This is a genomic window from Bacillus sp. 2B09, from assembly GCF_003946835.1.
GTDB lineage: Bacteria > Bacillota > Bacilli > Bacillales > Bacillaceae > Bacillus > Bacillus altitudinis.
Genome location: NZ_RPSG01000001.1, coordinates 114,457 through 171,087, shown reverse-complemented (window position 1 = coordinate 171,087; position 56,631 = coordinate 114,457). Strand labels below are relative to the sequence as shown.

The 56,631-nt window shown below is 39.4% G+C and carries 64 protein-coding genes and 2 pseudogenes (1 of these 66 only partly in view); 52 read left to right on the top strand and 14 right to left on the bottom strand.

All coding sequences use genetic code 11. The annotated features are described in order from the left end of the window. On the top strand, positions 1 to 543 hold the 3' end of the coding sequence (locus EBQ12_RS00915; RefSeq protein ID WP_125588835.1) for a Rap family tetratricopeptide repeat protein. The gene continues 606 nt to the left of window position 1, outside the view; the window shows 543 of its 1,149 coding nt (coding positions 607-1,149); its start codon lies beyond the left edge, outside the window; its stop codon occupies positions 541 to 543. An 89-nt stretch (positions 544 to 632) separates the two neighbouring features. Here EBQ12_RS00915 and EBQ12_RS00910 read toward each other — a convergent pair whose 3' ends face one another. Beyond that, positions 633 to 1,958, bottom strand: a complete 1,326-nt coding sequence (locus EBQ12_RS00910) for a S8 family peptidase (RefSeq protein WP_039166580.1) — start codon at positions 1,956 to 1,958, stop codon at positions 633 to 635. Positions 1,959 to 2,542: 584 nt separating this feature from the next. On the opposite strand from EBQ12_RS00910, the gene EBQ12_RS00905 reads away from it, so the two are divergent. Beyond that, positions 2,543 to 3,277, top strand: a complete 735-nt coding sequence (locus tag EBQ12_RS00905) for a poly-gamma-glutamate hydrolase family protein (protein ID WP_125588833.1) — start codon at positions 2,543 to 2,545, stop codon at positions 3,275 to 3,277. Between the two features lie 77 nt (positions 3,278 to 3,354). Next, a complete protein-coding gene (locus tag EBQ12_RS00900; RefSeq protein WP_125588831.1) occupies positions 3,355 to 3,807 on the top strand; it encodes an OsmC family protein in 453 nt (150 codons plus the stop codon). A gap of 46 nt (positions 3,808 to 3,853) precedes the next feature. Here EBQ12_RS00900 and erbB read toward each other — a convergent pair whose 3' ends face one another. The 4 genes from erbB to EBQ12_RS00880 all read right to left on the bottom strand — a co-directional run bounded on the left by erbB (position 3,854) and on the right by EBQ12_RS00880 (position 5,458). Further along, entirely contained in the window at positions 3,854 to 4,213 is a 360-nt protein-coding gene (erbB, locus tag EBQ12_RS00895; RefSeq protein WP_017359037.1) for an SMR family multidrug efflux transporter EbrB, read from the bottom strand. Positions 4,214 to 4,228: 15 nt separating this feature from the next. Beyond that, on the bottom strand, positions 4,229 to 4,546 hold the full coding sequence (gene erbA, locus EBQ12_RS00890; RefSeq protein WP_017367286.1) for an SMR family multidrug efflux transporter EbrA: 318 nt from the start codon (positions 4,544 to 4,546) through the stop codon (positions 4,229 to 4,231). Positions 4,547 to 4,548: 2 nt separating this feature from the next. After that, complete coding sequence (locus tag EBQ12_RS00885; protein WP_008344015.1) at positions 4,549 to 5,091, bottom strand: TetR/AcrR family transcriptional regulator; 543 nt, start codon at positions 5,089 to 5,091, stop codon at positions 4,549 to 4,551. A gap of 112 nt (positions 5,092 to 5,203) precedes the next feature. Continuing rightward, positions 5,204 to 5,458, bottom strand: a complete 255-nt coding sequence (locus tag EBQ12_RS00880) for a spore coat protein (protein ID WP_125588829.1) — start codon at positions 5,456 to 5,458, stop codon at positions 5,204 to 5,206. Between the two features lie 104 nt (positions 5,459 to 5,562). On the opposite strand from EBQ12_RS00880, the gene EBQ12_RS00875 reads away from it, so the two are divergent. The 9 genes from EBQ12_RS00875 to EBQ12_RS00835 all read left to right on the top strand — a co-directional run bounded on the left by EBQ12_RS00875 (position 5,563) and on the right by EBQ12_RS00835 (position 12,437). Continuing rightward, entirely contained in the window at positions 5,563 to 5,964 is a 402-nt protein-coding gene (locus tag EBQ12_RS00875) for a YmaF family protein (protein WP_007499437.1), read from the top strand. Between the two features lie 68 nt (positions 5,965 to 6,032). Beyond that, the gene (gene miaA / locus EBQ12_RS00870; RefSeq protein WP_017359035.1) at positions 6,033 to 6,983 is read left to right on the top strand and encodes a tRNA (adenosine(37)-N6)-dimethylallyltransferase MiaA; all 951 of its coding nucleotides are present in this window, start codon (positions 6,033 to 6,035) and stop codon (positions 6,981 to 6,983) included. A gap of 25 nt (positions 6,984 to 7,008) precedes the next feature. Beyond that, complete coding sequence (hfq, locus tag EBQ12_RS00865) at positions 7,009 to 7,230, top strand: RNA chaperone Hfq (RefSeq protein ID WP_003211269.1); 222 nt, start codon at positions 7,009 to 7,011, stop codon at positions 7,228 to 7,230. Positions 7,231 to 7,392: 162 nt separating this feature from the next. Beyond that, entirely contained in the window at positions 7,393 to 7,725 is a 333-nt protein-coding gene (locus EBQ12_RS00860; protein WP_125588827.1) for a YmzC family protein, read from the top strand. Between the two features lie 79 nt (positions 7,726 to 7,804). Beyond that, positions 7,805 to 8,017 carry a hypothetical protein gene (locus EBQ12_RS00855; protein ID WP_003212415.1) on the top strand — a complete coding sequence of 71 codons (213 nt, stop codon included), beginning with the start codon at positions 7,805 to 7,807 and terminating at the stop codon, positions 8,015 to 8,017. 265 nt (positions 8,018 to 8,282) lie between these two features. Then, positions 8,283 to 8,675 (top strand): class Ib ribonucleoside-diphosphate reductase assembly flavoprotein NrdI, encoded by a 393-nt coding sequence (nrdI, locus tag EBQ12_RS00850; RefSeq protein WP_017359034.1) that lies wholly within the window; start codon positions 8,283 to 8,285, stop codon positions 8,673 to 8,675. Next, positions 8,635 to 10,737: a class 1b ribonucleoside-diphosphate reductase subunit alpha gene (gene nrdE / locus EBQ12_RS00845; protein WP_019743850.1), complete on the top strand. Its 2,103-nt coding sequence runs from the start codon at positions 8,635 to 8,637 to the stop codon at positions 10,735 to 10,737. Before nrdI ends, nrdE begins: the two co-directional genes overlap by 41 nt. 17 nt (positions 10,738 to 10,754) lie before the next feature. Next, on the top strand, positions 10,755 to 11,735 hold the full coding sequence (nrdF, locus tag EBQ12_RS00840) for a class 1b ribonucleoside-diphosphate reductase subunit beta (protein ID WP_008344010.1): 981 nt from the start codon (positions 10,755 to 10,757) through the stop codon (positions 11,733 to 11,735). Positions 11,736 to 11,819: 84 nt separating this feature from the next. Further along, positions 11,820 to 12,437, top strand: coding sequence for a hypothetical protein (locus EBQ12_RS00835; RefSeq protein ID WP_058213759.1), 618 nt, complete (start codon positions 11,820 to 11,822; stop codon positions 12,435 to 12,437). Between the two features lie 55 nt (positions 12,438 to 12,492). Here the strand turns inward: EBQ12_RS00835 and EBQ12_RS00830 are convergent, their stop codons facing one another. Beyond that, on the bottom strand, positions 12,493 to 13,251 hold the full coding sequence (locus EBQ12_RS00830) for an N-acetylmuramoyl-L-alanine amidase (RefSeq protein WP_008344009.1): 759 nt from the start codon (positions 13,249 to 13,251) through the stop codon (positions 12,493 to 12,495). 320 nt (positions 13,252 to 13,571) lie between these two features. Here EBQ12_RS00830 and spoVK point away from each other — a divergent pair, with 320 nt between their 5' ends. The 15 genes and pseudogenes from spoVK to EBQ12_RS00750 all read left to right on the top strand — a co-directional run. Next, on the top strand, positions 13,572 to 14,531 hold the full coding sequence (spoVK, locus tag EBQ12_RS00825; RefSeq protein ID WP_008344008.1) for a stage V sporulation protein K: 960 nt from the start codon (positions 13,572 to 13,574) through the stop codon (positions 14,529 to 14,531). 120 nt (positions 14,532 to 14,651) lie between these two features. After that, positions 14,652 to 15,914 carry a GTPase HflX gene (hflX, locus tag EBQ12_RS00820; RefSeq protein ID WP_206428008.1) on the top strand — a complete coding sequence of 421 codons (1,263 nt, stop codon included), beginning with the start codon at positions 14,652 to 14,654 and terminating at the stop codon, positions 15,912 to 15,914. 18 nt (positions 15,915 to 15,932) lie between these two features. Beyond that, positions 15,933 to 17,213 carry a methionine gamma-lyase family protein gene (locus tag EBQ12_RS00815; RefSeq protein ID WP_125588825.1) on the top strand — a complete coding sequence of 427 codons (1,281 nt, stop codon included), beginning with the start codon at positions 15,933 to 15,935 and terminating at the stop codon, positions 17,211 to 17,213. Positions 17,214 to 17,304: 91 nt separating this feature from the next. Further along, a complete protein-coding gene (locus tag EBQ12_RS00810) occupies positions 17,305 to 17,715 on the top strand; it encodes a MerR family transcriptional regulator (RefSeq protein ID WP_007499423.1) in 411 nt (136 codons plus the stop codon). Between the two features lie 60 nt (positions 17,716 to 17,775). Continuing rightward, the gene (glnA, locus tag EBQ12_RS00805; RefSeq protein ID WP_007499421.1) at positions 17,776 to 19,110 is read left to right on the top strand and encodes a type I glutamate--ammonia ligase; all 1,335 of its coding nucleotides are present in this window, start codon (positions 17,776 to 17,778) and stop codon (positions 19,108 to 19,110) included. Positions 19,111 to 19,544: 434 nt separating this feature from the next. Beyond that, entirely contained in the window at positions 19,545 to 19,700 is a 156-nt protein-coding gene (locus EBQ12_RS19270) for a hypothetical protein (RefSeq protein ID WP_164511631.1), read from the top strand. Between the two features lie 52 nt (positions 19,701 to 19,752). Further along, positions 19,753 to 20,103, top strand: a complete 351-nt coding sequence (locus tag EBQ12_RS00800; RefSeq protein WP_125588823.1) for a S8 family serine peptidase — start codon at positions 19,753 to 19,755, stop codon at positions 20,101 to 20,103. A gap of 214 nt (positions 20,104 to 20,317) precedes the next feature. Further along, positions 20,318 to 20,980 carry a DUF3986 family protein gene (locus tag EBQ12_RS19475; RefSeq protein ID WP_241215615.1) on the top strand — a complete coding sequence of 221 codons (663 nt, stop codon included), beginning with the start codon at positions 20,318 to 20,320 and terminating at the stop codon, positions 20,978 to 20,980. 501 nt (positions 20,981 to 21,481) lie between these two features. Then, positions 21,482 to 21,700 carry a hypothetical protein gene (locus EBQ12_RS00785; RefSeq protein WP_241215614.1) on the top strand — a complete coding sequence of 73 codons (219 nt, stop codon included), beginning with the start codon at positions 21,482 to 21,484 and terminating at the stop codon, positions 21,698 to 21,700. Between the two features lie 52 nt (positions 21,701 to 21,752). Next, positions 21,753 to 22,097 carry a structural protein gene (locus tag EBQ12_RS00780; RefSeq protein WP_125588819.1) on the top strand — a complete coding sequence of 115 codons (345 nt, stop codon included), beginning with the start codon at positions 21,753 to 21,755 and terminating at the stop codon, positions 22,095 to 22,097. A gap of 66 nt (positions 22,098 to 22,163) precedes the next feature. Next, the gene (locus EBQ12_RS00775) at positions 22,164 to 22,706 is read left to right on the top strand and encodes a hypothetical protein (RefSeq protein ID WP_100325028.1); all 543 of its coding nucleotides are present in this window, start codon (positions 22,164 to 22,166) and stop codon (positions 22,704 to 22,706) included. 73 nt (positions 22,707 to 22,779) lie between these two features. Continuing rightward, positions 22,780 to 23,544, top strand: a complete 765-nt coding sequence (locus EBQ12_RS00770) for a DUF4145 domain-containing protein (RefSeq protein WP_125588817.1) — start codon at positions 22,780 to 22,782, stop codon at positions 23,542 to 23,544. A 71-nt stretch (positions 23,545 to 23,615) separates the two neighbouring features. Further along, complete coding sequence (locus EBQ12_RS19470) at positions 23,616 to 23,957, top strand: phage terminase small subunit-related protein (protein ID WP_430384041.1); 342 nt, start codon at positions 23,616 to 23,618, stop codon at positions 23,955 to 23,957. A gap of 8 nt (positions 23,958 to 23,965) precedes the next feature. After that, a pseudogene (gene terS, locus EBQ12_RS00755) lies at positions 23,966 to 24,619 on the top strand (phage terminase small subunit); the annotation flags it as partial. A gap of 8 nt (positions 24,620 to 24,627) precedes the next feature. Further along, positions 24,628 to 24,828 (top strand): annotated as a pseudogene (locus EBQ12_RS00750) (phage terminase large subunit); the annotation flags it as partial. Positions 24,829 to 24,879: 51 nt separating this feature from the next. On the opposite strand, the gene EBQ12_RS00745 reads toward EBQ12_RS00750, so the two are convergent. Continuing rightward, a complete protein-coding gene (locus EBQ12_RS00745) occupies positions 24,880 to 25,140 on the bottom strand; it encodes a YesK family protein (protein WP_125588815.1) in 261 nt (86 codons plus the stop codon). A gap of 34 nt (positions 25,141 to 25,174) precedes the next feature. Continuing rightward, positions 25,175 to 25,594: a hypothetical protein gene (locus tag EBQ12_RS00740; protein ID WP_024720408.1), complete on the bottom strand. Its 420-nt coding sequence runs from the start codon at positions 25,592 to 25,594 to the stop codon at positions 25,175 to 25,177. A 191-nt stretch (positions 25,595 to 25,785) separates the two neighbouring features. Here EBQ12_RS00740 and EBQ12_RS00735 point away from each other — a divergent pair, with 191 nt between their 5' ends. From EBQ12_RS00735 to EBQ12_RS00705, 7 genes are all read left to right on the top strand, one after another. Continuing rightward, complete coding sequence (locus EBQ12_RS00735) at positions 25,786 to 26,625, top strand: SMI1/KNR4 family protein (protein WP_035700871.1); 840 nt, start codon at positions 25,786 to 25,788, stop codon at positions 26,623 to 26,625. Positions 26,626 to 27,136: 511 nt separating this feature from the next. Then, positions 27,137 to 28,228: a Rap family tetratricopeptide repeat protein gene (locus EBQ12_RS00730; protein WP_035700873.1), complete on the top strand. Its 1,092-nt coding sequence runs from the start codon at positions 27,137 to 27,139 to the stop codon at positions 28,226 to 28,228. 2 nt (positions 28,229 to 28,230) lie between these two features. Beyond that, a complete protein-coding gene (locus EBQ12_RS19595) occupies positions 28,231 to 28,365 on the top strand; it encodes a hypothetical protein (RefSeq protein ID WP_255201816.1) in 135 nt (44 codons plus the stop codon). An 841-nt stretch (positions 28,366 to 29,206) separates the two neighbouring features. Beyond that, complete coding sequence (locus tag EBQ12_RS00720) at positions 29,207 to 29,542, top strand: hypothetical protein (protein WP_113747389.1); 336 nt, start codon at positions 29,207 to 29,209, stop codon at positions 29,540 to 29,542. A gap of 561 nt (positions 29,543 to 30,103) precedes the next feature. Then, positions 30,104 to 30,982, top strand: coding sequence for a hypothetical protein (locus tag EBQ12_RS00715; RefSeq protein WP_125588813.1), 879 nt, complete (start codon positions 30,104 to 30,106; stop codon positions 30,980 to 30,982). A 183-nt stretch (positions 30,983 to 31,165) separates the two neighbouring features. Further along, entirely contained in the window at positions 31,166 to 33,091 is a 1,926-nt protein-coding gene (locus EBQ12_RS00710) for a T7SS effector LXG polymorphic toxin (protein WP_017367301.1), read from the top strand. Between the two features lie 5 nt (positions 33,092 to 33,096). Next, positions 33,097 to 33,573, top strand: coding sequence for an immunity protein YezG family protein (locus EBQ12_RS00705; protein WP_017367302.1), 477 nt, complete (start codon positions 33,097 to 33,099; stop codon positions 33,571 to 33,573). Positions 33,574 to 33,650: 77 nt separating this feature from the next. Here EBQ12_RS00705 and EBQ12_RS00700 read toward each other — a convergent pair whose 3' ends face one another. After that, positions 33,651 to 34,112, bottom strand: a complete 462-nt coding sequence (locus EBQ12_RS00700; RefSeq protein ID WP_017367303.1) for a macro domain-containing protein — start codon at positions 34,110 to 34,112, stop codon at positions 33,651 to 33,653. Between the two features lie 165 nt (positions 34,113 to 34,277). Here EBQ12_RS00700 and EBQ12_RS00695 point away from each other — a divergent pair, with 165 nt between their 5' ends. Then, the gene (locus tag EBQ12_RS00695) at positions 34,278 to 34,820 is read left to right on the top strand and encodes a GNAT family N-acetyltransferase (protein ID WP_017367304.1); all 543 of its coding nucleotides are present in this window, start codon (positions 34,278 to 34,280) and stop codon (positions 34,818 to 34,820) included. 140 nt (positions 34,821 to 34,960) lie between these two features. Beyond that, entirely contained in the window at positions 34,961 to 35,542 is a 582-nt protein-coding gene (locus tag EBQ12_RS00690) for an undecaprenyl-diphosphatase (RefSeq protein ID WP_008343955.1), read from the top strand. A 57-nt stretch (positions 35,543 to 35,599) separates the two neighbouring features. Here EBQ12_RS00690 and EBQ12_RS00685 read toward each other — a convergent pair whose 3' ends face one another. Then, positions 35,600 to 35,971, bottom strand: a complete 372-nt coding sequence (locus EBQ12_RS00685) for an iron chaperone (RefSeq protein ID WP_008343954.1) — start codon at positions 35,969 to 35,971, stop codon at positions 35,600 to 35,602. A gap of 386 nt (positions 35,972 to 36,357) precedes the next feature. Between EBQ12_RS00685 and EBQ12_RS00680 the strand changes: the two genes are divergently transcribed. The 5 genes from EBQ12_RS00680 to EBQ12_RS00660 all read left to right on the top strand — a co-directional run bounded on the left by EBQ12_RS00680 (position 36,358) and on the right by EBQ12_RS00660 (position 40,886). Beyond that, entirely contained in the window at positions 36,358 to 37,011 is a 654-nt protein-coding gene (locus EBQ12_RS00680; protein ID WP_017367305.1) for a CotZ-related putative spore coat protein, read from the top strand. Between the two features lie 74 nt (positions 37,012 to 37,085). Next, positions 37,086 to 37,430 carry a DUF3992 domain-containing protein gene (locus tag EBQ12_RS00675; protein ID WP_008343952.1) on the top strand — a complete coding sequence of 115 codons (345 nt, stop codon included), beginning with the start codon at positions 37,086 to 37,088 and terminating at the stop codon, positions 37,428 to 37,430. A gap of 44 nt (positions 37,431 to 37,474) precedes the next feature. Further along, positions 37,475 to 38,845: a BclA C-terminal domain-containing protein gene (locus tag EBQ12_RS00670; protein WP_125588811.1), complete on the top strand. Its 1,371-nt coding sequence runs from the start codon at positions 37,475 to 37,477 to the stop codon at positions 38,843 to 38,845. 244 nt (positions 38,846 to 39,089) lie between these two features. Further along, positions 39,090 to 40,202, top strand: coding sequence for a response regulator aspartate phosphatase (locus EBQ12_RS00665; protein ID WP_056703282.1), 1,113 nt, complete (start codon positions 39,090 to 39,092; stop codon positions 40,200 to 40,202). 462 nt (positions 40,203 to 40,664) lie between these two features. Beyond that, positions 40,665 to 40,886, top strand: coding sequence for a hypothetical protein (locus EBQ12_RS00660; protein ID WP_024719106.1), 222 nt, complete (start codon positions 40,665 to 40,667; stop codon positions 40,884 to 40,886). A gap of 39 nt (positions 40,887 to 40,925) precedes the next feature. Here EBQ12_RS00660 and EBQ12_RS00655 read toward each other — a convergent pair whose 3' ends face one another. Both EBQ12_RS00655 and EBQ12_RS00650 read right to left on the bottom strand, forming a co-directional pair. Further along, the gene (locus tag EBQ12_RS00655; protein WP_125588809.1) at positions 40,926 to 41,621 is read right to left on the bottom strand and encodes a YoaK family protein; all 696 of its coding nucleotides are present in this window, start codon (positions 41,619 to 41,621) and stop codon (positions 40,926 to 40,928) included. Between the two features lie 34 nt (positions 41,622 to 41,655). Continuing rightward, positions 41,656 to 43,521: a DNA ligase D gene (locus tag EBQ12_RS00650; RefSeq protein WP_125588807.1), complete on the bottom strand. Its 1,866-nt coding sequence runs from the start codon at positions 43,519 to 43,521 to the stop codon at positions 41,656 to 41,658. A gap of 114 nt (positions 43,522 to 43,635) precedes the next feature. Here EBQ12_RS00650 and ku point away from each other — a divergent pair, with 114 nt between their 5' ends. Further along, positions 43,636 to 44,484, top strand: coding sequence for a non-homologous end joining protein Ku (gene ku / locus EBQ12_RS00645; protein ID WP_035391954.1), 849 nt, complete (start codon positions 43,636 to 43,638; stop codon positions 44,482 to 44,484). Between the two features lie 28 nt (positions 44,485 to 44,512). Here ku and EBQ12_RS00640 read toward each other — a convergent pair whose 3' ends face one another. Then, positions 44,513 to 44,956: a DUF2188 domain-containing protein gene (locus tag EBQ12_RS00640; protein WP_125588805.1), complete on the bottom strand. Its 444-nt coding sequence runs from the start codon at positions 44,954 to 44,956 to the stop codon at positions 44,513 to 44,515. A 159-nt stretch (positions 44,957 to 45,115) separates the two neighbouring features. Here EBQ12_RS00640 and EBQ12_RS00635 point away from each other — a divergent pair, with 159 nt between their 5' ends. The 8 genes from EBQ12_RS00635 to EBQ12_RS00600 all read left to right on the top strand — a co-directional run bounded on the left by EBQ12_RS00635 (position 45,116) and on the right by EBQ12_RS00600 (position 53,231). Further along, complete coding sequence (locus EBQ12_RS00635) at positions 45,116 to 45,589, top strand: VOC family protein (RefSeq protein WP_125588803.1); 474 nt, start codon at positions 45,116 to 45,118, stop codon at positions 45,587 to 45,589. Positions 45,590 to 45,637: 48 nt separating this feature from the next. Beyond that, positions 45,638 to 46,054: an Rrf2 family transcriptional regulator gene (locus EBQ12_RS00630; protein WP_125588801.1), complete on the top strand. Its 417-nt coding sequence runs from the start codon at positions 45,638 to 45,640 to the stop codon at positions 46,052 to 46,054. A 134-nt stretch (positions 46,055 to 46,188) separates the two neighbouring features. Further along, positions 46,189 to 47,040 carry an SDR family oxidoreductase gene (locus EBQ12_RS00625; RefSeq protein ID WP_125588799.1) on the top strand — a complete coding sequence of 284 codons (852 nt, stop codon included), beginning with the start codon at positions 46,189 to 46,191 and terminating at the stop codon, positions 47,038 to 47,040. Positions 47,041 to 47,264: 224 nt separating this feature from the next. After that, on the top strand, positions 47,265 to 48,863 hold the full coding sequence (locus EBQ12_RS00620; RefSeq protein WP_125588797.1) for a M48 family metalloprotease: 1,599 nt from the start codon (positions 47,265 to 47,267) through the stop codon (positions 48,861 to 48,863). Between the two features lie 247 nt (positions 48,864 to 49,110). Next, on the top strand, positions 49,111 to 49,827 hold the full coding sequence (locus EBQ12_RS00615; RefSeq protein WP_048002255.1) for a (Fe-S)-binding protein: 717 nt from the start codon (positions 49,111 to 49,113) through the stop codon (positions 49,825 to 49,827). A 21-nt stretch (positions 49,828 to 49,848) separates the two neighbouring features. Next, positions 49,849 to 51,273, top strand: coding sequence for a LutB/LldF family L-lactate oxidation iron-sulfur protein (locus tag EBQ12_RS00610; protein ID WP_125588795.1), 1,425 nt, complete (start codon positions 49,849 to 49,851; stop codon positions 51,271 to 51,273). Next, complete coding sequence (locus EBQ12_RS00605) at positions 51,270 to 51,992, top strand: LutC/YkgG family protein (RefSeq protein ID WP_035700910.1); 723 nt, start codon at positions 51,270 to 51,272, stop codon at positions 51,990 to 51,992. Before EBQ12_RS00610 ends, EBQ12_RS00605 begins: the two co-directional genes overlap by 4 nt. Before the next feature lie 330 nt (positions 51,993 to 52,322). Further along, complete coding sequence (locus EBQ12_RS00600; protein ID WP_046343614.1) at positions 52,323 to 53,231, top strand: DMT family transporter; 909 nt, start codon at positions 52,323 to 52,325, stop codon at positions 53,229 to 53,231. Between the two features lie 11 nt (positions 53,232 to 53,242). On the opposite strand, the gene EBQ12_RS00595 is transcribed toward EBQ12_RS00600, so the two are convergent. Beyond that, positions 53,243 to 53,434 (bottom strand): hypothetical protein, encoded by a 192-nt coding sequence (locus EBQ12_RS00595; protein ID WP_108611271.1) that lies wholly within the window; start codon positions 53,432 to 53,434, stop codon positions 53,243 to 53,245. A gap of 111 nt (positions 53,435 to 53,545) precedes the next feature. Between EBQ12_RS00595 and EBQ12_RS00590 the strand changes: the two genes are divergently transcribed. Next, complete coding sequence (locus EBQ12_RS00590) at positions 53,546 to 55,762, top strand: RNA ligase (RefSeq protein ID WP_125588793.1); 2,217 nt, start codon at positions 53,546 to 53,548, stop codon at positions 55,760 to 55,762. A 64-nt stretch (positions 55,763 to 55,826) separates the two neighbouring features. Then, positions 55,827 to 56,537, top strand: coding sequence for a DUF421 domain-containing protein (locus EBQ12_RS00585; protein ID WP_017359590.1), 711 nt, complete (start codon positions 55,827 to 55,829; stop codon positions 56,535 to 56,537). Positions 56,538 to 56,631: the final 94 nt, after the last annotated feature.

The window sequence follows — 56,631 nt, the reverse complement described above, 5'->3', positions numbered from 1 at the left end:
TTAGAAAAGGCTTTAAAAGTGTGTGAAGCAATGGAAAGAAAAGAATGCACATCTTATTTTAAGGCGATGGCCCTCAATAACTTAGGAACTTGTCATTATAGTATGGGAACCTACCATACAGCGACGGTCTTCTTTGAACAAGCCATTTCACTTTATCAAAAAGATCAAGCTGCAATGATGATCAAATCATTGTTTTCACTGGCTCTTACTTGTTTTAAACTCGAAGATATGGAGCGAGCGAGTGAGGCTATAAAGGAAGGCATGAATCAGGCATCTATATTGGGAGATGAAATTTATCAATTGAAATTCCAATTTTTACAGGCACTCTATATAGAAACAGACAGCTCTGAACAATTGAGGTCAGCCCTTTTGGGACTACGAAACAAAAAAATGTTTGCTGATTTAGAGGAATTGGCACTTGATGCGGCTAATTATTATAAGGAACGCGACATGTACAAGGAATCTTCCACTTTTTTTGAAATTGTGATCGAAGCGCGTACGCACATTCAAAAAGGAGATGAGATGTATGAGAACGAAGCATAACATGTCAGCTGCTCAAGTAGAAGAAAGACTTCACACATAAAAACAGACAAAACAACACCCTTTACGAAAAACGTAAAGGGCTTTTTTATTTATTCTTGGATTGCTTTTTCTGCGTCGATGGCACCTGCTCCGTAAATCATTGGGTCCTCTCCAGACCACTTGCTTGTATTTTCTTTTAATAAAGTTTTGACTTCATCAGGTGTTAAATCTGGTGAATGCTCTAATAATAGTGCGCAGATACCGGCACAAATGGGTGTCGCCATCGAAGTGCCAGATAACGTCGTATAATCATCATCGACTCTACTTGATTTATCTAGTTTATCTAGGAATGATCTTGGTGATCTAAGAGAGACGATATTGACTCCTGGTGCGAGGAGGTCGGGCTTTGTTTCACCGTAGACCGTTGGACCTCTGCTCGAAAATGGTGCCACGACATCGTCACTTGATTCTGGCGTATTTCGATCATCATAGGCTCCGACCGTAATGACTTTTTGACTCACGGCAGGGCTTGCGATTGTTTGACTGTTAGGACCGGAGTTCCCAGCAGCAACGCATACGACAATCCCTTGATCCCAAGCTGCATTGACAGCGCGCACCATCGGATCGTCTTGTTCGTCATCATAACGCTGCGCATCGCCGCCAAGCGACATACTGATAATGTGAATTGGGTCATCAGGATGGTCTTCGTTGAATTGTATGCACCACTCAACACCTTCTATAATAGTAGAAAGTGATCCAGCGCCTTGTTTATTTAACACTTTTACCCCAATGATATTGGCTTTTGGAGCGGGTCCTTTGTATAAGCCGTCTGAAGCAGCTCCGTCTCCAGCCACATCCCCAGCGCAATGCGTTCCATGACCGTTATCATCATAAGGTTTCGTTTTTTGTTTGACTAAATCTACAAAGTCGCGAATTCTTCCATCTAAGTCCTCATGTGGGTATACGCCTGTGTCAACGACCGCAACCGTAATGCCTTCACCGGTTAAGGTCGTGCCATTTCGGACGACTTCATCCGCATGACTTGATTGTGTCGCCACATCCAGCAGTGCATGTACCTGTCTGTCTAAATATATTTTGCGAATATGCTCCCCATTTGCTAAGAGTTCCTCTAAAGCAGCAGGGGTAAGATCAGCTGCGCAGCAATTAATATGTGAAAAATGTTTTTTGATGTTTGTTTTTCTGCTTTTTTTCATTAGCTGCTTTGTGCTTTGAATACCTGCTTCAACTGCATCTTCTTTAAATTCAATGATGACCCGAAGCTTCTTGCTCTTCTTTAACCTTCCTTCAAAAAAACGATGAAGAAAACAAGGCGTCCACTTAAAAGGCTTATAGAGGTGAAGGACGGTCTCTCTTAAAGGCTGATCCAATTTACTAGCATGTGTTCTGACCATTTGTACCATGGAAAATCCAAACATGTGATGCCCTCCATTCTAGCTATCCATTCTCGTACACTCTTACGTTATGAACATGACAGCATCTTTGTTCGGATTCTTGTCCCTTCTTTTGTTCATATTGGCGGCTGACTCATTCCCTTTAAAAAGAAAAGCGCTTACATTTTGTAAAATAATAGAAAAAGGTGGAAATCATATCAAAACTGCCGATGATAGGTGGGAGAGTTCTTCTTAGAGAACCAGTAAAACAGAGGATTCTGCAGAAAAAAGGGGGGGTCTAGACAGGGTCAATGCTCATACAAATGTGATTCATTCCAGATGAAAAAAACCAAATCAGCATAAAAAAAAGACGAATTAAAGAAAACAGACTGGGTAGGACTAGGTCATTTTAAACATAACTTCATTTGTTTGTCATACTATTCTAACTCTGTTTTCAATCAGGAGAGGCGTTTCTGTGTATATAAATGCAATTATCTTATTTTTGAGGAATCTCATGATCTAGAGTGTTATGATCAAATTTGAAGAGAAAATGTGGAAAAAATGAAAAGAAATGATGATTCAATATTAATCATAGAAACGGCTTAGAAATCTGTTAAAGGAGAACGGGAATGAAGAAGTTTTTTGCTTTGCTTCTCCTGCTTGTCATCGGATGGGGCGTCTATTATACCATGCAAGCACAGGAACATGATGAGCCAGTGTCATCAGGTGGAGAAGACGAAAGCGGTTCAAATGATATGTATCGCAATTTTAAAGAACTGGAAGAGAATGAATCAACAGATCATTATCAAATTACATCCAATCCAGTGCCTGGCAGCCGTCTTCTAGTGATGTCGCCTCATGGCGGGAGAATCGAAGGCGGCGTTAGTGAGATTGTCCATTTTTTTGATAACGATTTTTCTACGTACTTATTTGAAGGTTTTAGAGAAAATGCATCAGAACTTCATATTACAAGTACAAACTTCGATGAACCAATCGGAGTCGCACAGGCAAAAGCACATGATTATGTCTTAGCTGTTCATGGTTATAAAGGGGAGCCGGGAATTGACCACACCCTTGTTGGCGGAACAGACTATGATCGTGCAGAGAAAATTGTGAACTCATTAGAGCGGAATGGATTTTCTGCTGAACTGGCTGTCGCACACGCAACCCTGAGCGGAACAAGCAATCATAATATTAATAATCTTACAAAAACAGGGCAAAGTGTACAGCTAGAGATTAGTAGAAGTCAGCGTGAAGCTTTATTTGACAGTTTTGACTTTCGGCGGCGGTCCAGTACAAAAAATGAGACGTTCTACCGGTATGTCAGGGCGATTCGGACAGTGCTTGATGAGGAATATACATAAAAATGGTGCACATGTTAAGACAAGCAGCGTGAATTCTTGTTACACTATAAAAAGTGATAACAAAAGGAGAGACAGATATGGCGCGTCATCATTTTCATCTTCAGGCAAGCTGGCCTGGTCTGCGTAACGATGTGGGGACAATCGAATGTGAACAGTTAAAGACGACGGAGATTTCCATTCCAAAAGAAATGGATGGACCGGGTATTGGAACAAATCCAGATGAGATGCTTCTAGGTGCAGCGGCCACATGTTATATCATTACACTTGCAGCCATGATGGAGCGGAGTCAATTAGAGAAAGAGGATTTATCGATGAGCTCTGAGGCAGTTGTCGATGTGACAAACGGTGTGTTTACATATGAGAAAATCATTCATCGTCCTGTCATCATTCTCAAAGAGTCTGCTACTGCTCAGGACATAGAACGAGCTCGTAAGCTTGCACATAAAGCGGAAAGCTCATGTATGATCTCAAGAGCTGTGCAAGGGAATGTCCATATTTCCTTAGAAGAAACCATCAAAGCTGGTTATTAAGATAAAAAAGTCATTTTCTCTTGATTAATGGAGAAAATGACTTTTTTTATGACGTCCATTCGGTTTGATCGAATGGTTCTTTCTTTTGTTTTTTGGATTGATTTAAGACAATGACGCCGCATATGACAAGTGCAAGACCAATGAATCCTTTCATATGAATGGTTTCGTTAAATAGCACGAGGCCCACAAGAGCAGTAAGTGCTGTACCGACCCCAGACCAAGTGGCATATGCAGATGACAGCTCAATTGTTTTGAGTGCCAAACTGAGAAAGGTAAAGGCGCACCCAAATCCGATCAGGACCCCCATACTCGGCAGCACCTGTGTAAAACCTTGCGAAAGCTTCAGCATCGTACTGCCAAAAACCTCTGTCAAAATGGCTCCTGTTAAATAAAGCATTCCTTTCATATCACTTCACATCCTTTAAGACATATTTAATAGTACGACCCCTGAAACAAGCATTGCCATTCCAATAAGTGCTTGACGGTTCAAGGTTTCTTTGAAAAAGAGCACGCCAAAAAAAGCCGTGAGGACGGTACCTACCCCAGACCATGTGGCGTAAGACATGCTAAGTGGAATGATATTAAGGGTCAATGACAGCATGTAAAAAGCAAGTGTATAGCCAGCGACAACGACAGCGCTAGGTTTAAAGCGTGTGAAACCATTTGATAGTTTCAGCATCGCTGCCCCAATCGCTTCTGAAAAAATGGCGATAGCCAAAAAAAGATATCCGAGGATCATCATCATCCCTCCTCTAAAATGTGTAAAATCCGATGAAGTAAAAGGGTTTTTTCCTCTCGATTCAATGGTTCAAGCTGAAACATTTCTGAAAACCATATGCCATCACAGGCAAGACGGATCAATTGGCTAAGTGCAGGGTCATTGATTTCCTCGGCTGCTTTTTCTTTAAATTCCGCATAAAAATGACGCCAAGGATTTAATAACGCTTCATCAAATGACATGGTTGCCAGCATACTTGTACATAGCTGTGTGGTGTTTTGCCTATCAAGATCATTTAATGTGGCCAATATATAGGCACGTACATAAGGCGCCTTTTCGTTTTTGTATGTTTCCTGATACGTGTCAAGCTGCTGACGAAAAGAGGCAACCGCATGCTCATTCATTTGCTGGATCAGGTCTTCCTTGCTCGAAAAATGATACAGTAGCCCGGCTTTGGTCATATTTGCATGTTCTGCCACCTGCTGAAGGGTGAGCTGACTCAATCCTTCTTTTAGAATGGTGTGAGCTGCTGCCTCAAAAATTTGTTCTTTTTTCGTTTTAGACATAAAAAAAACACCTACTTTACTGAACGGTCGGTAAAGTAAATGTTAACCTATGAAAAACAAATGTGTCAATCGATTCATTTTATAAGAGGATGTTTTCACTAAATCGTCATAATTAATAATAAGGGTATGGTCCATATGGCGGTGGATAAGGATAACCATAGCCATATCCTGGAGCAAGAAGCGACCCAGCTAGAAGCCCTCCAGCAAAACCACCTAAAAATGGCGGTCCAAAAAATCCAGGTCTCCCATAGCCAAAACCAGGGCGCCCAAAACCAAACCCAGGTCTTCCAAAACCAAATCCAGGGCGTCCAAATCCAAAAGGTCTTCTCATCTCATCTTGAACAAACGGTGCGTCAAAATAATTCATAAAAAAAGACTCCTTTCACATAAAATCACTGTAACTGACATCAGTGTATTCGAGTGGCCCACTTGTGTTTGGGTGAATGCCTAAAATAAGGAGGAATGTAAAAAATGGGCCTGTATCCGTCTGATTGGGCTAAATGTCCACCTCATGCTCATGCTTATAAAGCGCGAACGGATGTAACAGAAGAACATTATCATTTAATAGAAGGTATTTCTCAGCCTGTGAATGGAAGCAGTACCGACAGACATACTCATTATTACCGGGGGATCACGTCATTTGAAAGAGGGCATTTTCATAGATATTATGGCGTCACTGGACCTGCTATCCCAAGAGTGGACGGGACGCACTACCATGAAATTGAGGAAGTCACGTTTTCTGCCTATACCGATTCTGTCCCGATTCCATACGGGGGAGTCGTTTACAGTCCAGATGAAGAAAGGCCAACGCATAAGCACCGTTTAAAAGGAAAGACATATGAAGTGGTCGGGAATGAACCACTTGGCTGGTGACGGGAGGTTATAGGAGAGAAAGAGAAGTTATGCTATACTGTAGGCAGTTTGTAAAAGAGAGTGATGTTATGAAAAAACAACCAGTGATTGTATTAGTAGGTCCGACGGCTGTCGGAAAAACAAAGCTGAGCATTGATATAGCGAAAGCATTTAATGGAGAAATTATCAGCGGGGATTCCATGCAGATCTATAAAGGGATGGATATTGGCACAGCGAAAATCACCCCTGAAGAAATGAATGGCGTACCGCACCATTTAATCGATATTAAACAACCGGATGAATCGTTTTCTACAGCTGAATTTCAGCAGCTTGTCCGCTTAAAAATCAAAGAGATTGCTGCGAGAGGGAAAACGCCCATGATTGTTGGTGGAACTGGGCTATATATTCAGTCTGTTTTATATGATTACACGTTTACTGATGAGAAAAGTGATCCTGCTTTTAGAGAAGAGATGACGCTGTTTAAGCAGCAGCATGGACCGATCAAGCTGTATGAAAAGCTAAAAGAAGCCGATCCTGACGCTGCAAAAGCGATTCATCCGAATAACGTCCGCCGCGTGATCAGGGCCCTTGAAATCATCCATACAACAGGTCAGAAAATGTCTGATATGCAAAACGGGCATCAAGAAGTTCCTCTGTATGACACTGCCTTCATTGGGCTGAAAATGGACCGAGAGCTTTTGTACGAGCGCATTCATCAAAGAATTGATATGATGTTAGATGAAGGCTTAATTGAAGAAGTGAGCGCACTTTATCAATCTGGTTTGAAAGATTGTCAGTCTGTTCAAGCGATTGGTTATAAAGAGTTGTATGCCTATTTTCAAGGCAACTGCTCACTTGATGAAGCCATCCAGCAATTAAAACAAAATTCCCGCAGATATGCGAAGCGTCAGTTTACGTGGTTCCGTAATAAAATGGATGTCACCTGGTTTGATATGACACCACCTTGCCACTTTTCGGACAAAAAAGAGGAAATTTTCGCATATATAGCAGGAAAGCTTGGACTTAAAGCGAAACTGTAGTTATCAGAATCAAGGAGGACGAAACATGAAACCGATTAATATTCAGGACCAATTTTTGAATCAGATCCGCAAAGACAATACATTTGTCACAGTATTTTTACTGAATGGCTTTCAGCTTCGCGGTCAAGTAAAGGGATTTGACAATTTCACGGTGCTGCTTGAGACAGAAGGGAAGCAGCAGCTTATTTATAAACATGCGATTTCAACATTTGCACCTCAAAAAAATGTAAATCTTGAATTAGAATAAACACCCGTTTTCACCAATAGCCCCATGCAGCTGCGAATAAACCGGCCGAAACCCGCTACGTTTTTTGTCAGTGCAGAGGGGCTATTTTGCATGCCATGAAACTTTTCTGTCCAAGTTGCGTATAAATCCTTATTGGACATTTAAAAGGGTGAGGGGATTTATATGGAAAATGCAGAGCTTGAATTGAGAAGGATTCGAGTGATCCTTCTTTTGATTGGAATCGTTGTCTTATTTGGATCATGCGCCATTTCGAACATCGAAACGAGACAAGAAAGTTGGCATAACCATTCTGGTGAGCATGATGGGAGCCATGTTGATGGTCTTTTACCATCATCTGTTGCGCTAAAAAATAATCACATTGCTGTTGTAAAAGATGATGAAGTAAATGTATACCGGTTTGATGAAAAAGAAGAAGAGCTGACGCTCATTACGACAAAGTACATAGATGAATGGGATGAAGATGATGGTGATAGTGAAGACTTTGATGAAGAGTAAGCACGTAAATTTACAAATGAATGTGAAGTCGCTACACTATAAACATGCATCAGACATCTAGACAGAAAAGGATGAGTTCATGACACACAAAATTAAAATTAATCATTGGGAACAAACTTGTGAAGATGACTCCTGTTTCGAATATGGAACAAGCGTTTCTGTAAACGGGAAAGAGTTAGTAAGAGAAGCCTCGATCGTCTCTGCGCTTGAAGCGGTGCTGAAAGAATTAGGTGTTGAAGTGGAAATAACAGAAGTGTCAGAAGATTTACAGTGCGACGCCTACAAAAAATAAAACAAAAAGTCTAGTCTACTAAGCGATTTTTTTTCGTGTTATGATAGATTTCGGTTTCAGTTGAATAGGGAGTAGGGCAGTCTATTTTTAGAACCTGCTCTGCTCTATTTATTTGAACGTACGAGTTCGGCTATGAATGTTCGGCCGGGTTGGTTGATTTTTTTCGTTTCGAGCATCTATATGTTGTGTTTTGAAAAAACATAGTATACTATATATAGTGAATAGCGGAATGATCAACAATACTAAAAACTAGGTCGTGATGGAATTGATTCAAATCGTATTTGATTCAAAAACAGGAAATGTTCAACGCTTTTTGGACAAGACCCCTTTTACAGACAAACGAAAATTGACTGGAGAAGAGTTTTTGGATACGCCGTTTATTCTCGTCACCTTTACGACAGGATTTGGACAAGTCCCTGGTACCACTCAGTCATTTTTAGAGAAAAATGCGCACCTTTTACTAGGTGTAGCGGTGAGTGGGAACAAAGTGTGGGGAGATAACTTTGCCAAAAGCGCCGATACGATTTCTAAACAATATCAAGTTCCTATTTTGCACACCTTTGAACTAAGCGGAACAAAAAGGGATGTTGAATTGTTTACACAGGAGGTAGAAAGAATTGTCACAAAATCAGGTTCCAAAGTGGATACAATTAAATAACGAAATTATGATTCAAAAAGAAGGAAAGTTTCAGTTCGACAAGGACAAAGAAGCTGTACATAGTTATTTCGTAGATTATATTAATCAAAACACGGTCTTCTTTCATAATCTAGAAGAGAAGATTGATTACTTAATAGAAAACGACTACTATGAGGAAGAATTTTTAAGACAATACAGCATGTCAGATATTAAAGAAGTATTTGAAGCTGCATATGCCAAGAAATTTAGATTCCCATCATTTATGAGTGCGTTTAAGTTTTACAATGACTATGCACTGAAAACAAATGACAAAAAGAAAATCCTTGAACGCTATGAAGACCGCATTTCAGTTGTGGCTCTTTTCTTTGCGGGCGGAGACAAAAAGAAAGCACTTGAGTTTGTGGAACTGATGATCAACCAAGAGTATCAGCCAAGTACACCAACATTCTTAAACGCAGGCCGTAAAAGACGTGGTGAGCTGGTGAGCTGCTTCTTGCTTGAAGTGAATGACTCATTAAACGATATCTCAAGAGCCATTGATATTTCCATGCAGCTGTCTAAATTAGGCGGCGGCGTCAGCTTGAACCTTTCAAAGCTTCGTGCGAAAGGTGAAGCGATCAAAGATGTTGAAAATGCGACCAAAGGTGTCGTAGGCGTCATGAAACTTCTTGATAATGCATTCCGATATGCAGATCAAATGGGACAAAGACAAGGTTCAGGCAGTGCGTACTTGAATATTTTCCACAGAGATATTAATGATTTCTTAGATACGAAAAAAATCTCTGCGGATGAAGATGTTCGTGTGAAAACACTTTCGATCGGTGTCGTCATCCCAGATAAATTTATCGAGCTTGCTAGAGAAGATAAAACAGCTTATACATTCTATCCTCATACAGTTTATAAAACTTATGGACAGCATCTTGATGAGATGGATATGGAAGAAATGTATGACGAGCTTGTAGAAAACCCGAAAGTCAAAAAAGAAAAAGTCAATCCAAGAAAACTTCTTGAAAAATTAGCTGTTCTGCGCTCAGAATCAGGCTATCCTTATATCATGTTCCAAGATAATGTGAATAGAGAGCACGCTCTGAACCATATTTCACGTGTGAAATTCTCAAACCTTTGCTCAGAAGTACTTCAAGCTTCAGAAGTCTCTTCTTACACGGACTATGATCAAGATGATGAGATCGGACTTGATATTTCTTGTAACCTTGGTTCTTTAAATATCATGAACGTGATGAAAAACAAATCCATTGAAAAAACAGTCAAGCTTGCAACGGACTCACTTACACTTGTGTCTGAAACAACAGATATCCGCAATGCACCAGCTGTTAGAAAAGCGAACAAAGCGATGAAGTCAATTGGACTTGGTGCGATGAACCTTCACGGGTATTTAGCTCAAAACCAAATCGCTTATGAAAGTGAAGAAGCAAGAGATTTCGCTAATACGTTCTTTATGATGGTGAACTATTACTCCATTAAGCGTTCAAGTGAGCTTGCAAAAGAAAAAGGGGAAACATTCCATCGTTATGAGGGCTCTGGTTATGCAACAGGTGAGTACTTCAATAAATACGTAGAAAATGATTTCACTCCAAAAACAGAAAAAGCGGCTGCGCTATTTGAAGGCATGCACATTCCAACAAAAGAAGATTGGGCAGCACTCAAAGACTTTGTAGCGGAAAATGGCATGTACCATAGCTATCGATTATGTATTGCGCCAACAGGTTCTATTTCGTATGTTCAATCGGCAACAGCTTCTGTAATGCCAATTATGGAACGTATCGAAGAAAGAACATACGGAAACAGCAAAACGTATTATCCAATGCCAGGACTTTCAGCACAAAACTGGTTCTTCTATAAAGAAGCATACGATATGGACATGTTTAAAGTAGTCGATATGATCGCAACCATTCAGCAGCACGTCGATCAAGGAATTAGCTTTACATTATTCCTAAAAGATACGATGACAACGCGTGACTTAAACCGCATCGATCTTTATGCACACCATAAAGGCATTAAGACACTTTATTATGCAAGAACGAAGGATACAGGGCAGGAAGGCTGTCTTTCTTGTGTTGTTTGATTAAAGGAGAGTTTAACGTGACAAAAATTTATGATGCAGCCAACTGGTCAAAACACGAAGATGATTTTACACAAATGTTTTACAACCAAAACGTCAAGCAATTCTGGCTTCCAGAAGAGATTTCCTTAAACGGGGATCTCTTAACATGGAAATATTTAGGTGAAGAAGAGCGAGATACGTACATGAAGGTACTGGCTGGACTGACGTTACTTGATACAGAACAAGGAAATACAGGAATGCCGATAGTGGCTGAACATGTGGACGGTCATCAGCGTAAAGCCGTGTTAAACTTTATGGCCATGATGGAAAATGCCGTGCATGCAAAATCATACTCAAATATCTTCATGACACTTGCACCGACTGAAACGATTAGTGAAGTATTTGAATGGGTCAAGAAAAATAAATTCTTGCAAAAGAAAGCAGATATGATTGTAGGTCTGTACCGTTCCATTCAAAAGGATGACCCGATTTCCTTATTTAAAGCAATGGTTGCTTCAGTGTATTTAGAAAGCTTCCTATTCTATAGCGGCTTTTACTACCCGCTATATTTCTACGGTCAAGGAAAGCTCATGCAAAGTGGTGAAATCATTAACTTGATTTTGCGCGATGAAGCGATTCACGGTGTGTATGTTGGATTGTTAGCACAAGAAATTTACAACAAACAAACACCTGACGTGCAAAAAGAGCTTTATGATTTCTCTATCGATCTGCTTAATGAGCTTTATGAAAATGAACTTCATTACACTGAGGATATTTATGACCAAGTCAATTTATCGCATGATGTGAAAAAGTTCATTCGTTACAATGCCAATAAAGCGTTAATGAACCTTGGATTTGCCCCTTACTTTGAAGAAGAAGAGATCAACCCAATTGTATTGAACGGACTCAATACAAAAACAAAGTCACATGACTTCTTCTCAATGAAAGGGAACGGCTACAAAAAGGCAACAGTTGAGCCGTTAAAAGATGACGATTTCTTCTTTGGAGATGAATCATAATTAAAATGCAAAAGTCAAAACGCATCACTCGTTTTGGCTTTTTGCCATTTCTAACAATGTGTTACATACTGGAGGTTACCGAACATGGGAAAAATGGACGAAATGATTTTAGTTGCACCGCGCGCACGCGTGTTCCAAAATGAAACACTTGCGTTTAATGGTGTGAATAGTGAAGAGAAAACAATCAGCACCATTATGAAAGAAATCGAAGAGCACTTCGAGCAGATGCGAAGAGGCGATGCAGAAGAAAATCCTGACTTCAAACAGCCGATACCTTATGTCGTGATTAAGCGTGAGGACGAAGTGTATGTATATGAAAGACTTCAAGGCGGGGGAGAGACGCGCTTACATCATAAGTTATCTCTTGGCTTTGGGGGTCATATGAATTTCATTGAAGGAAAAAATTTTGCTGAGATTCTAAAAGAAAATACCGATCGTGAACTGGACGAGGAACTTTCGATTCAAGAGGAAGACAAACTTGAGATGAAAACCCTTGGACTCATTAATGATGATGACAACAGTGTCGGCCGTGTGCACATCGGACTGTTATCAGCCCTTGAATTATCGCCAGGTGCTCATGTAGAAGTAAAAGAAACAGATCAAATCTCAGGAAAATGGATGAAAGTAACAGATTTGAAAAAGCCTGAGTACTTCGATCGTCTTGAAACATGGTCTCAATTTGTCGTGAACATTTTAGCATAATTGGATAGACAACAAACCGGCTCTAAAGATGACTTGAGCCGGTTTGTTTTTTAGATTATTGAAAAACGAATGCGTCGTGACCGGCCTGCTTTAATCGAGCGACGAGGTCATCTGCATTTTGCTTTGAACGGAAAGCGCCAGCTTGGACTCGGTACATGCCGCTATCCAGTACGACCAGCGCTTCAAATCCTTTGGATCTGAGTGTAGCTGCTAGTTCATCTGCATTGGCTTTGACCTTGAAAGCCCCTGCTTGCACTTTATATAGGTTACTTGCTTTTTTTTTCAATTGAAGGGCTTTTTCTAATCCAGTGGCATGAGCACGAGCGATCCCTTGAAGGAAAGTAGCGTTACGGAGCTTATTAGCATCAGCTACCGTATCAATGAAACCGTTTTCGGTTAAAATGGCAGACATAGAAGTTTCCCGCAGAACGTGGAAGTTCGCCGTTTTCTTGCCGCGGTCGGCAAAATCAACGGAGCGGACAATCTCATCATGAAGGGCATTGCGATACGTGGTGGTTGGTGCTGAAACGCCAGGGTACACATAACTTTCAAAACCTGTGCCTCCGCCAGCATTAATATGAATAGACACGAAATAGTCAGCTCCCCAGCTGTTTGCCGCATTCGTACGCTGGGATAACGTGACGGATTGGTCAATTGAACGACTTAAGCGGACGGAAACCCCATCATATTCACTAATCAACATATCTCTCAGAAAAAGCGCAATTTGCAGTGTGATATTTTTCTCCAAAAGTCCATTAGCAGCAGCTCCAGAATCTGTTCCTCCGTGGCCAGGATCAATAAAAATTTTCACCATCTATTCATCACCTCGTCTTTATTTTATGAGGAAATAGAAAAATTGCCTGTACAAAATGCGGAAATCATCGAGACTCTTTTCTGCACAATTTGTGATGAAAAAGCGCCATTTTTCTAAGAAAAAACAAATTGTTGGTTTGTCCGCCCGAAATGGATGAATACAATGGAAATAGCACATCATTTCCTGGGAAACCGCACAATCCCCTACAATAACCGGTATCTCGGGTCATTTTGACAGTAAACCGATGCTAGTGCGGGCGATTGTCACGATTACAGCTCCACCCGAATAGATTAAAGAGAGAAGAGCGAGAGGTGAATACGTTGGAGCGAGCTGTCACATATAAAAATAACGGCCAAATCAACATTATACTTAATGGACAGAAGCAAGTATTGGTTGATGCAGATTCAGAGGCAGAATACCTAGAGGCCTTGCAAAAAAATGAGGCCAAACACAGCATCTTACGAGAAATAGAACGAGAAATGAACAGCCTTGTCGGGATGGATGAAATGAAACGAAACATAAAAGAAATTTATGCTTGGATTTTTGTCAATCAAAAAAGACAAGAACAAGGATTAAAGGTAGGAAAACAAGCGCTTCATATGATGTTTAAAGGAAATCCTGGCACAGGGAAAACAACGGTTGCACGGCTTGTCGGGAAGCTTTTCTTTGAAATGAATGTTCTTTCAAAGGGGCACTTAATTGAAGCAGAACGAGGAGATCTGGTTGGAGAGTACATTGGACATACAGCTCAAAAAACAAGAGATTTGATTAAAAAATCACTAGGCGGCATTTTGTTCATCGATGAAGCCTATTCTCTTGCCCGCGGAGGAGAGAAAGATTTCGGGAAAGAAGCCATTGATACCCTTGTAAAACATATGGAGGATAAGCAGCATGAATTCATCCTCATCTTAGCTGGATACTCCAAGGAAATGGATCATTTTCTTTCTCTAAACCCTGGTCTGCAATCGAGATTTCCGATTAATATCAACTTCCCTGATTATACGGTCGATCAGCTGATGGATATTGCAAAACGAATGATGGCCGATCGGGAATATGTCTTTACCCAAGAGGCAGAATGGAAACTGCGAGACTATTTAATGCACATCAAGAGCACAACGAGTCCTGCCAAATTCAGCAATGGCCGTTTTGTGCGAAACACCATTGAAAAAGCGATCCGAACTCAGGCGATGAGGCTGCTTCTTGTGGATCATTATGATAAAAAAGACTTACTTACGATTAAAAGCCATGATCTGCAAATGAAAGAGGATACGCCTTCTTGAAATGGCGTATCCTTTTTGTAAAGAGGCAAGAAATTAAACCTTCCGAATGGTGGTATACGTGTGGTGTGTTTGGTATGATGGTACTACTGAAACTTAAGTACAGAAAGGAAACAACTGACGTTGAATGAACATGAAATGATCGAAAAAGCGATCCTTGTCGGCTGTCAACTGCCGCATATAACGGATGAACGCTTTCAATATTCTATGGAAGAATTAGCTTCCTTAACCAAAACAGCTGGCGGTGAAGCTGTCAGCATCATGACGCAAAAAAGAAATAGACAGGACAGCGCGACTTACATCGGGAAAGGGAAAGTGGAAGAGCTTGAAGTGCTTTGCGAAGAGTTAGACTGTGACGTTATTATTTTTAACGACGAGCTTTCGCCTAGCCAGTTAAAAGCTTTGGCGACTGCCTTAGATGTGAAAATCATTGACCGTACGCAATTGATTCTAGACATCTTTGCCAAAAGAGCCCGTACAAGAGAGGGGAAGCTGCAAATAGAGCTTGCCCAGCTTCAGTATGCCTTGCCGAGGCTAAGTGGACAAGGGATCAGCCTTTCAAGACAAGGCGGTGGAATTGGCGCAAGAGGTCCAGGTGAAACAAAACTTGAGACAGATAGACGTCATATTCGAAACCGCATACACGAGATTCACGGACAACTATCTGCAGTCAAAGAACACCGCACGAGATACCGGGAACGACGGAAGAAAAATGGCGTATTCCAAATCGCTATTGTCGGGTACACAAATGCCGGGAAATCTACATTGTTTAACCAGTTAACAGAAGCGGATAGCCATGAAGAAGATTTGCTGTTTGCTACACTTGACCCAATGACGCGTAAAATGACACTTGAATCTGGCTACAGTGTACTGATTTCCGATACAGTTGGTTTTATTCAAGACCTTCCAACCACACTGATTGCAGCATTTCGTTCCACTCTTGAAGAAGTAAAAGAAGCAGACTATTTGCTTCATGTGATCGATTCTTCGAATGAGGATTATGAAGGGCATGAACGAACGGTTCATAAGCTTTTAGAGGAATTAGAAGCTGACCGTATTCCGATGCTGACTGTCTATAACAAAAAAGACCAAATCCGGCCGGATTTTATCCCTTCCTCAAAGCAGCGCCACATTTTAATCAGTGCTAGGCGCGAGGAAGATGTGAAGCGGTTAAAAGCGGATATCATGGCTGAACTGAAAAAAGATTTTTTAAAGCTATATCATGTAAGGATTCCGGCATATGAAGGGAAACTCATATCTGCCTTAAAGTCAGAAACCTTGGTGGAATCACTGGAATTTCAAAAGGAAGCAGAGCTTTATGACATCACTGGATTTAGTGGTGAAGAGCAAACCATATTAGGACAAATCAAGAAGTATATGTTGTAGGAAAGGAATTAAATCACGATGTTTCACACTTTAAAACATGGCACCATTTTAGAAAAAATAGCAGCAGAAGCAGAACAAGACATTTCACAAATACATCAGCAAATTGATCGAAAGAGCGAACAAAATGAGTGGCGGGTTCTTGAAAGCTACCGGAAACATAAAGTCAGTGACTCTCATTTTAACCCGACAACTGGTTATGGCTACGATGATATGGGAAGAGACACGTTAGAAAAGATCTATGCGGATGTATTTGGAGGGGAAAGCGGTCTTGTACGCCCGCAGATCATTTCTGGAACACATGCCATTTCCATCGCCTTATTCGGTGTGCTAAGACCTGGTGATGAATTGATCTACATGACGGGGAAACCTTACGATACCCTAGAAGAGATTGTTGGGATTCGCGGCAAAGAAGGGACAGGCTCATTAAAAGATTTTCAGATCGATTACAAAGCCATTGATTTGCGTCAAGATGGATCTGTCGATTTCGACAAAGTCAAAGAATCTATTTCCCAAAAAACAAAAGTCATCGGGATTCAGCGTTCTAAAGGCTATGCGTCAAGACCATCCTTTACAATAGAAGAAATTGAACAAATGATTTCATTTGTGAAAGACATCAATGATGACATCATTGTGTTTGTTGACAACTGCTATGGTGAATTTACTGAATTACAAGAGCCGTGTCATGTGGGCGCAGACCTTATGGCAGGTTCGCTCATTAAAAACCCAGGCGGCGGCCTTGCTAAAACTGGCGGCTACATTGTCGGTAAAGAAAAATGGGTAGAAGCTTGCTCTTATCGAATGACATCTCCAGGCATCGGCAGTGAAGCGGGTGCATCGCTGTATGCGCTTCAGGAAATGTATCAAGGATTTTTCTTAGCACCGCATGTTGTTGCACAAAGTTTAAAAGGTGCCGTGTTTACAGCGCGTTTTCTTGAAAAACTCGGGTTCCAAACAAACCCGTCGTGGAATGCGAAAAGAACCGACTTGATTCAATCTGTAGAATTTGGAGACCCTAAAAAAATGATTGCATTTTGTCAGGCGATTCAATATGCATCACCGATTAACAGTCATGTCACACCGCATGCGAGCTATATGCCGGGATACGAGGACGATGTGATTATGGCAGCGGGCACATTTGTCCAAGGAGCCAGCATTGAATTATCAGCTGATGGTCCGATTAGACCGCCTTACACAGCCTATGTTCAGGGCGGTCTCACGTACGCCCATGTGAAAAATGCCATTTGCAGTGCTGTAGATGCCTTACTAGAGCAAGGTTTTATTGAAGTGCCTGCTCGATAAAAAAATCCATGTTAATATTCCTAACATTTCGTTGACACATAATATAACATGACATATAATAAATTTAAGCAAAGAGGAGGAGACAGTTGAGATGAGTGATAACATTCGCCGCTCAATGCCTTTATTCCCAATTGGGATTGTCATGCAGCTAACAGAATTATCTGCAAGACAAATTCGCTATTATGAGGAAAATGGTTTAGTATTTCCAGCTAGAAGTGATGGGAATCGCCGATTATTTTCTTTCCATGATGTTGATAAATTACTAGAAATCAAAAACCTCATCGAACAAGGTGTAAACATGGCAGGAATCAAAAAACTTTTTGCCAAAGCTGAGGCAGAAAATCCATCGTCTGAAACAAAGACAGAGGAGAAAACCACAGCGAAGCACAACTTGACAGATGATGAACTCAGGAAGCTACTGAAGAAGGAACTCATTCAGGCTGGACGTTTCCAACAAGGAACGACCTTTAGGCAGGGGGATATGTCAAGGTTCTTCCGTTAACCAATTAGCAAAAGCATTGCTATACACATTTTACCTTTTGTAGGGGAGGAGTTTTACGAAATGGCAAAGTACACAAGAGAAGATATCGTAAAATTAGTAAATGAGGAAAACGTAAAGTACATCCGTCTGCAATTTACAGACATTCTCGGAACAATTAAAAATGTTGAGATTCCTGTGAGCCAGTTAGAAAAAGCTCTCGATAACAAATGTATGTTTGATGGTTCATCTATTGAAGGGTTTGTACGTATCGAAGAATCAGATATGTACCTATATCCAGATCTAAACACGTTTGTTATTTTCCCTTGGACAGCAGAAAAAGGTAAAGTTGCACGCTTTATTTGTGACATTTATAAGCCAGACGGAACACCATTTGATGGAGACCCTCGTAACAACTTAAAGCGTATCTTAAAGGAAATGGAAGAACTAGGATTTAGTGATTTCAACCTTGGACCTGAGCCAGAATTCTTCTTATTTAAATTAGACGAAAAAGGCGAGCCAACGCTCGAACTAAACGATAAAGGTGGATACTTTGACCTTGCACCAACAGATTTAGGTGAAAACTGCCGCCGTGACATCGTGCTTGAGCTTGAAGAAATGGGCTTTGAAATTGAAGCGTCTCACCACGAAGTAGCACCTGGACAGCATGAAATTGACTTCAAATATGCAGGCGCTATCCGTTCTTGTGATGACATTCAAACGTTCAAACTCGTTGTGAAAACAATTGCGAGAAAGCACGGACTTCATGCGACATTCATGCCAAAACCATTGTTCGGTGTAAACGGATCTGGTATGCACTGTAACCTATCATTATTTAAAAATGGTAAAAACGCATTCTTTGATGAAAAAGCAGATTTACAATTAAGCGAGACAGCTAGACACTTTATCGCAGGTATCGTGAAGCACGCAACAAGCTTCACAGCGGTCACAAACCCAACGGTGAACTCTTACAAACGTCTTGTTCCTGGCTATGAAGCACCTTGCTACGTAGCATGGAGTGCACAAAACCGCAGCCCATTGATTCGTATTCCAGCATCACGCGGCATTAGCACACGTGTAGAAGTACGCAGTGTAGACCCATCTGCAAACCCATACCTTGCACTAAGTGTATTACTTGCAGCAGGTCTAGACGGAATCAAAAACAAACTAGACGCACCAGCGCCAATCGACAGAAACATCTATGTCATGGACAAAGAAGAGCGCCTTGAAAACGGCATCGCTGACTTACCTGCAACACTTGCAGAAGCACTTGAGCTGCTCAAGTCAAACGAAGTCATGATCAACGCACTAGGCGATCACTTATTCGAGCACTTCATCGAATCAAAAGAAATCGAATGGGATATGTTCCGCACCCAAGTACATCCGTGGGAACGCGATCAGTATATGTCTCAGTATTAATCAAGAAACCCCTTGGAGCCATTGGCTTCAGGGGGATTTTTGTTTTTGTGGGTGTTTCTTATATTTTAAAATGAAGCAGGCACCACCCACCATTCATCCACAAAAAAGTGATAAAAAACCACTCCATTATTTTGGAGATATACTCTTCATAATTATTCATTGAATCTGTGTCTATTTTTTCTAGTATGAGGTCCAAGCCAACGAAGCTGTACCTATGCAGAAAGATGAGAAGCAGCTACTAATGATTAGATTGCCCTCAAAGTGTGCAAGACGATTCTGACGAGAATGATTAAAAAGAAGAGGAAGACGGGGCTGCCTAAGATGGCACGCAAACGATCAAAACGGTGGTTCCTACTTTATCGCTTAGAGGATGGACATCGTGTTCATCTCTATGAACTGCTTAGTCGGATCAGGAAAAGGTGGAGGATTATCAGATGAAAAACAAATTCTTAGAAGGAGACTGGATTAAAGTATCTAAGAAAGGAAAAAGAGAACAACTTAATAAAGCAGGTTATGTACTTAAAGTAGCCGAGGATGATATTTTAGTAAGGTTCCTTAGTGGTAATACCTTGGTTGTTCCAAAGTCTTAGGCTGAAAATTTGGATGAGGCACTTATTGTTGTAATATCATCGGTTGGGAATTATGGGTTACAAGAAAAGAGTGATATACTCTACCCTGCTAAATTTGAAGGTGTTTTTTGCTGTAGGAGCATTAAATATGAACGGTGATATATGGAAAGGGACAACTGTAGGTAATGGATTAAATGTGTTACTTCCGGGGCATTATATAAAAAGTTATTCAAAAGATGGTTCTTTTTTATATAGTAGTGGTACTTCAATGGCGGCTGCCTACATGGCAGGTCTTGCTGCTCTCTTTTTTGAAGAATATTCTTCTTATAATAAATCCACAATCTCTAAAAAATCATGGAAAAAAATCAAAAATTCAGATAAAATAAATGGGTATTCAGTTATGGATACAGTTAAATTTTTTTGAGAAACTAGGGTTTATATGAAGAATAAGCTTATTTTAGTAGTACTGTCTTTTATTCTATGTTTTCCGCGGTGACTCCAGCATATTCTTAGAGCGTAACTTCACTGAATAGTGAACTTGTGGTTAGTGATCAATTGATTGAACAAGTATATGAGGATATCAGTATAGATGTTTCAAAGTAGATGTTTCAAACTTTAATAAAGAATTTGACTTTCTTTTGAATGATCCAGTATTTATTGAATTAGAAGAAACTTTAGCGTTACAGAGTCAGAATGCTGAATTGAAAGAAGACAGTGTAACTGGTCAGTGGATACCGGTGGTGGCTGCTGCTTTAAGATTATTAATTTCTCAAGTTGGAAAAAAGGGAATGCAAAAAGGATGGAAAGTAGCTAGACCATATGTGCAGAAAGCATTAAAGGCGCCTCAAAATCGTATTATTGATGGCCCTGGATCAGGAGGGCGCATTATACAGGTACGTAGCAAAAAAACCACTATTCAGACTAGATTATGCACCTATAAAACATGGAAGACCTGCTGTTCTGCATTATCATGTTCCACCAAATCTAAAAGATCATCATGTTATTTTCTAAAGGGGAGATCAACGTTGCTTAACTTAGACGATACAATGCATTTTCATGTAGGCTATTATGAAAATGATTTAGATTATGAAGGAGTGTTTTTAAAAAGTTTAGATTCAGGGAAATGGTTATTGTTTTTTTATCAAGAAAGCTATGGTATAAAACTTGAACAAAAATATGAAAAATATGATGATTTTGTTTTGTTGGTTGGAGAGTATAATATTGATGATGAAGATATTGAGGATAAAGGTGATGCATTGTTCGAACAATTTCTAAAAGAAAATGGTTTAATAAAAGCATAGCGTTTTTGTGTGATACGTTACAATAAATAAAATGATATAGAAGAAGATATCTTTATCTGTTTAAAGACTGTTATGTAGATTTTAAAACTTTTCTAGAAGTATATTGATTCTGAAGGCGATGCGTTTTTGGAATAATAGAACCAAAGTGTCCATGTTTATGGGCACTTTTTTATTTGCAATGCCGAGAAAAAGCAACATGAATATTTTATTTTGTTCAAAAAGAAGAACCTGCGGACGCTGATCATTGAGCACTTTAAGTGCCGTGATTGGTGTCCTTTTTTTATTGGGAGACGCGCCTTTCCCTTATCAATGGCGTATCTGGATACGGAACAAAGGTGATGAGGAATGTGGCCATACGAGAGGGACATTCTGAGCCTAGATAGCAGCTGGTCTGCGGCAGCCGTATTTAGGACAGTTTTTCATTTTACTTGATGATTGGCTGGACTTGGCATCCTCTCGGAGTTGCGTAAGGTGCTGCTTATTGGGCAAGGAGTGAGTGAAATGAAGATCAGGGATTCTGTTTCTAAAGAGACATTAAAGCAATTTAAAAGCATGCTTCTGATTCTATTAGAAAGAAGGAGAACGATGCTGTTCCCATTACGAATAGGGATTGGGATGAAATCATGGAAACGAGATGCGAAACATACCAACGACCAGGCGGCCGTATTCGGAGAAAACGATAACTTAATGGGAACAGTCGTCTTTTGGGTGTATGGCTGAAGGTGCTTTGGTGAGGGATAGGAGCGCAAAAACAAAAAAGGAGATGATGAACATGGCATCAAAATTTGGTGTATCTGCTAATCCAAAAAAAGCGAATCATACTTTAGGAAAGAACAAGGTTGTGATTGTTGCGATTCAGAATTTCAATGATTACATTTGTGGACCAAACCTTATTCCTCAACGAAAAGTTGCAGGGAAATGGGTCACAATAAAAACGAATTCACCTAACCTGCTGAACCCAGCGGAGAACCAGTACGATGAATTCGACATCAAGGGATCACTTGATAACAAGAAAGGAACGTATCGATTCAGGGTTGATGTAGAGCGGTACGACAAACATGGCAACCATGTCGAAACAGTTGGTACATTCTATACAAACGAATTTTACGTTAAATAAAACCATTTCAATGAACACCTGAAAATTTTCAAATCACCTCCGATATAAGTTTAGGAGGTGATTCTTTTGAACGAAACTGATGAAACTTATGATATCGAATCATTTGGAGAAATTATATGTGTTCAATCGTATTTGCGAAAATTTGGGAGGCTTGTAGTTGAAAAAGCGTTAATTGAGCAAAAGAAGAACAGAGAAGAAACAGAGAAAGAAGAAAAAGTTGGAGAATTATTTAAAAGAAACATATCAATGCATATTAAATTTAAAGAAGAGATTAAGAAGCGCCATGATAGAAAAGAAATTCAAATGCTTTTGGGTAGGATTGAAGATATGATAGATAATAAAAATGCTTTAAGCTATACTACTGCAGCTTTTTATGTACTCCTCGCATTCGTTTTAGGTAATCAACTAAAATACAGTAATGATTATCTTCTAGTAGTAATAGAAGATATACGTATTCAAATTACTATTGTTATTTTTGTTGCTGTTTTGGCTGTTGGGCTATGGGGCTACTTTACATATAAGGATAAAGTTGAACTAAATGAATTAAGCTGTTATAAACGATTATTACAAGAATGCTTGGATGAAATTCCAAATAGAAGTTTTAAATAAGCATTAGTTACATTATAAAAATGAATGTTAAATGAATTTTTTGGGGTTTATCTTTCTGAAGAGGATGAAGCATATGACCGTTGTGCCGAAAAAATTGTATTGTAGATCTTGCAAGGGAAAAACAAATCATCACATAATTAAAAAAGATGACAATGAAATGAAATATTCAATAAGCAACTTAGATGAAGAAATTGATTTTGGTTTTAATGAGGAGTATGCAATAGTTCAATGTAGAGGGTGTGACACTATTGCTTTTCTAAAAATATACGGTGATGAAGATATGTTTCATATAGTTGGTCCAGATTATCATTTTGATAGAGAATATTTTGTAGAATATACTGTTTTTCCAGAGGAGCCGAAGCAGAAGGAGCCTGTAATGCAATTACTAGAATTCAAAAAAAAGTATGAATTTGTTCATTTGCCCGAATTAATAGAGGAAATTAGAAATGAAACTATCAATGCGTATTGCCAACGTATGAATTTATTATGCAATACAGGAATTAGAATGCTTATTGAATCAATCTGTAAAGTTAAGGGGATTGATAAAAGACCAAAAATAAAAAAGGGGGAAACAGTCCTCGATGAGGATAAAAACCCAGTAATGGTCAATCTAAATTTAGAAACAAAGGTAACAATGCTTAAAGAAAAAAATATAATAGATGAGGAACAAAAAAGAATACTTTTGGAAATTAAAGATGTAGGGAATCAGACAGTACATGAAATATTTCGACCAAAACGGAGAGATTTATTACTGTATTTAGAAACATTAGATTTAATCTTATATAATATTTTTGAATTCCCTCACATTAAAATAACCGATACACCAAGAATAAGATGAGGATTCCTTGTGAGGGTCCTTTTTTTATTGTTCTAAAAACAAACTCAAACTTAATTCAGTAGCTCGGAGGAATGGCTAGACCGAGAAATCCTAAAAGAGATCAGGCATTCCAATTGTGGAAGGAAAGCAATGGAACCCGCTTACTGAAAGACATTGCTGAAGAATTAGAGTGTTCCCAAACGCTTATCCGCAAATGGAAGAACCAAGACTCTTGGGATGAGAAATTGAATGGTAACGTTACTAAACCGAAAGAGAAAACCAATGGTAACGTTACTAAACGCCCCGGGGCTCCAAAAGGGAGTAAATACGTGTGCTGCCACAATTTGAGGTACAGTCACATGATGATGTCATGTTGGCCATCTCACATATTAATCGGCCTTTGCTTAGAGCGGGCATGGACTTTGGTTTCGTAGAGCCATAAAATGCCAGGGGGAACAAAGGCGGTAAAGCGCCACCTGGTAACCAAAATGCAAAAGGAAATAGGGGTGGCGCAGCTCCTAAAGGAAACAAGAATTCATTCAAGACTGGTGAATATGAAACGATCATGTTTGAGTACATGGATGAAAAGGAACAGAAGCTTTTTACTGAAGTTGAGACTGATCCTCTGTACCAAATTGATCTATCAATACGATTATTGAGCGTTCGTGAAACAAGAATGATGCGCTTGATCACTAAATATGAGAATGGATTGACTGATAAGCAGCGGACAGTCTTGCAGCAAATGCGGAAGATGAAAGACGTTGTACAGGCTCCAGATAAAAATGGTCTGATTAAAGCTGTTCCTATAACTAATGAACGTCTAGCAGTGGTCCAGATTGAGGAGACAGACTCGCCGCTACTGGAGAAGATATTGAGCATAGAAGATGCTCTGACACGTGTGACCGCACAACGTGATAAAGCCATTAGGCAGAAAGTCGACATAATGAAAACTATGTCAGAGCATGAATTGAGGCTGCGTGGTCTCGATCTTGCAAACCGAACGAGAGAAGCAGAGCTTGAGCGGATCACCGCTCGATCTGTCGATGATTCGGTTCAAATTACTATAAAGAGAGCAAAGAAAAAAGGTGATGGCTGATGCAACTGATGGAAAAAGAGGTCAATCCATATTTTGAGGACTTTCTTTTTGACTGGGATCAGAAGTTTCAGTTTCTAGTGGGTGGTTATGGGTCATCTAAAAGCTATCACATTGCTCTGAAACTCATCTTAAAGTTACTGAATGATTAGAGAACAGCACTTGTGATACGTGAAGTCTATGACACACATAGAGATTCCACTTTCTCTATTTCACTTTTAATTAATCGAAAGAGCCACTTCTTATGCAGAAGTGGCTCTATGTTATTTATGACTAAAATAACTCAAGGTACTATGAATAATTAAAGTGATCACAGATGCAATCAGTAAAGATATACTGATTGCACCCAGTCCTAAACCTTCCCACTTTCCTACGAAAAAACTGATTAATAATAAGATCATACTGATGAAGATGAGAATTGATGGTATTCCATACTGTAAAGGTGCATTCTTTCTTTTAAAGATAACAGAAACAACAAGTATAACGATCGTAAGGATAACTGTTAGCAGCCAAAATGATGACATTTATTGACCTTCCTTCTTCTAAAAATATATGAAATTATTTTATTTCCTCATCCATTACTTTCTTATACTTTTCAAATTCAGCATCTTTCATTTCACCGTTCATTTGTAATAAAAAGTTTCCTTTTGAATAGGTGTGAGAGAAGAACATAGATCCAGCATTGCCTAACTCATCATAATAGGATTTCGCCTGCTGTAAATCAGTTTCATTTCCAAATTTAAAAATCCTTCCGCCAGCATTTTCACCTAAGGAAGGAACGAGAATTCTTTTTCCTTCTTCTCTTATATTTCCAAACTCTTTTTGTTTAAGATCAGATGGTTTTTCTGCTTCAAGGCCAGCACTTTTAAAAGCTTCAATAATATTGGCTGTCGTGAGCTGTTTTTCATTTGATGCTGCGCTACTGCAAGCTGTTAGCATCATTAAACAAATAAAAATGAATATAGATAATTTCTTCATATTGGATCCTCCTGATTTTTAGGTGCAAAGGAAATTTTACATGAAGTACCTTCTTTTTACTATCGTTTCGACAAAAATAGACAACGTGAATGACTAAGTAACTAAGGTTCTTCTTTTATTTTGCCTAAATTGTTAAATATACTCAGCAAGATGGTATACTTATGTGCATATTTTACTAGGAGGCATTCATCTTGAAATCATTTTGGGAAATAGACGAGGAAGGTTACTATACGTTAAAAAAGATCAACGAAGCAGAAATAGCTAAAGCTGAAAAGAAACTTGGTGTCACTTTGCCAGATACATATAAAAAGCTCATATTAGAGCAGAATGGTGGTAATACCATTCATAATGCTTTTCCAACCACTCACTCTAATTCATGGGCTGAGGATCATATTCAATTTAATCACCTGCTGGGAATTGCTGAAGATGAAGGAATTATGGATAGTGCCTATTTAATAAAAGAGTGGGAGCTGCCAGAAGGGCTTGTTTTGATTTTTGGGGATGGTCACACTTGGGTAACGATGGATTATCGAAAAACGAAAGAGAATCCTGCAATTCATTATTATGATGTTGAGATGGAAGAAGACTTTAAGTTAGCAGATTCCTTTGATGAATTCATTGAGGGGCTTTATACAGTTGAGTACAGTGTTGATGAGGAAGCAGCAGAGGGTGAATATGAACTTTCTGAAGTTCATTTAAGTAAAGAAGAACTTGAAGCCATATTTGAATTGGACGTCCTTGATGAAGAGAATCTTTATAAAATTCAATATTACCCGATGGTTGATTTGAACGAAATTGAATGGTTTTTTAAAAAGATGCAATATCACATTGAAAAAACAAAAGATGAAGATGATCTTTATGAAGTAGCTTCTACGGTTAACAACGCTCTCTTATTGAATCCAAATATGCCAATCAACGATAAAATTAATGAGATTTTACAGCAAATAGCTAAATTTCTAGAAAAAAATGATGAACCACTATTAGTGAATCTCGGAGAACATATTGCTATGAAAACAAGTTTCCTTTATTAAGCTTTGATCTGGCATAGGCTGTCCATACTGATGGAAGATCATTTTAGGAAAAAATGCAAAAGAGAGCATTCTGTCTAGAGTTGCTCTCTATATTACATCTGTTTTTATTAATCAGTAATTCAGTGCTTAAAAATCCAATAAATCAAGGTTGATGATCCACGAAGACATATAAAGACAATATAGTACACTTGTGGGAACGCGATCAGTATATGCCTCAATATCACTTCTAAGCAATTCTTCATGTTTTGAAGAGGAAACGCTTCTTCTATGTAATAAACTTACGCTAGAAAACATTTGTTACTTCTTGTGTTACAGTATACCTATGTTTAACTATTCACTGCCATGTCATTCCTATTTTAATGCGTTCTACACAAAACATACCTTTTATAAATAAACATTATTGTATTTTGCGGGATACCGAAAACTTTTAAAATAAGCACCTTGTCTTTACATATGTTGTAAATGTCATGTTAAAATTATACAAAGGAAATGATAGCAAGGGGGTAATGGAATGTCGAATTTGATTGCTTCTGTAGATGTAGCAAACACTCTCAACAAATGGTATTTACATATTAAAAAGAGAGAAGTTTCACAAGCAGTAGAGTTGAGGGATGAGATTCAAGATATGTTAGGCGAAATGGAAGAAAATCAAGATGTTTTACTCTATTTCAATATTCTTGATTACAGGTTTAAGGTGCTTATGGAAGATTTAGTTGGGCAACCAACCATAACAGAAAGTGAAAGAGTCAAAACAGATGACATGCTAAGGTTTTACTTTTATCTTTTTAAAGGTATGTATGAGAGTGCAAAGAATAACTATTCAGAAGCTCTAGTCCTATTCAGAGTAGCTGAGAGACAACTGGACAAGGTACATGATGAAATTGAAAAGGCCGAATTCCATTATAAAATTGGTACACTCTACTATTTCAATAAGGTCACGCTCCTTTCTCACCATCATCTACAAACAGCAAAGGACATCTACAAGGGTCATGAAGGCTACAGCATACAGACCATAAACTGTAATATGTTGTTGGCACTGAATTTGATTGATGATGGTAGACTAGACAAAGCTGAAAAAATGCTTTTGGATTGTGTTGAGAGACTAATTGAAAAGAATGATAAGAGATTGTTAGCGTTAGCTTATTATGATCTAGGATTTCTAAAAATTCAGGATGACCACCATATAGAAGCAATTGAATATTTCAACAAAGCAATTTCCGCAGATGATCTAAAACAGTCAGCTCCCGTTTCATACTTACAATGTGCGTATGAATTTGCAAGATCAAGCTATAAATCAAATCAGTTGGATCAGGCAATAAGTTGGGTTGCTGAGGGGAAAGCCTTTTCTAAAGAACAGCAGAACACAAACTTTATTTTGAAATTCAATATCCTTGAGAAATGTTATACAACACCACAGGAAAGCTCTGAGGATATTAAGAAAGAACTAGGACTTTTGGAAGAAAGAAAAGCATATGTTGATATAGAGGCTTTAGCTCCTGATGTTGCCTCCATTTATAAGAAGTTAAATCTTTATGAAGAAAGTAACTATTTCTTGGAATTGGCTTTAAAATCTTGTACGCTTATAGGAAAGGAGGTCATATGATCATGAAAAAAGTAATGATGATGATTACTACTGCTTTGCTATTAGGTACAATTCTTGGAATGCCTGTTGTACAACAAACTCAGTCAGATGTTAAAGATGAGATAGTGTTACTTTCCTCAAGAGGTGCAGGATCATAAAAGGGATAGGGTTTTAATTCATCACTGCGAAGTATAATTGTTTAAAAAATGATAAAGTGGATTAAAGTGTCAGGCTCCTTATGGTATAAAAGAATATGCCATAATGGAGTCTTTTTTATATTAGATGCTCCATTTACTTTGATGGCAGCGTATAGAGATACTAAAAAACAAATGAATTTATTAAGCTTTTTGAAGAGGAAACTTTTAATGTCAGTTAGAGGAAATCTGGGTATTACCCAATTTCACTGTATATATTTATGCGAGAGCTGTATAAAGTATGGGATTCTGAAAAGCTGAAAAAATGTATGAAGAATTTCAGGATGTTTTTATGAAGAAAGAGAAGAAAACAATAGGAGGTAAAAACAAATATAGTACATACTTTCAATTTTGTTACTTAAATCCTAAATATGGAACTGACTGTAGAATGTTGAGACTGATTGTTTTATAATTTCACGGTAACATAACTTTCTCTGGATTGTAATTAAAAGTATAAAACGTAAGTGAAAGTATATCGGGGGATTTGGATGATAAAAAAAGAAGTTTTTCAAATAGTTTTGTTTACAGTCCTTTTGGCTATTTTTCTTTATCAAGGTGTACAAAGAGATTTTCCTTTTGAATATCTGATTACATTAGTTACGTGCTATGTTGCTGTAATATTTTATAGAATTATAAAAGTAATAAAATATAAAAAGGAGCAAAGTACAGTTAAGTAGTTTGAGCTATTTTTGTTTGCGGTGTCCGCAATCACTATTGGGATCAGACGTTTGAGGTCATGGCTCTTTGGCATGTTGACATTAAGAATTATATAATGAACTAAATTTAACTTCGGAGGTGCTTTTATATGTCTATTCAAGTGGACGATGATGATGTTTTAGAGATGTGTAATATATATGCTCAAGAAACTCATCACAGAGAAGCATTGATTTTAGGAAACAGGAAGGGTCTATTGGAATTAAAAAATGCGATAGATCAGGCTTTAAAAACCGGTAGTGCTGTTGCAAATTTATACCCATCTGATTTTGAAGGGTATGAAACTTGTATTGCTCTAGTGGATGATGAAAAGCAGTTTGAGAAATTAATTACTCCTTATGTAGAGGAATATACACAAGATGATGATGCGATTGATCCAATTGATATTATTAAAGAGTACGATTCCAAAAAAGAAAAACTCTTATAATAGGGTTTTTCTTTTTTTAGTGGAGTATAGTTTCACCTTTTTTAGCTTTGTGTTTACTTGGAGTAAGGGATGGAGAAAGTTATGTAGGTGTGAAAATAAATAAATGGTAAACAGAATATTACAGGGTGGCATTACAACCCCAAGTGATTTGAGATGCAAAAAATTAATAAGTGTCTTAATGATTGCTATCATAATTTGATGAAGTTGTGATGGAGTTTGAACGTGAAAGTAATCTATGTGAGTACTGCCTACCGAAGTGTAGACTATAAGAGCAACTTTGCTAAATCATTTTTGAAAGGTCTTAAAAAATATGATATCGTTGAGAAAAAATTGTTGGGGGGATGTAAATGAAACGCACATTATATATGTTGTTAGGAGCCATCATTTTAACTTATTTTACTTTGATTTTACCTTTTTCAAAAATATACAACAGTGGACTGTTTGAAGTATTGTCTTTTTGGTTAATTCTAATCTTTGTATTTTCTTATAATAATAAAAACCATACTTGAGATATTTACGATTTTTTCTTTATATGGTAGTGTGTGGGCGGAGGTGTTTGGGATGAAAATCAGGTTCATACTCATTTTACTAGCTTTCGTATTCTCATTGACAATGTTTGGGGGTATTTCAAGTGCAAAAAGTAAGGAAACTAAAGATAATACAAGCCAAGAACATTCAGTCAAACTTGAAGTTGTCAAGTCTACTACATATTATAATTCACTAGATGGAGAACGAATTGAATATAATTCTGAGAATGAAAAGCGGATTGCAAAAACAAAATTAGAGGACATAAAGAAGTATAAAAAGCTCACAGGAAAAAGTATTTCATACGAAGATGTAGGGTTGAAAGATAATGGTGATTTAGGAGAATCTGATAAAATACATACCTTATCATCTTTACCGCCAACCGATCCGGCAACAAATAGCAAACTGCTTATTTCTCAACAAGTTTTTTATAAAGGTACATCTGGAACTAATTATAAATATCAATATCATTCTTATTCCGAATGGTTTAAAAAGCCTGTTAACCATAAAAAAGATGCGTTTGCAGTAGCTTGGGATACATCTGCAGTCCCTTTATCAGGTACTTTTGAGGGGTATTGGCAGCAACAAAAGGCCGTTGCTGATGGTAAAGGTGGCCTCACACATGTAACAGAAGATAAACAACTATCAGCTGATACAGACTCATACAAAAATTATGGTCATGGAGTTATTCTTTCACCTGGCTATGGAGATACTCAATTTATAACAATGGATAGAGATGTACTTGTTCCAAAGTCTAAAAAAGGAGATCCTGCAAATATTATCACAAAATATCATCACACTTATGCAACAATAAATGGTATTTCCATTAGTGTTGGCCCAGCTTCAATAAGTTTTAGTGATAGTTGGGGAGATGATTTAGTTACAGAATATAGCTTTGTATATGGAGATAGATAAGAGAAGAGGGAAGCCCTTCTCTTTATTAGGATTCCTTATTAATTCCTATTGATAACAGCATCTCATTCAATGAGTATGTTCAAATTCTTCAAAATTGGTTAAAAAACGATAAAGTGGATTAAAGTGTCAGGCTCCTTATGGTATTCTAGTAAAAGAATATGCCATAAAAGGAGTCTTTTTTATATGAAAATATTAGATGCTCCATCTTTACTATCAGCTGTAGAACAGAGATCAAAGGCCTATCATGAGCTTCAAGAAGAAATGAAACTTGTGAAAAAAGCATTAAAAAGTGTGTCGGGCTTAGGTGATGAATTTACTGGAAAAGGTGCAGACAATATCAAATCTTTTTATGAGGATCTTGCGCTGTACACAGACACATATCTTGATTTTATCGATATGCAGAAAGCTTTTTTAGATGGGGTGAAAGGAAAGCTTGATGATGAATCATTAGGCGGGAGTACTTTTATTGATGAGCACTTTTTAGACACTCAATTGAAACAAGGGATTCAGAACAATAAAGATATGGTCAAAGAACAAAAAGAGGCACTTTCCACTATTTTTGACGATATCAGTGATTTAATTGAATTACATACTTTTTCAAGTAAAGAGGTCAATGAACATTTAGACGATGCGAACAAAAAAAGAAAAGAGACCATTGAAGTTTTACATCAAATAGACAATGATTTAAAAACGGAATACGCAAAGTCAGAAGCGGTTGAGAACCACCTCAACACTTTTTATGCAAAGATGATGGCTGCTACTGGAAAAGGAAAAAATGCTCAGCCAATGTATTATGATGCAAAAGCATTTCATGAGACAGACGTGTACAAGAACCATGATCAGATTGATGCTCAAGTGAAAGCCTATTTAAAGGTGAAAAAAGAAGAAAAAGAAAAAAGAAGAATCAAAGAACTGAAAGAAAAGCTCAATGATCCTTCGTGTCTATCAGAAGCGAAATACTTTGAGATTGTAGATGAGATCGGTTATGAGAATCTCACATATGATCAAAAAATGTATTACAGTCAGCTTCTCCACATCAAAGCACAGGAAGAAGCATCGGAGGTGTTCATTGATAGTGTAAAAGGTGCTGCAGTTGGTCTATATGATGTGGCAAAAGATACAGTGACCGGAATCTATGATCTTGTCACTGACCCTGGTGGGGCTGTGGAATCAGTTGTAACGGCTGTTTCACATCCAATTGAAACATCGAAAGCGATTGGAAAATCGATTTCAGACTCATTCCAAAAAGAAGTCATAAATGGTGACGCGTATTCACGGTCACACTGGTTCGCCTATGCGACTGGTTCTCTTGCAGAAATTGTCTTTGGTTCTAAAGGGGCAGGAGCCATCACAAAAACAGGGACAACAGCTGCCAAAACAACAGTGAAGAAAGGCCTTGAACAAGGGGCAAAATCAATAGATAGAGTCTCTATTCCGAATCTATTGCCATACTCACCAAAGTTTCAAATGGCTGGTGGACCGAAGCTGCCGTATAACGTGTTTGACGGAGAAAATCTCAAAAATAAACTTCTCTCCATGGCAAAGCGTCTAGACAACAACTCAGGATACGGTATCTCTCAGACAGGCAGAAGATTACCGGCACCAAAATCACCACCGACCGTTGTCAGTTACGGAGATCATTATGTGAGATGGAAACGCAAGAAGGTATTAAAACCGAATGTCGTTTATTCAACAAAGCAAGGTTACACCTACACAACAGATCACTATGGTCGCATTGTCAAAGTCGAAGCAAGTGATTTAAAATATGGAGAGGTCAAAAGAAACCAATATGCTCAATCCAATTCAGGAAAGCCGGATCGATTGCTGGATGATGATGGTGGTCATCTGATAGCGTCTATTTTTAAAGGTTCTGGTGATATTGATAATCTGGTGCCGATGAATTCGCAGATTAATCGTAGTGGCGGGAAATGGTATGAGATGGAACAAAAATGGAGAAAAGCATTAGCATCTGATCCACCAAAGCGTGTAGAAGTTATAATTGAGCCGAAATATTTAAATGATTCAATTAGACCCTCTGAGTTTGGTGTGTTTTATAGCATAGAAGGAAAAGAAAAGTATCTAATTATTGAAAATAAAATCGGAGGGTGAATAATATGGAAAACATAACAATAGATTCTATCTATCAAAAAATAGCTGAACTTATTCATGATAACATTCCAGTTGAATGGGAAAAAATACGAATGTATACGGAAGTGGTCAAACACGAAGCAGAAATAACTTTTTACTTTAGAAAAAAGGGTGATAAGGAGTTTATTTACGGGCACAATATACCTAAATTATTTAATATCAGTAGATCAATATATATGGATTTTTTAGTTGAGTTAACACGATTATTTAGACAGTTAAAAACATTTTATGAAAAAAATAATTATGGTTCATGGACTAATCTCACGCTTGAGATGGAGCATTCAGGTAAATTCTCGATTGAATATGGGTATGAAGATATTTTCTCATTAGGTATTGATGGTGATCAAAGAATAGCCGTTTGGGAATACGAAACGTTCGGATTTCTACCTGAAGATGAGGAAGATAAAGAAGCTGTGCTAAATTATTTGAAAAATAACAAATAGCAATTAGCAAATGACCCTCCAAATAAATGAAGGAGGGTTTTTGTAATATTTGTTTTCATCAGAATTTCTCATTTCACCTATTTAAACCGATAAACCGTCACTTCACAATCGCCAAGAACCTCTTCCATCATCTCTCGAACAATCGTCCAATCGCCGCCTGCCAAGCCGCAGCCGATCCCATAAGGAATGGCGATAGAATGAAGGGGATGCTCTTCATTTAGATTTGTCACTGTCTGTTTTAGATGTTCAAAGCAGCTGCGTAATGCGTCGTCATCTGTTTGTTTTGTTTTTCTTCCGTATCCAACTTGGGCGAATAAGTTGGCAATGGTTTTTCCGTCGCTCGTTGTGATGAGCTGAACGGAGCTTAATAAATCATCTCCTTGTTCTGCACATAACCGTTTATAGTCTTTATACACATTTGGATATTTGCTTTTGATCTGCTTTGCTAACCCTGCTCCCATGACACCCTTACAATTCACTTGGTGACAGATGATGTCTTCTTCTGCGTCTAAGATATTGCCTTCTACCGTTTTGATCATTTCAAGTCATCCCTTTTCAATAAAATGCAAACTTATGTTCTATTATATCAGTTTTGATGACATTATGTTTAAAAAAATGGATACGTTCATACGATCAAATTGGCAAAAACAGTCCATGACATCTAAAATAGTGAAAGATAAAGAAAAAGTAGTAAGGAGAGTCTTATGGATAAAATAGAAACAAATCGGTTAATTCTTAGACCATTTCGTGATGAAGATGCACCCGGAATGCTTGCATACTTGTCTCAACCAAGAGTGAATTGTTTTCTGGATGATCAAATCTCTACATTAGAAGAAGCGGTAGCTAAGGTGCAAAAAAGAAAAGCAGATCACTCTTATATGGCGGTTTGTTTAAAAGAAAGTCAGTTGATTATCGGTGAACTGTTTTATCTAAAAGATGAGCCGGATACGTATTCGATTGGCTGGAATTTTCATGCGTCATATGAAGGAAAGGGATATGCCCGTGAAAGTGCTGAAGCGCTCTTGTCATATCTTTTTGTCAATCAAGGAGCAAGGCGTTTATATGCATATGTAGAGGATGACAATGATCGATCTCAAACATTATGCGAACGTTTAGGCATGAGGAAAGAAGGCTTCTTTCTTGAGTTTGTTTCATTTACTACAAATGAGGATGGCACCCTCAAATATGAAAACACCTATCAATATGCTTTGCTGAAAAAAGAATGGGAGCAGTATCATTCTAAATAGTGCTTTGTTTCTTGGTATCCGAATGACAACGAAGTAACAAAAATGTGAGATGATCCCTTTATTTTGTTCGCTCGATCGATGTCACGGTCTTCTTTTTTCATTTATCCTTTTCCTAAACGAAGCAAAAGGAATGAAATGAGATGCAGGAGTTTAATGAACGGGTATTTCGGTCGATTAATCAACTTAGTATGAATCACGATGTCTTAAATCCAGTTCTTATTGGATTGGCTGAATATTCAGTGATGTTCATTGCGATCATATTTTTGATCATGTGGTTTCAAAATCGGAGCAGAAGAAACAGATGGATGATGATATCTGCTGGGTTGACCTTTATCTTGGCAGAGATGTTAGGGAAAGTCGCTGGGCTCTTTTATTCCAATCAGCAGCCCTTTGCAGAATTGAATCATGTTAATCTTTTAATCGAAAAGGAAGTGAACAACTCTTTTCCGAGTGATCACACCATTTTTATTTTTTCCATTTGTATAGTCTTATGGCTTTTTCACAAGCGTCGTATTTATTGGCTTTTCATTGCCTGCGCTGTAGGATTTTCAAGGATTTGGGTAGGTGTTCATTATCCATTTGATGTGCTGGCAGGTGCTGTGATCGCTTGTTTAACGGCGGTAACGGTTGTTTATTTGCCGCTATTCCAAAAGGGCGTTAGCCTGCTTCTGTCGTGCTTTGAATGGGTGGAGCAGAAATGGGCAGGAGAGAGAACCAAATAAAATGTAAGTCCACGAAAAAACACCCCAATCTGTTATGAAATCAGATCGGGGTGTTTATTATTTTCGCCAAAATGTGGAACAATCTGCTTTGTCTTCAATGTTAAATTCAATGATTTTTTTAAGTAGAGGATAGTCAATCGGTAAGCTTTCCTTCATCCGAAACATCTTTTTTCCATGGTCATAACCAGCTTGTACAATATCTGCTGAAAAGTGATCAATCCCTTTTCCTTCTGGTGCGACAGAAATGTGGTGTTTTGCGACGCTAAATCCGATAATAAATGTGCCATGATCTGTGAACATGGGCTGATTCCAAGCAATTCTGGGCTCTAATTGAGGGAATGTGTCTGAAATCCATTGTAAGATGTCTTGCATGCGCTGTTTCAGCTCTGGATGACCGATGTTGCTTACATATTCTTCAAAAACCTGCATTGTTTTCATCCTCCATATTCATCAAGCCTCAGACGGGATTCGAACCCGCACTCCTTTCGTAAGCATAGGCTAGGGGGCAACACGCTTCCCTACGGAATTTCACCGACAGGAGTTTCACCTGTCTCAGCTCATTTGCTTTTCGGTGCTTCTGAAACCCTTGCCTTGCGACCCGCCAGCTACAATTGTTTTACGGCGCTCTTCCCTTCTAGAGCTACTGAGGCACGGAAGTTCTTGTTCATATTATATAGAGAAACTTGAAAAATGAAAAGCTATGCTCATCATCTAATCCAATCGCGCACAAAATAGTCAAAGGCACATATGATAAAAGACCATATAGTTATGTATACAGCATGGAATTGGGCTGATTGTAAGTGACAAACCTGTTGATGAGTAAACTAAAAGAGATAAACAATCAAACAAAATTAGAAGGCTTTACTCACAAACGTTCGATGAGTTCTCCCTTTTTGCTCACCATGGAAGATGGGGAACCTTTTTACTCATGGGTGTTTTTTGAAAGAAGTGTGTTTAAGACTTGCTATTTTTCTTTGAGCTCTATCAATGAAAAGCAAAATTGTGTGCTGTTGGAACTTCTTGTACCGTGCTGCAATAGATCAACATGCTGTCAAAAAGTTTTGTATCGATCTAGTTCGAAAATTCTTGTCGATCTTTCTTTTTTATGTGGAATGATTGAAGTAGAGCTTCCTGTATATGATGCGCTTATTTTAAAAAACATAGAATCTCACCACATCTTTCTTTGTTTTTCCACATCGTCCAGTTCGGTGGAAGTATGGCGGAATGGAACAAAATTTCTCAATACGGCAACTGTTGTGTTGCATCATCAAGATCATCAGGATGTACCAGTCGCAATTAGGATTCAAACTGGTACATTTTGTTATGATCTTCTTGTCCAAAAAGGAGAAAGTCGTGCGATTACTGTGAAAGATGTGAAATTTATCTTGAAATCTCCATCAACTGAAAGTGTGCAAGCACGATTAGACATGCAAATCAACATGGTGCAAAGAAGAAAAATAAAGCTTTGAAGCTGTGATAATCGCACAATCATCCAATATCAATGGATCATAGTCTATCAAGATTAGGTTGAAGGAGGGTTAAAATGGCTATTTTAGGCGGATGTAGTAATGAACAAGCGGGCTTTGTAAATGATGCAGTATGCTTCACACTTGATTTAGCAGCAGCAGCTGATGCAGTTGTCGTCTGGACAGATGGAACACCTTATGTCATAAACGGAACCATCATGGTGGAAAACAATGGGATTGTGGCTGTGGCACCTACCGTGGCTTTAGAGGTAAACGGTACAGCTGTTCCTGATTTCACGGTACCGCCAGGAGAGAGTCGATCCATTACGCTCAGTGATCTGAACTCAATTGGGATTTTAGCTACTGGTGGAACCTCGACTGGAAGTATTGTCGTTTCGTTTTCTCTCAATTATCAGTATTAGTGTGTATGTCTTGATGATTCCACAGTTTGAAAGTAGTGAGAGACATGTGCGCCCAACTTAATATGTGTGGAGGAATAACTGGTCCAACCGGGGCCACGGGTTCAACGGGAGTAACTGGCCCAACGGGAGCCACGGGTTCATCCGGAGTAACTGGTCCAACCGGTGCAACGGGCTCAACGGGAGTAACTGGCCCAACGGGAGCCACGGGTTCAACAGGAGTAACTGGTCCAACGGGGGTAACCGGCTCAACCGGAGCCACGGGTTCAACGGGAGTAACTGGCCCAACGGGAGCCACGGGTTCAACCGGAGTCACGGGTCCAACGGGAGTAACCAGCCCAACGGGAGCCACGGGTTCAACGGGAGTAACCGGCCCAACGGGAGCCACGGGTTCAACCGGAGTCACGGGTCCAACGGGAGTAACCGGCCCAACGGGAGCCACGGGTTCAACAGGAATAACTGGTCCAACGGGAGCCACGGGTTCAACCGGAGTCACGGGTCCAACGGGAGTAACCAGCCCAACGGGAGCCACGGGTTCAACGGGAGTAACCGGCCCAACGGGAGCCACGGGTTCAACGGGAGTAACTGGCCCAACGGGAGCCACGGGTTCAACCGGAGTCACTGGTCCAACGGGAGCCACGGGTTCAACCGGAGTCACTGGTCCAACGGGAGCCACGGGTTCAACAGGAATAACTGGTCCAACGGGAGCCACGGGCTCAACGGGAGTAACTGGCCCAACGGGAGCCACGGGTTCAACAGGAATAACCGGTCCAACGGGAGCCACGGGCTCAACGGGATCGACGGGTTTAACGGGAGCCACGGGCTCAACGGGATCGACGGGTCCAACGGGAGTAACTGGCCCAACGGGAGCCACGGGTTCAACAGGAATAACCGGCCCGACTGGAGCCACGGGTTCAACCGGTGCAACGGGCACAACTGGTGCCACAGGTCCAACAGGAGTAACTGGTCCAACCGGAGCCACAGGTGACACAGGTCCAACCGGTACTAGTTTAACAACTAACTCGATGTACGCATCCAATACGTCGGGAAGTACGGTGCTGGTTGTTTTGGGCGGAACGGCAGTGACGCTGCCTAATAACCAAAGTTTAGATGGATTTACCGTAAGTGGTGGTAATACGGTGTTTACTGTACCTGTTTCAGGACGATATTTCATCACGTATCAAGTAAATACAAACGCTGCACTTCTGGCAGGAACAAGAGTAATTAACAACGGAACCCCCATAGCAGGGTCTATTTTAACACCTGCTTTATCTACATCTACCTACAATGTATCTCTCATTACAACACTTGCAGCAGGGAATCAAATTTCTCTTCAAATATTCGGTTTAGTCGCAACCGTAGTATTACTTGGCGGGGGATCTGTTGGAGCGGCATTAACCATTATCAGATTGGAATAAATCCAAAAAGCCCAATAAGGGCTTTTTTTCAATTCAACCGTGTCCTTTAATAGAAAAAAGACGGAATTTTTAGTGTATGCATCATTGACTAGGAGAAAGAAACGCAATAACGAAGGAATCGGTTATTGAAGATTCAAGTGATTCATATTAAAATGATGTCAAATGGACTAATTAGCAATTGCTAATAGAAGTTCCATATTTAGTGAAATCATGTGGTGTAGCTGAAGGTGATTGGGGGTGTAGAATGAGCAAAGTTCCTGTGGCGGAATTGGCATCACTATTAAATGACTGGAACATGGAAATCAAAAAAGATCATGCAGATGAGGCAGAACGGCTATTTGCTAAAGCGAAACAGGCAGTAGAGGAAATTGATGATGCTGACATCCTCATGTATTATTCTCTTCTAGAGAAAAGGCATCATATTCTGATGTACAATTTAAGAGGGCAAAAGGGCAATGTTTCAACGAAAAGTATAGAAGGCCATTATGGGAAAAAAGATGATGATTTGTCTAATCGCCTTGCTTATTATTTTGATTTTTATGAGGGTGTGTATGAACAGCATCAGGGGAATTATGAGGTTGCATTACAGATGTATCAAAGTGCGGAAAAGCTCTTAGATAAAATTCCAAGTGAAATCGAACGCGCTGATTTCGATTTTAAGGTCGCGTGGCTTTACTATCGCCTGAGTCATATTATGCTTTCATTAAGTTATATTCGTAGGGCTCTACACGTCTATAAGCGTCACAAGCACTATGAAAGAAGAACTGCACTTTCATATTCTCTTATTGCAGCTAACCTTACAGAGATTGGCAGGTACGAAGAAGCGCTTGAGAATTATCGTTTAGCGGAAGAGGTGTTGACTAGCGAACAGGATGATTTTATGCTGGCTCAGCACCACCATAATGTGGCCATTTTATATTCATTTTGGAATAAACCGAAAGAATCTATACGACATCTTGAAAAAGCATTGTCTCATCAAGAGTATTATGATTCAGATTTCTTTTTCCATTCTACGTATCTGATCAGCCGGGAACTCTGTGTGATTGGTGAAAAGCAGCGTGCAAGCCAGTATATAGAGGCTGCATATGCCCGAATGAAAGAAGCTTCTCATGAAGTGTTTCAGCTCAAAATAGGCATCGTACATGATCTTTACTTAACGAATGTACCACAAAGATTTCAGCAAATTAATGAGAAATTAAGAAAGTTAGAAGAAAAGAATGAATATCATGAAGTGAAAGAGCTTTCTCACTTTGCTGCAAAGTATTGTGAAAAGCAAGCACTTTATGAGCAGTCTGTTTTTTACTTGAATAAAAGTTTAGAAGCGGATTTACATATGAAAAGAATGGGGTTGATATAAGATGAAAACAGGATTAAAAGTATTATTCGTTGTAGGTTTAGCGGTCGCTGCGGCTGTTTTAACTGAAAATGTAGCGGGTTCTTTCGAAGTAGCAGAAAAAATCATTGGTGGTTAATCACCCAATCATATCTCGCCCTTGTTGATGATGATCAGCAAGGGTTTTTTATATGGGTGAAAATAGGCTCTTCTTATTAAACGCTGCAAGAACGTTTAATAAGAAGAATTCGCAACAAAGGGGGTGTGCAAATTTGTTACCTGCTCCATTATTCTAAATAAACATTGGGCAGAGCAACAAGTTAAAAAGGTCACCTTTCTTTGCTTAATTTAATTTTTTGCAGGACTTTTCATTCAAATTTCATCAAATTGGTCTATTGTACATAGAAATTGTTACAAAAGAGGGAACACCGCTCCATTTGTCACGCATATGATGAAATGAGGTGTAAGTTGAAGGCAGGTGATTGTATGGATTCACGGGTGTATGGAGGCTTTCATGGCGGCGGTTTTAGCGGCGGAGCAGTGGGACCTCATATTGGCTTTGGCGGGTATTATGTGAGCCCTGGCGTGTTCTCGGGCTTAGGAGGTTACCCTGGATATGGGGGGTTCGGGACGTTTTCTGGATATTCTCCATATGGCTCCACATTCATTATGGGGCGTCCTCCTGGTTTTTATGTAAGAAGTTATTAATGTTTCATCACAGTGATTGAAATAGCCATCTAAGATTGGCTATTTCAATTGGTGAAAGTGCTTAAATGTAGCTGTGATCACAATAACCCCTAGGATGCAAATAGGCAGCCAAATGATGATAAACGGATCGTACGCATCTGTATACGCTGCTAAAGCAGCACCTAGGCAGTAAAAGACAATAGAACCGATTCGCAGCAAGCTCACATGCTGAATAGGGGCTTTTCTTTTTTCCCGATTTGATAAGCGCTGCGCCAAATCTTCAAATAAGTTAGCAAGTGTACTCGTTAAAACTGTTGTAGAAATGCCAGCGACATTTAATTTGCGTGCGGCCGCCGTTTGCATGCCCATCGCCATACTTAAAAGGATAATCAGCATAAAATAAGCACCTTGCGTATAAGGAAAAATGGTCATAAGAGCAAATAGAAGCAAGATGATGAATTCTATGATAAAGATGCGTGTAACGGCTTTTGGCCAAAATGTTTTTTCTTGTTTTCCACCTATGACAACAGCTAGTAAAACACCTAGAACAAATCCACTAAGTGCCGTGATGGAATGAAGAGCGGTTAACTGCAATGAACTGCCTGCTGCAATGCCAAGCAGTACTATATTTCCCGTCATATTTGCTGTAAACACGTGCCCTAGGCTTAAATAGCCAATAACATCCACTATTCCTGCGGTAAGACATAAGAACATCAGGGCAATGTTTCGTATTGAGTGTGCGGTCAAAATGGTCATCCCTTTCTTTCTCTCTAATGAATAAGTGTAACGCTTAATGACCGCGTATGTCCATTTTATGAGCTGGTAACATGTCCTGCAGCTGATATAAAACTTGTCGAAAAGAATCATCATTCACATGGTGCCTCATTTGCCGGAATGGGTCGCCTTTTTCCTTTAGACGTTTCATAACAGCCGGCATCGTAAATAAAGAAGGGTGACATTCTTCGCTGTTTAATTCTTCCCATTCAATCGGTGTTGCAACAAGTCCGAGCTCGTTTCCTCTCGGGGAATACGGGGCGATGATTGTTTTTCCAGCATCATGTTGAAGGTAGTCTAAATATAAACGGTTGCCGCGGTTTTTCTTTAGACGCTCTAGCGTAAACAGCTCGGGTGCTTGTTCACATAAAAATTTGCAGATGAACGCAGTGAATTGTCTAGTTTGTTCATATGTGAAGGCATTTTTCTTCAATGGGATATAAACTTGTAGCCCTTTCCCACCACTTGTTTTAATAAATGCGGTGAGAAAGAGTCCATCTAAAATGGCCTTGATTCGTTTGGCTGCTTCTATTGCTAGATGAAACTCTTTAACAGAAGGCGGATCTAAATCAAATACAATTTCTACAGGCCGATCTGTATCTCTCGTTTCAAAAGGAATATGAAATTCCATCGCCAGCTGGTTACCAAGCCAAAGCAACGTGTCAGGATCATTACAGATTGTGTAAGTAATATCGTGCGCTTGATCTGTCTCAACAAAATCAGGCGCATAATCGGGCGTTGCCTTTTGATAAAAAGATTCTCCACCAGTGCCATGAGGAAAGCGTATTAACGTAAGACGTCTTTCACGTAAAAAGGGTAATAAATAGGGAGCGGCTTGCCTCAAATAAAGTAAGTAATCTGCCTTTGTGATATGAAGGGCAGGTACAACCGGTTTCTCTGGGTGGGTGACGTCAATCAAAGCTGGGAGCGGATAAAGCTGTTTGAGCATGTGTTGAAAGGTACACGTTTCTGGATCTGCATCGAATAAAAACGAAGAAAACCGGGGCTCTCGTAAGGCTGATCCATCAAAAGAGATACAGGCAATCTTTGCGACAATGGATGGTGGGATTTCATAATGTGATGCTTCAGTCATTTGACCTTTGGTTAGAAATAAGGTACGCAGGGTTTGTTCTTCTTCTTTAGAAAAACCATGCTTAAATTGGACAACCTCTATGAGATTCGTTTCTTGATAAAGACATCCTTGAAAATAGCCATTGTCTTTATCAAAACGAGTCACGATGACAGATACATACCGCCAATTTTTGATTTTGAGCCATTCTTTCGATCGGGTATGTTCCTGCCATTTACTCATCTTCTTTTTAGCAACTAATCCTTCCGCTAAATAGGTCAGCATGATTTTTTTCATGTCATCAGGGCTGCTATCGGTTTGGATGATTTGAAGAAGAGAGGGGTGATTCAGCTGAACGGAGGGAGGAAGATTTGCTGCTTGGAACACCTCATGCAGCTCAGCTTTTCTTACAATCAGCGGTAAATCAACGAGGGATTTCCCTTTGCATCTCAATAGATCAAATGCAATCAAATGGCATGGAAACCGCTTAGCCTGGCGTTGAATGGTTTCTGTGTTTTTCAGGCGGCCTCTTTGCTGAACTTTAGTAAAGTCGCTTTCTTGTTCACTCAGTAAAAAGACCAATTCTCCATCTAGGGTCAGCGGTAAAAAAGGTGCAAGCTGCTTCGTTAGTTGCTGGCACTGCTCAATGACTTCAGGAAATTGTTTGTTTAATCGTTTTCCCGCTCTGCTCTCTAAATGGATGGTGTCTTTTTCCCAAATAAGAATGGCCCTGAAGCCATCATATTTTAATTCATACAACCAGTCTGCTCCAACAGGAATACCATGTGCAGACGTTAAACGCATCGGTTTCATTGTGTTTTCACTTCCTTACATCATGTGTTCTTATGGTGGGATGAAATTTTCATAAACATACATAACTCTGATGAAAACATTACATAGTAAGGAGAAAAGAACGGAGGCGTTACGATGCATACAGTATGGAAGGGTGGCATTAGCTTCGGACTGGTGAATATTCCAGTCAAGCTGTTTACCGCTACAGAAAACAAAGATATTAAATTAAGACAGCTTCATAAAGAATGCCATACGCCGATTAACTACAAAAAGGTTTGTGCTAACTGCGGCGAGGAGGTAGCGCCAGAGCAAATTGTAAAAGCGTACGAGTATGCCAAAAATAAATTCATTGAATTGGATGAGGAAGAACTCGAAAGGCTGAGAAAAGAAAATGAAGAAAAAGCCGTCGAAATCATTGATTTTGTGAAGATAGAAGAGATCGACCCCATCTATTATGAAAGAAGTTATTTTCTATCTCCAGATACCGGCGGAGCAAAGGCTTATTCATTATTAAGAAAAGCGTTACAAGAATCAGGGAAAATCGGTGTAGCCAAGATCATGATTCGCTCAAAGGAGCAATTAGCGATTGTTAGGTGCTACGAACATATTTTATTAATGGAAACCATTCATTTCCCTGACGAAATTAGGCAAGTATCAGACGTCCCGAATATCCCGCAAGAGGAAAATATCGTGAAGAAAGAGTTAGATACAGCACTCCTTTTAATTGAGCAGCTGACCACCACATTCGATCCAGCCGCTTATCGCGATGAATACAGAGAGCAGCTGATGAATGTAATTGGAGACAAAATTTCTGGAGAACATACCGTTCAACCAGAAACGACAGGTAAAAAAGAGGCTTCATCCAATGTCACTGATTTGATGGCCGCTTTGCAGGCTTCTATCGATCGATCAAAACCGGAAAAAACGAAAAAAGCAGCACCTAAGAAAAGAAAAGCACCCGCTAAAAAAGAAAAGAATGCATAAAGAAAAGACCGCTCGCCAAAGGGCGGTCTTATTTTGGCTTCACCACATCCTGAATCGTCCCGTCTGTTAGGTGGATGACAACTGCTGTTCCTTTTTTAGATGAAATCTCTTTCGCGCGGTCGATGGCTTCCTGTTTCGTTTCTTTTACCTCACTTGCACGCTTCGCTTTTTCAGTTTGAACCGCCCAGCCTTCATCATGTTTCACGACATGCTGCGCATGATCCATGAGCTCAGGTCGTGCAGAGCTGCTTTTCTTAGAAGGAGTCACAGAACCATGAGAGTGAAAGTCCTCCATTTCTTTTTCCGTCGCATTCTTTTTCCACTCTTTCGCTTGATTGATCGCAATTGGAATCGCTCTACCTTCTTCATAGCCTTCCTGCACCATTTTGTTGGCAATCTCAAGTGCTTTTTTTCGAATGACTTTGTCTAATGATTGGAATGAAGCTGGATAATCTTCCATTGTCCAAGGCATATTGAACACTCCTTTCTTTTATTTGAACACCTTCCCCCATATGCAATGGATCAAACATTTAACCATCTCAATCCAATGGCTTGGTTGAAATACATCGTTTTGCTGAGGAAGAATGTTTTCAATTCCTGCACAATAGAAGATAGTAAAGGAGTGATTGAAATGATGATGAAAGGCTTGTATGAAGCACATTTACCTGTGAGTGATTTGAAGGCATCCATTTCTTTTTTTGAAAAATTGGAATTAACGCTTGCTCATGAAAATGAACGAGTGGCCTTTTTATGGATTGAGAAAGGAAAGAGCTGGCTCGGCCTTTGGAAGGTTGATATGTCCACTGTTCCATATCATCCAGCGACGCGACATGTTGCCTTCCAAATAGAAACATCCAGCATTGCACAGATCAAAGAATGGCTGATAGAAAAAGGGATCAGCATTCATCCGATGTTTGGTTTTTCGGAAGAGCAGCAGCCTTTAGTTCTTGATAATCCGCCACAATTTCATGCTGCCATTTATTTTCTTGACCCTGATGGGAATCTGCTTGAATGTATCGCACCGCTAGAAATCGATGCAGCAGAACATCATGAGATGATGACATTTGAAGATTGGGGAAGAAAGAAAAATCCGTTTATGGATTGACAAATTTATTCGTTGTAACTATAATCATTACAACGGTGGTGAAGGAATGTGAAACAAATTAGCAGCAGGTATACCATTGCTGTTCATATTTTGTCATTTATTGCGGGTGTTTCAAAAGAGTGTACAGGGGATTTTATTGCGGAAAGTGTCAATTCAAATCCTGTCATTATACGAAAAATGATGGCTATGCTGAAAAAAGCGGATCTCATTGAGATTCGCCGCGGAGTAGGCGGTGCTTACTTAAAAAGACCGGCAGAGGACATCACACTGCTAGATGTGTACCGGGCTGTGGATGTAATCGAAGATGAAGAGTTGTTTAATTTTCATCAACCAGTCATTGCGTGTCGAATTGGTCAAGCCATGGATACGAGACTGCGGAAAGAACTCAAAGAAGCACAGTCTGCACTTGAGCATCGCCTAAAACAAGTGACAATCAAGCAGTTATTGATGGAGGCAGAAGAGTAGAAAAAGCTCATACACAGAGCTTTTTTTATCCCTTCGTTGTAACCATTTTGATTATAACGAATGCTCTGATGTAAGAAACAAGCTGTTTCATTCAGGAACATCACCGTTGAACGAAAAATGAGGAGGTCAAATTAATGAAATTATTAGTGACAGGTGCAACAGGACAACTTGGATCGCTCGTCGTCAAACATTTGCTCGCGAAAGTGCCAGCTGAACAAATTGCGGTCAGTGTTCGAGATCCGCAAAAAGCAGTACATTTGAAGGAAGCTGGGGTGGATGTGCGCAAAGGAGACTTCACACAGCCGGATACACTTCAATCAGCGTTTCAAGGGATTGACCGTCTTTTGATCATTTCGTCTGGGGATGGAGAACGAGTGAAGCAGCATCTAAATGCCATCGAAGCAGCGAAAGCAGCGAATGTGTCATTTATTGCTTATACAAGTGTTGCCAATGCAAAAGAAAGTCAGCTAAACCTAGCAAATGACCATGTAAGAACAGAAGAAGCGATTATGGCCTCTGGTATCTCCCATGTTTTTTTAAGAAACAATTGGTATGTGGAAAATGAAAAAGATACGATTCTGGCATCAGTGAACGGAGCGCCGTTTATCAGTCCGATTGGTGAAGGTAAAGTCGGCTGGGCAACAAGAGATGACTATGCAGAAGCAGCAGCAAATGCGTTAACAATGCCGGCACATGATCAGGAAATCTATGAATTGTCAGGTCCGCTTCGCACACACACTGAACTTGCACAAATGGTCAGCAAGGTGAGCGGCAAAGAGATCAAAGTAGAGCACATGGATATAGACGCATTTGGAGAATTTTTAGCGTCAAATGGTGTACCGAAAGAAGCTGTTCCATTTGTCAAAGCGATGCAAAGCGGAATCCGCGATGGGGCATTAGCAGTCGAAAGCCATGATTTCGAAAAACTATTAGGCCGCTCTTTAACACCTATTGAAGATAGAATACGAGAAATGATGTCAAACTAAACAATTAACAACGCCCTGTAAAAAGGGCGTTTTTTCTATCCTTGTTGATCCGTTATTTTGAAAATATAGGTGTAATGTCCATTTTGTCGTACATATTCTTGTATGTAGATGTTAGAATTTTATGAGACGATTCCAGCAAATGAATGACGCTTACTTTATTATGAAATACATTATTCAAGATATTCATTTTGTTTTAATCCTATTAAACAGCAGGATGTGATGACATGTTACGCAAAGCCTTCCTCTCTTATCTCACTGCCAGTATAATCACAATCATCGTCATTATGATTGAACTCGGTTTTCGTTCAGCCGTTGTTTCACCATTTGTTTTACTTGATTCGAACAAAGAAAGCAATCCAAAAGTATTCGTCGCTCATTCGCTATATCAGGGTGACGTTTTATTAACCTATCAAGACGGTTCTTTCAATGGCTCTTCAGAAGCATCCTTTCAATTAAGTGGAAAGTACATAAATCTCACACAGATCCCATCTGCGAATGGAATCAGTAAGATTGAAACAGACAAAATAATGAATGATAAGGCATTGGTTTTTCTAAGAAAAGGCTTTGTACCTATCCATGATGATACGATCATGATGGAACAGGTAACGCAAAATCCCTTCTTTTCTACATACAATCTAACGAATCTAACAGAAACAACTAAGATCAACACAAACTTTAAGTATAGCACCACATTTGTTACATTCATGACTTTAATGGGAATTCTTTTGCCCGCTTTGTTATTTTTCCTTTTTAACCTTCATGAATCGATGAAAAACCTATTCACATTATTCATTCCCTTTGTTCTAGCCATTTTTCTTCCCTTGGGATTAAATTATTATTTCTTAATGGGATACGTGCTATCAGTTACAGGATCTTATGTGTTGAGTATGATTCTCTCTATACTATTGCCTAGTTTCCTGTCAGTCTTATTGACAGCTTATTCATTTGAGTATGTGACAAAAGATTCTTCTGATGTATTAGGAGAAAATGAAGACACTTTAGGAAATTCATTCTTCCTGAACGTTAGGGAGCAAGCCGTTTTATTTGGTGCTATCACATTATCCTTGATATATTTCGGCTCTTATTTAGTCATGCCTTTGGCGTTTCAAGCGAAGGTTATGGATCACCTTTTTCTATTTTGTGCTTGGTATTTCGCCCTAGTCATCTTATTTATTATGGGTTACTCATTCATTCAAAAAATGATAAATAAGTATGAAGTCTTACGGACGGACGAATTCATAAATATTTGTAAAGATATTGAGCATAAAACGAACCAAAAGGTAAATATATGGGTAAAAAAAGACTCACAACATGATGTGAATGCCTGGATATATTCATTTCAACTTCCATTTAGAAGAAAAGTCAATCTATATGTGACGGAAGGGTTAATAGATAAGTTTGATACAGAGGAAATTCGTGCGATCTTATTCCATGAAATGGGACATGTAAAATTAAAACATGCGCATTTCACCATTTACCTCACTGTGATTGTCACCTTACTTATGGGAATCAGTATGTATTATGCCAGACAGGTGATGCTTGCCAATGGTTGGTGGCAATATATTCTGTTGTTCCCAGCAGGGGTATTGATCATAATATTTATGACGGAGTGGTTGCCAAAGAAAATGAGTCGGTTATTTGAGATTCAGGCGGATCGCTTTGCTGTTCACCATCTTGAGAATCAAACTCTATATCTCAATACTTTGATAAAATTAAGTCATTTGATTGAAGAAGATGGAGATGATGGAAGAAAATCTGAATGGCGTGAAAGTCATCCTTCTTTTGAAAAACGAATTCATCACATAAAGAAAATCATGAAGTGAAGGCGGTTTGTGTGAAAGACGACACTTCCTTCGGTAGTATGAAGAAATAAAAACATGAATGTTCTCAAACGCCCTATAAAAAGGGCGTTTTTTTCATGTACCTTCACAAGCATGATGTCCAAATTTTAGACAAATCCGTTCGTTGAAATTTCAGAAATTTGGAATTAAAATGAAATTAAGGGCCATTATTTAGTCATCAGATGACCAGATACAAATCAAAGTGCAGCAAAAGAAAGGAAGTTCGCCGATGAGAGTCAGTTTATTTGTCACCTGTATCATTGACACGATGCAGCCACATGTAGGAAAGGCGACTGTTGAGGTATTAGAGCGGCTTGGTGTTGAAGTGGAATTCCCTGAAGCACAAGTGTGCTGCGGGCAGCCCGCCTTTAACAGCGGCTATACAAAAGAAACAATCAAAGCGGCCAAAAATATGATGAAAGCCTTTGAATCAGCTGAATATGTCGTCACACCATCAGGTTCTTGTAAGGCCATGTTTTTAGAATATCCGCACCTTTTTAAAGAAGACCGAGCGTGGTTCGCCCGTGCTCAGGCACTTGCTGCGAAAACATATGAATTAACGGAATTTATTGTTGATATATTACATGTAACAGATGTAGGAGCGAGTTTGAAAGGAAAAGCCACCTATCATACCTCCTGCCATATGACGAGACTGCTTAGAATTAAGGAAGCGCCTTTCACACTGTTGTCAAATGTCAAAGATTTGGTGATGGAACCATTGCCTCGCGCTGAAAATTGCTGCGGATTTGGAGGAACTTTTTCAATCAAAATGACACCCATTTCTGAGCAGATGGTCGATGAAAAAGTACAAAGCATAGAGGAGACAGGCGCTGAATATATCATCGGTGCTGACTGTGGATGTCTGCTGAATATCGGGGGAAGGCTGAATCGTCTTCATAAGCCAGTTAAAGTGATGCATATCGCAGAAGTGTTGAATAGCCGCTGAAGCTAAGAGGGGGAACGGCACATGAGTATGAAAATTGGAGAGAAGGCTTTTAAAGAGCGGATCGGCGAAGGATTAGAAGACGCTGTGATGAGAGGAGCTGTTTCCTCTGCACAGGAGCGTCTGTATAAAAGACGGATGACTGCAAGTGAAGTGCTTGGAAACTGGGAAAAGTGGCGTGAACTTGGAGAGGACATCAGGCAGCATACACTTGCCCACCTTGATGACTACTTATATCAATTAAGTGAGAGCGTGAGTAGACGTGGAGGTCATGTGTTTTTTGCAAAAACAAAGGAAGAGGCATCGGCGTACATCCAAGATGTCGCACAAAAAAAAGCAGCAAAAAAGATCGTGAAATCAAAATCAATGGTCACAGAAGAAATTGAAATGAATCAAGCGCTAGAAGAGATTGGCTGCGAGGTAGTTGAAAGCGATCTTGGAGAATATATTCTTCAAGTTGATGACCATGAACCACCTTCACATATCGTGGCACCAGCCCTTCATATGACGAAAGAACAAATACGGGAAGTTTTTCACGAAAAGCTTGAATATGATATGTCAGAGACTCCTGAAGAAATGACCAAATTTGTAAGAGCTTTGTTACGAGAAAAATTTCTTGAAGCAGATATTGGTGTGACGGGCTGTAACTTTGCTGTGGCTGACACAGGATCGATTTGTCTTGTGACGAATGAAGGGAATGCGGATCTTGTCACGTCCATTCCAAAGACACATATCGCAGTCATGGGGATGGAGCGGCTTGTACCAACGATGGAGGAGCTCGATGTCCTTGTCGGTCTATTGTGCAGAAGCGCAGTCGGTCAAAAGTTAACAAGCTATATCTCTGTCGTGGGACCAAAAGGAGAAGGAGAGGTCGATGGACCAGAAGAGTTTCATTTGGTCATTGTGGATAACGGACGGTCAAATATATTAGGGACAGAATTTCAGCCAGTTTTGCAATGTATTCGGTGTGCAGCCTGTATCAATGTGTGCCCCGTTTATCGGCATGTTGGTGGTCATTCGTACGGATCAATTTACCCGGGTCCGATTGGTGCTGTTCTTTCGCCGCTACTTGGAGGATATGACGACTACCAAGAGCTTCCTTTCGCCTCAAGTTTGTGCGCAGCCTGTACAGATGCTTGTCCAGTGAAAATTCCACTTCACGAATTATTAATCAAACATCGACAAGTCATCGTTGAAAAAGAGGGGAGAGCGCCTAAAGCGGAAATGATGGCAATGAAAATGTTCGGAATGGGCGCATCCACTCCTAGAATGTATCGATTTGGAACAAAAGCAGCCCCTGTGCTCTTGAAACGTATGGCTTCAAACGGACAGATTTCAAAAGGTGCGGGTCCTTTAAAGAATTGGACAGAAATTCGTGACCTCCCAGCGCCAAGCAAAGAAAGGTTTCGGGATTGGTTTAAAAAGAAACAAAAGGAGGAGCGGCAATGAAAGGAACCATTTCTCATCGGGATTCATTTTTAGCACATATCCAGCAACAATTAGGCAAAAGCTCCACCAAGCCTGCATCTATTCGGCGTCCGGTTTGGAAGCATCGAGTCAATTGGGAAACAAATGAAGGTCTGTCGAAAGAAGAATTGGTAGAGCAATTGAAGGTGCAATGTCAGCAAATTCATACGAGAGTGGTAGAAACAACACCAAAAGAAGCACCCTCAACGTTACGATTATTGATGAAAGAGTATGGAGAAGGTCCTGTGATGACTTCGAGCGATAGACGTTTTGCACAATATGAATGTCATCCTATGTTTCAAGCCTTGCAGAAAGAAGGAATCTCAGTCACTAGCTGGAATGCAGATACATCAAGAGAAGAAAATATAAGGCAGGCAGAACAAGCGAAATATGCAGTGGTATTCAGCGATTACACACTTGCAGAATCCGGAACCGTTGTTCTTTCCTCCCATCAAGGTCAAGGGAGAGCACTTCATTTTTTACCGATGATGTATATCGTATGTATTGAAAAAAGCACAATTGTCCCGCGGATGATTCATGCTGTTTCAGCTCTTCATCGCCTAGTAGAAGAAGGAGAGCAGACGAAAGGCGCCATTCATTTTATATCAGGTCCAAGTAATTCTGCCGATATTGAAATGAATTTAGTGGTTGGTGTTCATGGGCCGGTGCGGGCTGTTTATGTATTAATAGATGATGAATAAGGGCTTTCGTGAAGAAAGCTTCAGCGTATAGGCAAACCCTCGCATTCGGTGTCAGTCCTGTGCTTCGGTGCTCACGAATGTTAAATTCGCTCCGCGCCGATGCTCGTCCTTCCTAGGGCTGCAAAGGTTTTCTATCACGCTGAAAAGAAAACAAAGGGCTAAAATAAAGTTCATTTTAGCCCTTTGTCAACAATCTGGGGCTTTCGTGAACAAAGCCTTTTTTATGTAAACATTCTTAAAATTCATCTTGCCTCTAGGCGAATAGTCATAGTAAGATGACGTCATACAAGATGAGAAGCTCATCTACTGCTGATGTAAAGGAAGCTGCTAATGGAAATGAAGACAAATGCTCCAAAGAAGTCGATTGCGGTGCCGCTTGTGATCTCCATCATTGCGATTTCGTTTTCGGCCATTATTGTGAAGTGGTCAAGTGCGCCTGCTGCTATTTTAAGTATGTATCGAATGATATTTGCGGCGGTTTTGATGCTTCCGTTTATTCTGCCGCGTCAAAAAGAGTTTGTCTCGTTAAAGCGGAGAGACTGGTTTTTCTTATGTATGTCAGGTTTCTTTTTAGGGCTCCATTTTGTTTTGTGGTTCGGCTCATTGAAGCTCACCACAGTGGCGAGCTCTACAATCATCATTGCACTTCAACCGATGGTGTCATTATTAGGCGGATTTCTCATTTTTCGTGAACGAACAACGAAGTCAGCCATTTTCACAATGTGTGCGGCGATTGTTGGTGCGCTCATGATTGGATGGGGGGATATTGGACATAACCAAGACGCCTTTATAGGAGACATTTTATCCTTTTTCAGTGTAATCGCTGTTGTTTGTTATTTATTAATCGGTCAACAAGCTGTGAGAAAGATATCTCATTGGATTTATAGTTTTTGTGTATTTGGTTTTGCCGGCCTTTTTTTAATTTTATTTAACCTTATACAGCAAACGCCTTTTGTGGGCTATTCGGGTAAAGAATGGGGGATTTTCTTACTGCTCGCCATTATTCCTACCATGTCTCATGTGATTAATAACTGGCTGTTAACCTATGTGAATGCGACAACTATTTCAATGAGTATTCTAGGTGAACCTGTTGGGGCAACGATACTCGCTGTTTTACTGCTTGGAGAGAAAGTCACGCTGCTACAAATGTTCGGTGGTCTTCTTGTCCTTTTAGGTGTCTTTTTCTTTTTGATGCAGCAGCGACAAGGGATCGTAATGAAAACACAAAAATCCGGCTAACTCCCGGATTTTTACTCTTTTAAATGATTTTTTTCAACCACTTTGTTTAATCTAGCCTCTACTTTCTTTAATTCCACTTGTTTTCTTCTTATCATTCGAATGGCAATCACAATGATGGTCACGATCAATGCGATGAATAGAAGAGAAAATACTTGGAATACGATATCCCCAACATTGAATGCAGCACTCACTTCATTAGACATATGTAACCCCTCCTTTCGATATCTATATATTACCATATTCAATAAAAGATTGAGATTTATCCATAATTTATCTATAATAGGTAAAATATCACTCATTAAAGGAGAACCATTATGAGAACTTTAGTCCTTTTACGAGGTCTCCCAGGTGCAGGTAAATCAACTTGGATCAAAGAACAAGGGTTAGAACCATATACATTATCAGCGGATCAGATCCGTCTGTTAACCCAGCCTCCGCAGTTATCAGTCAATGGGAAGCCGGAAATTTCAAGCAAACATGATCATAAAGTCTGGTCTTTATTATTTGAACTCCTCACAGCCCGAATGGAACGAGGAGACTTTACTGTCATTGATGCAACACATGTCACAAGTAAGTCCATTTCGCAGTATAAATCATTAGCTACTTCATATCGCTATAGAGTGTATGTCGTCGATTTTACGCAAGTGCCTCTTGAAACAGCCCTGCTGCAAAATCGCGGTCGAGAGCCGCACAAAGTAGTGAAGGAATCTGTGTTATATCAAATGAATGAACGGTTAAATACAGAGAAGGTGCCTTCATGGGTAACCGTTTTGACGCCTGAGGAATATCCAGTCATTATGACGTATCAGCCTAGGTCTTTTGATCAGTATGAAGCCATTCACGTCTTCGGTGATATTCACGGCTGTTACACAGCTCTAAATACTTATTTGCAAGGAGACTTGAAAGAAAACGAGCTTTATATCTTTGCAGGTGATTTGCTTGATAGAGGAATAGAAAACAAGGAAGTGTTAGAATGGATGCTGGCACATAGAGAATGCCGCAATGTGATCGTCATTGAAGGAAATCATGATCAGCATCTTTACAAATATGCACATGAAGAAAAAGTGAGAAGTAATATGTTTAACCGTCATACTGCGCCTGAAATTGCGGAAGCAGGTTTTGACCTAAAAGAATTAAGGAAGTTTGTCAGAACATTTCATCAGCTCACCTATTTTACGTATCATGGTCAGACATTTCTTGTCACCCATGGTGGGCTTGCCCATTTGCCAGAAGAGCTTCTGCATGTCTCAACGCAGCAGCTTATTCACGGAGTAGGTGAATATTCAGATGACATTGACCACTTATTTGTGCAAAATACTTCTGGATTAGATATCATTCAAATTCACGGTCATCGCAATTTATATAGACTGCCTATCCAAGCGGCGGAAAGATCTTATAATCTCGAAGGTCAGGTTGAATTTGGTGGACAGCTGCGTGTGTTAAAAATTACAGCAGGCGGGATTGAGACACATGAAATTGACAATCCTGTCTACAGAGCTTCTGAAAACAAGCAACCGGTCTTTGTTCAGCCCAATGTGACGCTGGATGATTTTTTATCCCATTTAGATCAGCATGAATATGTACAAGAATTAAAGCTGCCACACGATATTTCATCTTTTAATTTCACCAAAAAAGCATTTAGTGAAAGACAATGGGATGAAATAAATGTCAAAGCAAGAGGGTTGTTTATCAATATGACTTCAAAGCAGATTGTGTCTAGAAGTTATAATAAGTTCTTTAATATTGATGAACGTCCTGAAACCAGAATGCAGCATTTAGTGAATCATCTTCAATTTCCTGTGACGGTCTATGATAAAGCAAATGGATACTTAGGCACGGTTGGGTTTAACGACATAAAAGATGAACTGGTGTTTACGTCCAAATCGTATACGTCACATGTGAAGCAAAATCAGCATGCTGCTTGGGTCGAAGAGCTATTTTATGCGACCTTTGACGATGTGCAGGTCGATTACATCAAATCATACGTACGCGACAACCATGTATCCCTTGTATTTGAAGTCATTTTGCCAGGGAAAGATCCGCATATTATCACATATGATCATGATCAACTCATTTTACTTGATATCGTGAAGCGTCAGCTGAGCTATGAAAAAGAACCATTTGCTGAAGTGAAAAGGCTCAGTGAACAGCTTGGCATGCGGTGCAAACAGCAAGTGGCAGTGTTTCATGATTGGACCTCTTTCTATAAATGGTATCAATCTGTATCACATGATGACACAATCAAAGAAGAAGGCTATGTCATTGAGGATAATAGCGGCTTTATGACCAAGTTAAAGCTTCCTTATTATCAATTTTGGAAGCAAATGCGATCCATTAAACAGCGTGTTGCAGATAAGCGCTCCACCCAAAAATATATGCAGGCTTTGCAAACAGCAGAGCAAGCAAGATTTTATACATGGCTACTCGAGCAAGATCCAGTAAACGTGAGAAACAGCTCAATCATTGAGCTGCGTTCACAATTTGAGCAAACGGAAGCGGGCCATTTGAATAATGACGGAATAAATGCATAGTCTAACAAAGAGTCTTTTCTAGAGAAAAGGCTTTTTTTCATGAAATCGAAAGGTGGAAGCTGAAATGCCAGATCATATTGAAGTCATACTTCGAACCATATTTGCTTTTGCTATTTTATTCGGCGGTGCCCGTCTTCTTGGAAAGCAAACCATTGCACAAATGAATATTTTTGATTTCATTGCGGCGATCAGTCTAGGTTCAATTGCGGCGAACTTGGCGTTTAATACTACGCTTCCGCTTCATCACACAACCATTTCTTTTGTGACACTTGTGATCATTATTTATGTGATTTCTTTACTTGCTTTAAGAAGCCGGAAGGTGAGAGGTTTTATGGCCGGTAAACCAACGCTTGTGATTCAAAATGGCAAAATCCTTGAAGAGAATATGAAAGGAATGAGGTATACACTTGATTATTTAAATCAACAGCTCAGAGAAAAGAATGTGTTTGACATTAGTGAAGTTGAATTTGCAATGATTGAAACAGATGGGCATATGTCGGTGAAAAAATACCCTTCATTTGATTATGTCACGCGAAAAGATCTTAACCTATGGATGCAGGCAGAGCGTTACATGCCCATTGAAGTCATTATGGACGGAAAGCTCATTTTGAAAAACCTTCATGAAAACCAATTAACGGAGCAGTGGATATATGAAGAAATTCAAAAAAGGCAGCTGTCTTTAAAAGACATTGTTTATGCGGTTCGTTCAAGTAATGGCAGTTTATATATTGATACATATGACGATCACATCCATTCTCCAATTGACCAAGAATGAACATATAGTTCAGACGACACCCGCGCGTCACAGAACTGCCAATATTTATAAGTCGTTTGGATGTCATCTATCTAGGTATCATTTCTCAATTATT

Coding starts and splice junctions, on each gene's coding strand:
- EBQ12_RS00910 (WP_039166580.1), bottom strand. CDS start 1,958: ATGTTTGGATTTTCCATGGTACAAATGGTCAGAACACATGCTAGTAAA.
- EBQ12_RS00905 (WP_125588833.1), top strand. CDS start 2,543: ATGAAGAAGTTTTTTGCTTTGCTTCTCCTGCTTGTCATCGGATGGGGC.
- EBQ12_RS00900 (WP_125588831.1), top strand. CDS start 3,355: ATGGCGCGTCATCATTTTCATCTTCAGGCAAGCTGGCCTGGTCTGCGT.
- erbB (WP_017359037.1), bottom strand. CDS start 4,213: ATGAAAGGAATGCTTTATTTAACAGGAGCCATTTTGACAGAGGTTTTT.
- erbA (WP_017367286.1), bottom strand. CDS start 4,546: ATGATCCTCGGATATCTTTTTTTGGCTATCGCCATTTTTTCAGAAGCG.
- EBQ12_RS00885 (WP_008344015.1), bottom strand. CDS start 5,091: ATGTCTAAAACGAAAAAAGAACAAATTTTTGAGGCAGCAGCTCACACC.
- EBQ12_RS00880 (WP_125588829.1), bottom strand. CDS start 5,458: ATGAATTATTTTGACGCACCGTTTGTTCAAGATGAGATGAGAAGACCT.
- EBQ12_RS00875 (WP_007499437.1), top strand. CDS start 5,563: ATGGGCCTGTATCCGTCTGATTGGGCTAAATGTCCACCTCATGCTCAT.
- miaA (WP_017359035.1), top strand. CDS start 6,033: ATGAAAAAACAACCAGTGATTGTATTAGTAGGTCCGACGGCTGTCGGA.
- hfq (WP_003211269.1), top strand. CDS start 7,009: ATGAAACCGATTAATATTCAGGACCAATTTTTGAATCAGATCCGCAAA.
- EBQ12_RS00860 (WP_125588827.1), top strand. CDS start 7,393: ATGGAAAATGCAGAGCTTGAATTGAGAAGGATTCGAGTGATCCTTCTT.
- EBQ12_RS00855 (WP_003212415.1), top strand. CDS start 7,805: ATGACACACAAAATTAAAATTAATCATTGGGAACAAACTTGTGAAGAT.
- EBQ12_RS00835 (WP_058213759.1), top strand. CDS start 11,820: ATGGGAAAAATGGACGAAATGATTTTAGTTGCACCGCGCGCACGCGTG.
- EBQ12_RS00830 (WP_008344009.1), bottom strand. CDS start 13,251: ATGGTGAAAATTTTTATTGATCCTGGCCACGGAGGAACAGATTCTGGA.
- EBQ12_RS00815 (WP_125588825.1), top strand. CDS start 15,933: ATGTTTCACACTTTAAAACATGGCACCATTTTAGAAAAAATAGCAGCA.
- EBQ12_RS00810 (WP_007499423.1), top strand. CDS start 17,305: ATGAGTGATAACATTCGCCGCTCAATGCCTTTATTCCCAATTGGGATT.
- glnA (WP_007499421.1), top strand. CDS start 17,776: ATGGCAAAGTACACAAGAGAAGATATCGTAAAATTAGTAAATGAGGAA.
- EBQ12_RS19270 (WP_164511631.1), top strand. CDS start 19,545: ATGAAAAACAAATTCTTAGAAGGAGACTGGATTAAAGTATCTAAGAAA.
- EBQ12_RS00800 (WP_125588823.1), top strand. CDS start 19,753: ATGGGTTACAAGAAAAGAGTGATATACTCTACCCTGCTAAATTTGAAG.
- EBQ12_RS00785 (WP_241215614.1), top strand. CDS start 21,482: ATGAAGATCAGGGATTCTGTTTCTAAAGAGACATTAAAGCAATTTAAA.
- EBQ12_RS00780 (WP_125588819.1), top strand. CDS start 21,753: ATGGCATCAAAATTTGGTGTATCTGCTAATCCAAAAAAAGCGAATCAT.
- EBQ12_RS00770 (WP_125588817.1), top strand. CDS start 22,780: ATGACCGTTGTGCCGAAAAAATTGTATTGTAGATCTTGCAAGGGAAAA.
- EBQ12_RS19470 (WP_430384041.1), top strand. CDS start 23,616: ATGGCTAGACCGAGAAATCCTAAAAGAGATCAGGCATTCCAATTGTGG.
- EBQ12_RS00745 (WP_125588815.1), bottom strand. CDS start 25,140: ATGTCATCATTTTGGCTGCTAACAGTTATCCTTACGATCGTTATACTT.
- EBQ12_RS00740 (WP_024720408.1), bottom strand. CDS start 25,594: ATGAAGAAATTATCTATATTCATTTTTATTTGTTTAATGATGCTAACA.
- EBQ12_RS00730 (WP_035700873.1), top strand. CDS start 27,137: ATGTCGAATTTGATTGCTTCTGTAGATGTAGCAAACACTCTCAACAAA.
- EBQ12_RS19595 (WP_255201816.1), top strand. CDS start 28,231: ATGAAAAAAGTAATGATGATGATTACTACTGCTTTGCTATTAGGTACA.
- EBQ12_RS00720 (WP_113747389.1), top strand. CDS start 29,207: ATGTCTATTCAAGTGGACGATGATGATGTTTTAGAGATGTGTAATATA.
- EBQ12_RS00715 (WP_125588813.1), top strand. CDS start 30,104: ATGAAAATCAGGTTCATACTCATTTTACTAGCTTTCGTATTCTCATTG.
- EBQ12_RS00710 (WP_017367301.1), top strand. CDS start 31,166: ATGAAAATATTAGATGCTCCATCTTTACTATCAGCTGTAGAACAGAGA.
- EBQ12_RS00705 (WP_017367302.1), top strand. CDS start 33,097: ATGGAAAACATAACAATAGATTCTATCTATCAAAAAATAGCTGAACTT.
- EBQ12_RS00700 (WP_017367303.1), bottom strand. CDS start 34,112: ATGATCAAAACGGTAGAAGGCAATATCTTAGACGCAGAAGAAGACATC.
- EBQ12_RS00695 (WP_017367304.1), top strand. CDS start 34,278: ATGGATAAAATAGAAACAAATCGGTTAATTCTTAGACCATTTCGTGAT.
- EBQ12_RS00690 (WP_008343955.1), top strand. CDS start 34,961: ATGCAGGAGTTTAATGAACGGGTATTTCGGTCGATTAATCAACTTAGT.
- EBQ12_RS00685 (WP_008343954.1), bottom strand. CDS start 35,971: ATGCAGGTTTTTGAAGAATATGTAAGCAACATCGGTCATCCAGAGCTG.
- EBQ12_RS00680 (WP_017367305.1), top strand. CDS start 36,358: ATGAGTAAACTAAAAGAGATAAACAATCAAACAAAATTAGAAGGCTTT.
- EBQ12_RS00675 (WP_008343952.1), top strand. CDS start 37,086: ATGGCTATTTTAGGCGGATGTAGTAATGAACAAGCGGGCTTTGTAAAT.
- EBQ12_RS00670 (WP_125588811.1), top strand. CDS start 37,475: ATGTGCGCCCAACTTAATATGTGTGGAGGAATAACTGGTCCAACCGGG.
- EBQ12_RS00665 (WP_056703282.1), top strand. CDS start 39,090: ATGAGCAAAGTTCCTGTGGCGGAATTGGCATCACTATTAAATGACTGG.
- EBQ12_RS00660 (WP_024719106.1), top strand. CDS start 40,665: ATGGATTCACGGGTGTATGGAGGCTTTCATGGCGGCGGTTTTAGCGGC.
- EBQ12_RS00655 (WP_125588809.1), bottom strand. CDS start 41,621: ATGACCATTTTGACCGCACACTCAATACGAAACATTGCCCTGATGTTC.
- EBQ12_RS00650 (WP_125588807.1), bottom strand. CDS start 43,521: ATGAAACCGATGCGTTTAACGTCTGCACATGGTATTCCTGTTGGAGCA.
- ku (WP_035391954.1), top strand. CDS start 43,636: ATGCATACAGTATGGAAGGGTGGCATTAGCTTCGGACTGGTGAATATT.
- EBQ12_RS00640 (WP_125588805.1), bottom strand. CDS start 44,956: ATGCCTTGGACAATGGAAGATTATCCAGCTTCATTCCAATCATTAGAC.
- EBQ12_RS00635 (WP_125588803.1), top strand. CDS start 45,116: ATGATGATGAAAGGCTTGTATGAAGCACATTTACCTGTGAGTGATTTG.
- EBQ12_RS00625 (WP_125588799.1), top strand. CDS start 46,189: ATGAAATTATTAGTGACAGGTGCAACAGGACAACTTGGATCGCTCGTC.
- EBQ12_RS00620 (WP_125588797.1), top strand. CDS start 47,265: ATGTTACGCAAAGCCTTCCTCTCTTATCTCACTGCCAGTATAATCACA.
- EBQ12_RS00615 (WP_048002255.1), top strand. CDS start 49,111: ATGAGAGTCAGTTTATTTGTCACCTGTATCATTGACACGATGCAGCCA.
- EBQ12_RS00610 (WP_125588795.1), top strand. CDS start 49,849: ATGAGTATGAAAATTGGAGAGAAGGCTTTTAAAGAGCGGATCGGCGAA.
- EBQ12_RS00605 (WP_035700910.1), top strand. CDS start 51,270: ATGAAAGGAACCATTTCTCATCGGGATTCATTTTTAGCACATATCCAG.
- EBQ12_RS00600 (WP_046343614.1), top strand. CDS start 52,323: ATGGAAATGAAGACAAATGCTCCAAAGAAGTCGATTGCGGTGCCGCTT.
- EBQ12_RS00595 (WP_108611271.1), bottom strand. CDS start 53,434: ATGTCTAATGAAGTGAGTGCTGCATTCAATGTTGGGGATATCGTATTC.
- EBQ12_RS00590 (WP_125588793.1), top strand. CDS start 53,546: ATGAGAACTTTAGTCCTTTTACGAGGTCTCCCAGGTGCAGGTAAATCA.
- EBQ12_RS00585 (WP_017359590.1), top strand. CDS start 55,827: ATGCCAGATCATATTGAAGTCATACTTCGAACCATATTTGCTTTTGCT.